Origin of the sequence: Inquilinus ginsengisoli (genome assembly GCF_050434925.1) — a bacterium.
Lineage (GTDB): Bacteria > Pseudomonadota > Alphaproteobacteria > DSM-16000 > Inquilinaceae > Inquilinus > Inquilinus ginsengisoli_B.
The window spans coordinates 2346548-2403430 of the sequence record NZ_JBNDJK010000001.1 but is presented as its reverse complement, the minus strand read 5'-3'; the positions used below and the strand labels follow the sequence as shown (position 1 = coordinate 2403430).

51 protein-coding genes (2 of these 51 only partly in view) are annotated in these 56883 nt (G+C 69.0%); 35 read left to right on the top strand and 16 right to left on the bottom strand.

The genetic code is table 11. The annotated features are described in order from the left end of the window. The 5 genes from QFZ27_RS11505 to QFZ27_RS11485 all read left to right on the top strand — a co-directional run. Positions 1 to 206 carry the end of an ABC transporter substrate-binding protein gene (locus tag QFZ27_RS11505; RefSeq protein WP_429226500.1) on the top strand. Its footprint begins 1066 nt before the window's first position, so 206 of the gene's 1272 nt are visible here — the last part of the coding sequence; its start codon lies beyond the left edge, outside the window; the stop codon is at positions 204 to 206. A gap of 67 nt (positions 207 to 273) precedes the next feature. Next, positions 274 to 1194 carry a carbohydrate ABC transporter permease gene (locus QFZ27_RS11500; protein ID WP_429226499.1) on the top strand — a complete coding sequence of 307 codons (921 nt, stop codon included), beginning with the start codon at positions 274 to 276 and terminating at the stop codon, positions 1192 to 1194. A gap of 10 nt (positions 1195 to 1204) precedes the next feature. Beyond that, positions 1205 to 2080: a carbohydrate ABC transporter permease gene (locus tag QFZ27_RS11495; protein ID WP_429232443.1), complete on the top strand. Its 876-nt coding sequence runs from the start codon at positions 1205 to 1207 to the stop codon at positions 2078 to 2080. Positions 2081 to 2087: 7 nt separating this feature from the next. Further along, on the top strand, positions 2088 to 3203 hold the full coding sequence (locus QFZ27_RS11490) for an ABC transporter ATP-binding protein (RefSeq protein ID WP_429226498.1): 1116 nt from the start codon (positions 2088 to 2090) through the stop codon (positions 3201 to 3203). Continuing rightward, complete coding sequence (locus QFZ27_RS11485; protein ID WP_429226497.1) at positions 3200 to 4222, top strand: Gfo/Idh/MocA family oxidoreductase; 1023 nt, start codon at positions 3200 to 3202, stop codon at positions 4220 to 4222. Before QFZ27_RS11490 ends, QFZ27_RS11485 begins: the two co-directional genes overlap by 4 nt. Before the next feature lie 149 nt (positions 4223 to 4371). Here QFZ27_RS11485 and QFZ27_RS11480 read toward each other — a convergent pair whose 3' ends face one another. Continuing rightward, a complete protein-coding gene (locus QFZ27_RS11480) occupies positions 4372 to 5394 on the bottom strand; it encodes a LacI family DNA-binding transcriptional regulator (RefSeq protein WP_429226495.1) in 1023 nt (340 codons plus the stop codon). A 121-nt stretch (positions 5395 to 5515) separates the two neighbouring features. On the opposite strand from QFZ27_RS11480, the gene QFZ27_RS11475 reads away from it, so the two are divergent. The 3 genes from QFZ27_RS11475 (at position 5516) to QFZ27_RS11465 (ending at position 8750) form a co-directional block, all read left to right on the top strand. Next, the gene (locus QFZ27_RS11475; protein ID WP_429226493.1) at positions 5516 to 6391 is read left to right on the top strand and encodes a phytanoyl-CoA dioxygenase family protein; all 876 of its coding nucleotides are present in this window, start codon (positions 5516 to 5518) and stop codon (positions 6389 to 6391) included. A 90-nt stretch (positions 6392 to 6481) separates the two neighbouring features. After that, the gene (locus tag QFZ27_RS11470; RefSeq protein ID WP_429226491.1) at positions 6482 to 7858 is read left to right on the top strand and encodes an MFS transporter; all 1377 of its coding nucleotides are present in this window, start codon (positions 6482 to 6484) and stop codon (positions 7856 to 7858) included. Between the two features lie 40 nt (positions 7859 to 7898). Beyond that, positions 7899 to 8750, top strand: a complete 852-nt coding sequence (locus QFZ27_RS11465) for a sugar phosphate isomerase/epimerase family protein (protein WP_429226490.1) — start codon at positions 7899 to 7901, stop codon at positions 8748 to 8750. A 155-nt stretch (positions 8751 to 8905) separates the two neighbouring features. On the opposite strand, the gene QFZ27_RS11460 is transcribed toward QFZ27_RS11465, so the two are convergent. Then, positions 8906 to 10096, bottom strand: a complete 1191-nt coding sequence (locus QFZ27_RS11460) for a phosphatidylserine decarboxylase (protein WP_429226489.1) — start codon at positions 10094 to 10096, stop codon at positions 8906 to 8908. A gap of 426 nt (positions 10097 to 10522) precedes the next feature. Continuing rightward, on the bottom strand, positions 10523 to 10909 hold the full coding sequence (locus QFZ27_RS11455) for a RidA family protein (protein ID WP_429226488.1): 387 nt from the start codon (positions 10907 to 10909) through the stop codon (positions 10523 to 10525). A 109-nt stretch (positions 10910 to 11018) separates the two neighbouring features. On the opposite strand from QFZ27_RS11455, the gene mtnK reads away from it, so the two are divergent. The 5 genes from mtnK to QFZ27_RS11430 all read left to right on the top strand — a co-directional run bounded on the left by mtnK (position 11019) and on the right by QFZ27_RS11430 (position 16529). Continuing rightward, positions 11019 to 12305, top strand: a complete 1287-nt coding sequence (gene mtnK, locus QFZ27_RS11450) for an S-methyl-5-thioribose kinase (protein WP_429226486.1) — start codon at positions 11019 to 11021, stop codon at positions 12303 to 12305. Between the two features lie 3 nt (positions 12306 to 12308). Further along, on the top strand, positions 12309 to 13406 hold the full coding sequence (gene mtnA / locus QFZ27_RS11445) for an S-methyl-5-thioribose-1-phosphate isomerase (protein WP_429226485.1): 1098 nt from the start codon (positions 12309 to 12311) through the stop codon (positions 13404 to 13406). Positions 13407 to 13630: 224 nt separating this feature from the next. After that, the gene (locus QFZ27_RS11440; RefSeq protein WP_429226484.1) at positions 13631 to 13804 is read left to right on the top strand and encodes a hypothetical protein; all 174 of its coding nucleotides are present in this window, start codon (positions 13631 to 13633) and stop codon (positions 13802 to 13804) included. Further along, positions 13801 to 14916, top strand: a complete 1116-nt coding sequence (locus QFZ27_RS11435) for an HlyD family secretion protein (RefSeq protein WP_429226483.1) — start codon at positions 13801 to 13803, stop codon at positions 14914 to 14916. Before QFZ27_RS11440 ends, QFZ27_RS11435 begins: the two co-directional genes overlap by 4 nt. Then, a complete protein-coding gene (locus QFZ27_RS11430; RefSeq protein ID WP_429226482.1) occupies positions 14913 to 16529 on the top strand; it encodes a DHA2 family efflux MFS transporter permease subunit in 1617 nt (538 codons plus the stop codon). The genes QFZ27_RS11435 and QFZ27_RS11430 overlap by 4 nt, the downstream gene beginning before the upstream one ends. On the opposite strand, the gene QFZ27_RS11425 is transcribed toward QFZ27_RS11430, so the two are convergent. Further along, complete coding sequence (locus QFZ27_RS11425) at positions 16474 to 17166, bottom strand: TetR/AcrR family transcriptional regulator (RefSeq protein WP_429226481.1); 693 nt, start codon at positions 17164 to 17166, stop codon at positions 16474 to 16476. The two genes, QFZ27_RS11430 and QFZ27_RS11425, sit on opposite strands and share 56 nt — an antisense overlap. A 154-nt stretch (positions 17167 to 17320) precedes the next feature. On the opposite strand from QFZ27_RS11425, the gene QFZ27_RS11420 reads away from it, so the two are divergent. The 9 genes from QFZ27_RS11420 (at position 17321) to QFZ27_RS11380 (ending at position 34075) form a co-directional block, all read left to right on the top strand. Continuing rightward, positions 17321 to 18916 (top strand): ABC transporter substrate-binding protein, encoded by a 1596-nt coding sequence (locus tag QFZ27_RS11420; RefSeq protein WP_429226480.1) that lies wholly within the window; start codon positions 17321 to 17323, stop codon positions 18914 to 18916. Positions 18917 to 19084: 168 nt separating this feature from the next. Then, positions 19085 to 20683 carry an ABC transporter substrate-binding protein gene (locus tag QFZ27_RS11415; RefSeq protein ID WP_429226479.1) on the top strand — a complete coding sequence of 533 codons (1599 nt, stop codon included), beginning with the start codon at positions 19085 to 19087 and terminating at the stop codon, positions 20681 to 20683. Between the two features lie 278 nt (positions 20684 to 20961). Further along, complete coding sequence (locus QFZ27_RS11410; RefSeq protein WP_429226478.1) at positions 20962 to 22560, top strand: ABC transporter substrate-binding protein; 1599 nt, start codon at positions 20962 to 20964, stop codon at positions 22558 to 22560. A 90-nt stretch (positions 22561 to 22650) separates the two neighbouring features. Continuing rightward, positions 22651 to 23661 carry an ABC transporter permease subunit gene (locus QFZ27_RS11405; RefSeq protein WP_429226477.1) on the top strand — a complete coding sequence of 337 codons (1011 nt, stop codon included), beginning with the start codon at positions 22651 to 22653 and terminating at the stop codon, positions 23659 to 23661. Between the two features lie 4 nt (positions 23662 to 23665). Next, positions 23666 to 24577 (top strand): ABC transporter permease subunit, encoded by a 912-nt coding sequence (locus QFZ27_RS11400; RefSeq protein ID WP_429226476.1) that lies wholly within the window; start codon positions 23666 to 23668, stop codon positions 24575 to 24577. A gap of 162 nt (positions 24578 to 24739) precedes the next feature. Next, positions 24740 to 25711 carry an ABC transporter ATP-binding protein gene (locus tag QFZ27_RS11395; RefSeq protein WP_429226475.1) on the top strand — a complete coding sequence of 324 codons (972 nt, stop codon included), beginning with the start codon at positions 24740 to 24742 and terminating at the stop codon, positions 25709 to 25711. Then, on the top strand, positions 25708 to 26676 hold the full coding sequence (locus QFZ27_RS11390; RefSeq protein ID WP_429226474.1) for a peptide ABC transporter ATP-binding protein: 969 nt from the start codon (positions 25708 to 25710) through the stop codon (positions 26674 to 26676). Before QFZ27_RS11395 ends, QFZ27_RS11390 begins: the two co-directional genes overlap by 4 nt. Before the next feature lie 279 nt (positions 26677 to 26955). Further along, positions 26956 to 32922: a hypothetical protein gene (locus QFZ27_RS11385; protein ID WP_429226473.1), complete on the top strand. Its 5967-nt coding sequence runs from the start codon at positions 26956 to 26958 to the stop codon at positions 32920 to 32922. Positions 32923 to 33712: 790 nt separating this feature from the next. After that, a complete protein-coding gene (locus QFZ27_RS11380; RefSeq protein ID WP_429226472.1) occupies positions 33713 to 34075 on the top strand; it encodes a response regulator in 363 nt (120 codons plus the stop codon). A gap of 114 nt (positions 34076 to 34189) precedes the next feature. Here QFZ27_RS11380 and QFZ27_RS11375 read toward each other — a convergent pair whose 3' ends face one another. Both QFZ27_RS11375 and QFZ27_RS11370 read right to left on the bottom strand, forming a co-directional pair. Beyond that, entirely contained in the window at positions 34190 to 34930 is a 741-nt protein-coding gene (locus tag QFZ27_RS11375; protein WP_429226471.1) for an HAD family acid phosphatase, read from the bottom strand. Between the two features lie 322 nt (positions 34931 to 35252). Beyond that, positions 35253 to 35462, bottom strand: coding sequence for a hypothetical protein (locus tag QFZ27_RS11370; protein WP_429226470.1), 210 nt, complete (start codon positions 35460 to 35462; stop codon positions 35253 to 35255). A gap of 44 nt (positions 35463 to 35506) precedes the next feature. Here QFZ27_RS11370 and QFZ27_RS11365 point away from each other — a divergent pair, with 44 nt between their 5' ends. Further along, positions 35507 to 36478, top strand: a complete 972-nt coding sequence (locus QFZ27_RS11365; RefSeq protein WP_429226468.1) for an integrase core domain-containing protein — start codon at positions 35507 to 35509, stop codon at positions 36476 to 36478. Positions 36479 to 36708: 230 nt separating this feature from the next. Here QFZ27_RS11365 and QFZ27_RS11360 read toward each other — a convergent pair whose 3' ends face one another. Next, a complete protein-coding gene (locus tag QFZ27_RS11360; RefSeq protein ID WP_429226467.1) occupies positions 36709 to 36939 on the bottom strand; it encodes a hypothetical protein in 231 nt (76 codons plus the stop codon). Between the two features lie 133 nt (positions 36940 to 37072). On the opposite strand from QFZ27_RS11360, the gene QFZ27_RS11355 reads away from it, so the two are divergent. Continuing rightward, entirely contained in the window at positions 37073 to 37840 is a 768-nt protein-coding gene (locus QFZ27_RS11355) for an ion transporter (protein WP_429226466.1), read from the top strand. A 39-nt stretch (positions 37841 to 37879) separates the two neighbouring features. Here QFZ27_RS11355 and QFZ27_RS11350 read toward each other — a convergent pair whose 3' ends face one another. After that, complete coding sequence (locus QFZ27_RS11350; protein ID WP_429226465.1) at positions 37880 to 38311, bottom strand: hypothetical protein; 432 nt, start codon at positions 38309 to 38311, stop codon at positions 37880 to 37882. Between the two features lie 173 nt (positions 38312 to 38484). On the opposite strand from QFZ27_RS11350, the gene QFZ27_RS11345 reads away from it, so the two are divergent. Further along, on the top strand, positions 38485 to 40116 hold the full coding sequence (locus tag QFZ27_RS11345; protein ID WP_429226464.1) for a PBSX family phage terminase large subunit: 1632 nt from the start codon (positions 38485 to 38487) through the stop codon (positions 40114 to 40116). Between the two features lie 321 nt (positions 40117 to 40437). Next, positions 40438 to 41565, top strand: a complete 1128-nt coding sequence (locus tag QFZ27_RS11340; protein WP_429226463.1) for a calcium-binding protein — start codon at positions 40438 to 40440, stop codon at positions 41563 to 41565. Positions 41566 to 41665: 100 nt separating this feature from the next. On the opposite strand, the gene QFZ27_RS11335 is transcribed toward QFZ27_RS11340, so the two are convergent. Next, on the bottom strand, positions 41666 to 42865 hold the full coding sequence (locus QFZ27_RS11335; protein ID WP_429226461.1) for a class I SAM-dependent methyltransferase: 1200 nt from the start codon (positions 42863 to 42865) through the stop codon (positions 41666 to 41668). Between the two features lie 245 nt (positions 42866 to 43110). On the opposite strand from QFZ27_RS11335, the gene QFZ27_RS11330 reads away from it, so the two are divergent. From QFZ27_RS11330 to QFZ27_RS11320, 3 genes are all read left to right on the top strand, one after another. Next, positions 43111 to 44091 (top strand): Tim44 domain-containing protein, encoded by a 981-nt coding sequence (locus QFZ27_RS11330; protein ID WP_429226460.1) that lies wholly within the window; start codon positions 43111 to 43113, stop codon positions 44089 to 44091. Positions 44092 to 44509: 418 nt separating this feature from the next. Further along, positions 44510 to 45697 carry a hypothetical protein gene (locus QFZ27_RS11325; RefSeq protein WP_429226459.1) on the top strand — a complete coding sequence of 396 codons (1188 nt, stop codon included), beginning with the start codon at positions 44510 to 44512 and terminating at the stop codon, positions 45695 to 45697. Between the two features lie 186 nt (positions 45698 to 45883). Continuing rightward, positions 45884 to 46333, top strand: coding sequence for an ester cyclase (locus QFZ27_RS11320; protein WP_429226458.1), 450 nt, complete (start codon positions 45884 to 45886; stop codon positions 46331 to 46333). A 69-nt stretch (positions 46334 to 46402) separates the two neighbouring features. On the opposite strand, the gene QFZ27_RS11315 is transcribed toward QFZ27_RS11320, so the two are convergent. The 4 genes from QFZ27_RS11315 to QFZ27_RS11300 form a co-directional block, all read right to left on the bottom strand. Beyond that, positions 46403 to 46996, bottom strand: a complete 594-nt coding sequence (locus QFZ27_RS11315; protein ID WP_429226457.1) for a LysE family translocator — start codon at positions 46994 to 46996, stop codon at positions 46403 to 46405. Positions 46997 to 47076: 80 nt separating this feature from the next. Further along, entirely contained in the window at positions 47077 to 47463 is a 387-nt protein-coding gene (locus QFZ27_RS11310) for a DUF488 domain-containing protein (RefSeq protein WP_429226456.1), read from the bottom strand. Beyond that, positions 47460 to 48125, bottom strand: a complete 666-nt coding sequence (locus QFZ27_RS11305) for a winged helix-turn-helix transcriptional regulator (protein WP_429226455.1) — start codon at positions 48123 to 48125, stop codon at positions 47460 to 47462. The genes QFZ27_RS11310 and QFZ27_RS11305 overlap by 4 nt, the downstream gene beginning before the upstream one ends. Before the next feature lie 61 nt (positions 48126 to 48186). Further along, a complete protein-coding gene (locus QFZ27_RS11300) occupies positions 48187 to 51273 on the bottom strand; it encodes a hypothetical protein (protein ID WP_429226454.1) in 3087 nt (1028 codons plus the stop codon). Between the two features lie 233 nt (positions 51274 to 51506). Between QFZ27_RS11300 and QFZ27_RS11295 the strand changes: the two genes are divergently transcribed. Then, positions 51507 to 51917, top strand: coding sequence for a DUF4112 domain-containing protein (locus tag QFZ27_RS11295; RefSeq protein ID WP_429226453.1), 411 nt, complete (start codon positions 51507 to 51509; stop codon positions 51915 to 51917). 4 nt (positions 51918 to 51921) lie between these two features. On the opposite strand, the gene QFZ27_RS11290 is transcribed toward QFZ27_RS11295, so the two are convergent. Continuing rightward, positions 51922 to 52917, bottom strand: a complete 996-nt coding sequence (locus QFZ27_RS11290) for a DUF1254 domain-containing protein (protein ID WP_429226452.1) — start codon at positions 52915 to 52917, stop codon at positions 51922 to 51924. A gap of 145 nt (positions 52918 to 53062) precedes the next feature. On the opposite strand from QFZ27_RS11290, the gene QFZ27_RS11285 reads away from it, so the two are divergent. Genes QFZ27_RS11285 through QFZ27_RS11275 form a run of 3 tightly spaced genes read left to right on the top strand, consistent with a single transcriptional unit; the run spans position 53063 to position 54684 of the window. Beyond that, positions 53063 to 53962: a LysR family transcriptional regulator gene (locus QFZ27_RS11285; RefSeq protein WP_429226451.1), complete on the top strand. Its 900-nt coding sequence runs from the start codon at positions 53063 to 53065 to the stop codon at positions 53960 to 53962. A gap of 60 nt (positions 53963 to 54022) precedes the next feature. After that, complete coding sequence (locus QFZ27_RS11280; RefSeq protein WP_429226450.1) at positions 54023 to 54268, top strand: type II toxin-antitoxin system Phd/YefM family antitoxin; 246 nt, start codon at positions 54023 to 54025, stop codon at positions 54266 to 54268. Next, positions 54265 to 54684 (top strand): type II toxin-antitoxin system VapC family toxin, encoded by a 420-nt coding sequence (locus tag QFZ27_RS11275; RefSeq protein WP_429226449.1) that lies wholly within the window; start codon positions 54265 to 54267, stop codon positions 54682 to 54684. The genes QFZ27_RS11280 and QFZ27_RS11275 overlap by 4 nt, the downstream gene beginning before the upstream one ends. A gap of 13 nt (positions 54685 to 54697) precedes the next feature. On the opposite strand, the gene QFZ27_RS11270 is transcribed toward QFZ27_RS11275, so the two are convergent. Both QFZ27_RS11270 and QFZ27_RS11265 read right to left on the bottom strand, forming a co-directional pair. After that, positions 54698 to 55273, bottom strand: coding sequence for a pyridoxamine 5'-phosphate oxidase family protein (locus QFZ27_RS11270; protein ID WP_429226448.1), 576 nt, complete (start codon positions 55271 to 55273; stop codon positions 54698 to 54700). Positions 55274 to 55286: 13 nt separating this feature from the next. Next, a complete protein-coding gene (locus QFZ27_RS11265; RefSeq protein WP_429226447.1) occupies positions 55287 to 55973 on the bottom strand; it encodes a fumarylacetoacetate hydrolase family protein in 687 nt (228 codons plus the stop codon). A 236-nt stretch (positions 55974 to 56209) separates the two neighbouring features. On the opposite strand from QFZ27_RS11265, the gene QFZ27_RS11260 reads away from it, so the two are divergent. Beyond that, the gene (locus tag QFZ27_RS11260) at positions 56210 to 56710 is read left to right on the top strand and encodes a CinA family protein (RefSeq protein WP_429226446.1); all 501 of its coding nucleotides are present in this window, start codon (positions 56210 to 56212) and stop codon (positions 56708 to 56710) included. Further along, a protein-coding gene (locus QFZ27_RS11255; protein ID WP_429226445.1) for a YnfA family protein crosses the window boundary here: on the top strand, positions 56707 to 56883 show its 5' portion. 153 nt of this gene lie beyond the right edge of the window; 177 of the gene's 330 nt are visible here — the first part of the coding sequence; the start codon lies at positions 56707 to 56709; the stop codon falls past the right edge of the window. Before QFZ27_RS11260 ends, QFZ27_RS11255 begins: the two co-directional genes overlap by 4 nt.

The window sequence follows — 56883 nt, the reverse complement described above, 5'->3', positions numbered from 1 at the left end:
TCGACAGCTGCGGCCAGAAATCGATGGCCGACCGCGACGCCTTCAAGGCCACCGGTGGCATGCTGCCGAGCCTGGCGCACGGCCATGCTGCCCCGGCCGCGGTCAAGGGCGCGATCTACGACGTCGTCACCAACTTCTTCAACTCGACCCAGTCCTCCGCCGATGCGGCGAAGGCCCTGGTCGACGCGGTGGCGCTCGCCAAATGACCCGCGTGCGGGGGCCGGGCGACCGGTCCCCGCCGCCTTTTCGCCCCTGCATATTGAGGGCCTGCCGATGGCCGTGATCTCCGAGCCCGCCGCCGCGGGTCGCCGATCCCCCTTCGATTGGCTCCAGACGATCCTGCCCAAGCTCGTTCTGGCGCCGTCCTTCGCCGTGACCATCGTCTGCGTCTACGGCTTCATCCTGCTAACCATCTATCTGTCGATGTCCAGCTCGACGATGATGCCGCGCTTCGACTCCTGGGCAGGCTTTATTCAATACAAGAAGCTGTGGGCCGACCCGAAGTGGTACACATCGCTCGCCAACCTGGGGATCTACGGCGTGCTGTACATCGTGATCAGCACGGTGATGGGCCTGCTGCTAGCGATCCTGCTGGACCAGCGGATCCGGATCGAGGGGGCTCTGCGCACCATCTATCTCTACCCGATGGCAATCTCATTCATCGTCACCGGCACCGCCTGGAAGTGGATCCTCAACCCCGGCCTCGGCCTCGACAAGCTGATGCACGATCTGGGCTGGACCAGCTTCACCTTCGACTGGCTGATCAACAGCGACATGGCGATCTACACCATCGTCATCGCCGGCGTCTGGCAGTCCTCCGGCTTCGTCATGGCGATGTTCCTGGCGGGGCTGCGCGGGGTCGACAGCGACATTCTGAAGGCGGCGGCGATCGACGGTGCCACGCTGCCGCAGACCTACCGGCGGATCATCATCCCGCTGATGCGGCCGGTGTTCCTGTCGGCCTTCGTGGTCTCGGCCCATCTGGCGATCAAGAGCTTCGACCTGATCAAGGCGATGACCGACGGCGGGCCAGGCACCTCGACCTGGACACCGGCCTTCTACATGTACACGACGACCTTCACCCGCAACCAGATGGGCCTCGGCTCCGCCAGCGCCGTGATCATGCTGGCGACGATCAGCGCCATCATCGTGCCCTATCTCTATTCCGAGCTGCGGGGTGGCCGCCGTGACTGAAGCCTCGATCATGGTCCCCGGCCCGCGCACCGGCTTTCAGGTCGGGCTGCGCTGGTTGCTGTTCGCCGTTCTCGGCGTGTTCGCGCTGATCTACCTGTTCCCGCTCTTCGTCATGGTCGTGACCTCGCTGAAGACGCTGGACGAGGTGCGCGCCGGCAACCTGCTGTCGCTGCCGCGGAACCCGACGGTGGAGCCCTGGATCAGCGCTTGGGCCACGACTTGCGTCGGCCTGACCTGCGAGGGGCTGAAGGGCTATTTCCTGAACTCGATCCTGATGACGGTGCCCGCGGTGGCGATCTCCGCCGTGCTCGGGGCGCTCAACGGTTACGTCCTGACCAAGTGGCGGTTCCGCGGCGACGGCATCGTCTTCGCCCTGATCCTGTTCGGCTGCTTCATCCCGTTCCAGATCGTGCTGCTGCCGATGGCGACGACGCTCGGCTTCCTCGGCCTCGCCTCCTCCACCCCCGGGCTGATCTTCGTCCATGTGGTCTACGGCCTGTGCTTCACAACGCTGTTCTTCCGCAACTACTACGCCGCCTTCCCGAACGACCTGGTGAAGTCGGCGATGATCGACGGCGCCGGCTTCTTCCGCATCTTCTGGCGGATCCTGCTGCCGAACTCGATCCCGATCATCGTGGTCACGGTGATCTGGCAGTTCACCAACATCTGGAACGACTTCCTGTTCGGCGTGTCGTTCGCCGGCAGCGGCACCGCCATGCCGGTGACCGTGGCGCTGAACAACATCGTCAACAGCTCGACCGGCGTGAAGGAATACAACGTCCACATGGCCGCGGCGATCATCGCCGCGCTGCCGACGCTCGTCGTCTACGTGCTCGCCGGCCGCTATTTCGTGCGCGGCCTGATGGCGGGCGCGGTGAAGGGATAACCGCACCATGGCCTCACTTTCGATCCGGAACGTGATCAAGCGCTACGGCGCGATCGAGATCCTCAAGGGCATCGACATCGATGTCGGCGACGGCGAATTCCTGGTGCTGGTCGGCCCGTCCGGCTGCGGCAAGTCCACGCTCTTGAACATGATCGCCGGGCTCGACACCATCTCGGACGGCACCATCGCCATCGACGGCAGGCGGGTGAACGAGCTGCACCCGAAGGACCGCGACATCGCCATGGTGTTCCAGTCCTACGCCCTGTACCCGAACATGTCGGTCGAGCAGAACATCGGCTTCGGGCTGGAGATGCGCGGCGTGCCGAAGGAGGCGCGGACCAAGGCAATCGCCGACGTCGCCAGGCTGCTGCAGATGGAGCATCTGCTGAAGCGCAAGCCCAGCCAGCTGTCGGGCGGCCAGCGCCAGCGCGTGGCGATGGGCCGGGCGCTGGTGCGCGACCCCAAGGTGTTCCTGTTCGACGAGCCGCTGTCCAACCTCGACGCCAAGCTGAGGGTGGAGATGCGGACCGAGATCAAGAAGCTGCACCAGCGGCTGAAATCGACCATCGTCTACGTCACCCACGATCAGATCGAGGCGATGACGCTGGCCACCCGCATCGCGGTGATGCGGGCCGGCGAGCTGCAGCAACTGGGCACGCCGCGGGAGATCTACGACCGGCCGGCCAACACCTTCGTCGCCGGCTTCATGGGCTCGCCGCCGATGAACCTGATCAAGGCCAAGGTCGTGGACCACAATGGCGGTCCGCACGCCGCCATCGACCGGCTGCAGGACGGCGAGATCGTGCTGCCGCTGCCGGCCAATGACGGGCTGCGCGGCGCCGCCGGGCGCGAGATCATCCTCGGCCTGCGCCCCGAGAACATCACCGACCCGCAGGGCGCGATGGCTACCGGCCCCGGCCCGGTGCTGGAGACCGACTGCCTGATCGAGGTGACCGAGCCGACCGGCCCGGACCTGATCGCGGTGGTCGAGATGGGCGGCAAGGAGGTGCTGGCGCGCCTCAGGCCCGACGCCGAGGCCCGGGCCGGCCAGCGCAGCCGGCTGGTGTTCGACATGGGCAAGGCCGTGGTGTTCGACGCCGGCACCGAGGCGCGCATCGCATGACGCCGCTTCGTATCGGACTGATCGGCTACGGCCCCGCCGCCCGCGTCTTCCACAGGCCCCTGATCGCCGCCTGCCCCGGCACCGCGCTGGCCGCGGCGGCGGTGCGCAACCCGGAGGCGGTGACCGACGCGCCGCCCGGCCTGCCCCTCATCACCGTCGACGCCCTGCTGGCCGACTCCACGGTCGAGGCGGTGGTGGTGGCGACGCCGAGCGGCAGCCATCACGAAGTGGCCCGGCGGGCGCTGGAGGCCGGCAAGCATGTCGTGGTCGACAAGCCGGTCACGGTGACGGCGGCCGAGGCCGACGACCTGATCGCCCTGGCGGCGGAGCGGAAGCGGGTGCTGACCGTGTTCCACAACCGGCGCTGGGACGGCGATTTCCTGGCCCTGCGGGACCTGATCGCCGAGGGCCGGCTGGGCCGGGTGCTGTCCTTCGAGTCCAACTACGACCGGTTCCGGCCGACCGTGCGGGCGCGCTGGCGCGAGCAGGCGGTGCCGGGGTCGGGGCTGCACTACGATCTCGGCTCGCATCTGATCGACCAGGCGCTGGTGCTGTTCGGCCGGCCCGACTTCGTGCGGGCGGAGCTGCGCGCCATCCGCCCCGGCGCCGAGGCGGTGGACGACGCCATCTTCACCCTCGGTTTCGGCCCGGTCCGCGCCCTGCTGCGCTGCCGTATCCTGGTGGCGGAGCCCGGAGCGAGGCTGGTGGTGCAGGGCGACCGCGCCACCTTCCGCAAGCTGGAGATCGACCCGCAGGAGGACCATCTGCGCGCCGGCACGGTCCAGACCGAGCCGGAGACCGGCTGGCTGACCGTCGGGCGCGAGGCGGGCGTGCCGGAGACGCAGCGCCTGGCGATCGCGCCCGGCCGCTACGGCGCCTTCTATGCCGGCTTCGTCGCCGCCGTGCGCGACGGCGCGCCGCCGCCGGTCGACCCGCGCGACGGCCGCGACGTGGTCCGGGTGATCGAGGCCGCGATCGAGAGCTCCGCCACCGGCCGCGACGTCCGGCTGGAGTGGTAGGACTCAGAGACCATTTCGAAATGCGCTGGCGTGAGTCGGCTGGCGGTGGTTTCGAGAACCGTCGCGCAGCGGACGTTTGGGTCCGTGAGCACCGGAAGCGGAGAAACCGCCGCCAGACGGCCGCACCAGAAGCATTTCCAAACGGTTTCTCAGCTCGACTGGCGGCGGACCAGGGAGAAGCCGAGGTCGATGATCCGGCCCTCCTGCGGCCGCGCACCCTTGCCCAGCCGGGCCAGGATCAGCTCGCCGGCCCGGCGCCCCATGTCGTAGGCGGGGATCCGGACCGTGGTCAGTGCCGGCTGCAGCTGCCGGCCGATCTCGAGGTCGCCGAGGCCGACAATGGCGATGCGGCCGGGGACGCCGATGCCGCGCCGCTGGCATTCGAGCAGGCCGCCCACCGCCATGACGTCGGTGGCGAAGAAGACGCCGTCGAGGTCGGGGGCGCGCGCCAGCAGCCGGTCGAGCGAGACCCGCCCGGCCTCGATCGACAGGTCGGCCGGAGTTTCGCATTCGGGCGGGACGGCGCCGGCCTCGGCCAGGGCGGTGGCGAAGCCCGACAGCCGAGCCGCGGCCCGGCTTTCGGCCGAGCCGACGAAGGCACAGCGCCGCCGGCCGCGGCCGACCAGGTGCCGCGCCACCTCGGTGCCGGCCGCGAAGTTCGAGAAGCCGACAGCCATGTCGACCGGTTCGTCCGACAGCTCCCAGGTCTCGACCACCGGGATGTCGTCGTGCTGGCGCAGCAGGGTGCGCACCACCTCGTCCTGCACGGCGCCGACCAGCACCAGCGCGTCCGGCCGGCGCCCGACCAGGGCCCGCACCAGCTGGCGGCGCTTGTCGTCGGAATAGGCGTAGTCGCCGATCAGCAGGTGCAGGTCCGCCCTCTCGACAGCATCGGCAACGCCGCGCACGGTCTCGGAGAAGACCGAGTTGCCGATGGTCGGCACCAGCACCGCCAGGATGCCGCTGCGGCGCGAGGCCAGGCTGCTGGCCGAGAGGTTGGGGACGTAGCCCAGCGATTCGACCGCCGCCTGGATCCGGGCCAGCGTCTCCGGCGACACCTTCCCCTCGCCGCGCAGGGCGCGCGACACCGTCATCGGTGAGGTGCCCGCCAGCGCCGCCACATCCTCGATGCGCGGCTTCCGCCCTGGTTTCGATGCCGACTCGTCTCGCATGACGCAGACCTTGAAGCGAAGCGGCTGTGATTTGCAAGCCGGCCACCGGCGTTGACGATCCCGAACGGTAGCGCTACCATCCTAACACGGTAGCGCTACCGAACCCCAAGGGAGAAACGCCATGATCAAGGACGAAGAGGTCGCTGCGTATCGCAGGGACGGGGTACTGGTGGTCGAGGACGTGCTGGACGCGGCGCAGTTGGCCGAGGCCCGGCGGGTGGTGGACGAGTTCATCGCCGGATCCCGCGAGGTCACCGCGCACAATGATGTCTACGACCTGGAGCCGGGGCACACGCCCGAGGCGCCACGGGTCCGCCGGATCAAGACGCCGCACAAGCACCACCCGCTGTTCTGGGACATCGCCCGGTTGCCCCGGCTGGTGGCGATCCTGCAGCGGCTGCTGGGACCGGGCGTCCGACTGCACGGATCGAAGATCAACCTGAAGTCGCCGCAGTTCGGGTCGCCGGTCGAATGGCACCAGGACTGGGCCTTCTATCCGCACACCAATGACGACATGCTGGCCGTCGGGGTCATGCTCGACGACTGCACGGTCGAGAACGGGGCGATGCTGGTGCTGCCGGACACCCATCGCGGCCCGGTTCACGACCACCATTCCGACGGGTATTTCTGCGGCGCCATGGACCCGGAGGCCTGTGGCCTCGACTTCAGCAAGGCGGTGTCGGCGGTCGGCCGCGCCGGGTCGATGAGCTTCCACCATGTCCGAGCCGTGCACGGCTCGGCCCAGAACACGTCGGACAAGCCGCGCGTGCTGCTGCTGTACGAGTTCGCCGCCGCCGACGCCTGGCCGCTGTCGGGCGTGCCGGACCTCGCAGCCTTCGACAGCCGCCTGGTGGCCGGCGAGCCGACCATCACGCCGCGGCTGGCCGATGTGCCGGTGCGCATGCCGCTGCCGCCGGCGCCGCGCCAGGGGTCGATCTACGAGAACCAGACCACGGCCAAGTCGCGCTACTTCGCGGACCGCAAGACCGCGGCCTGAGCCCGGCCCCCGGCCTTCTCCCCGAGCGGAGGCCGGGCGGCTCGAACCATCAATAACCGGCCCGAGCCGGATCGAGGGAGAGGACGCCAAATGGGAAATGCGACCCTGCAGGAGGCGGGCGCGCCGAAGCGCAAGCTGACGCCGGTGATGGTCGCCGCGGCCGTGGGCTCGGCGCTCGAATGGTACGATTTCTTCATCTACGGCACCGCCGCCGCCCTGGTGTTCGGTGAGCTGTTCTTCCCGAAATTCGACCCCAGCACCGGCATGCTGGTGTCGCTGGCGACCTTCGGGGTGGGTTTCCTGGCCCGGCCCTTCGGCGGCCTGCTGTTCGGCCATCTCGGCGACCGCTGGGGGCGCAAGCCGGTGCTGGTCATCACCATCCTGATGGTCGGCGGCAGCACCTTCCTGATCGGCCTGCTGCCGACCTACGACCAGATCGGCCTGTGGGCGCCGCTGCTGCTGGTGCTGATGCGCCTGCTGCAGGGGCTGGGGGCCGGCGCCGAGTATGGCGGCGCGGTGCTGCTGGCGGTGGAATACGCGCCCGAGGGCCGGCGCGGCTTCTTCGGCAGCTTCGCGCCGATGGGCGTGACCATCGGCAACCTGCTGGCGGCCGGTGTGTTCGGGCTGGTCACCATGCTGCCGCATGAGGACCTGCTGGCCTGGGGTTGGCGCGTGCCGTTCCTGGTCAGCCTGCTGCTGCTGGCCTTCGGCGTGTTCATCCGCATGCGGATCGAGGAGACGCCGGTCTTCGCCGAGACGCAGGAGCGGCAGCCGCCGATCCGGGCGCCGGCCCTGGCCGCCCTGCGCCGCCACCCGCGCAACTTCGCGGTCGTGGTCGGGGCGCGGATGGCCGAGAACGGCCTGGGCTACCTGTTTCCGGTGTTCGGCCTGAGCTACATCATCAACACCCTGCACCTGCCGCGCGACGTCGCGCTGCTGGGCGTGTTCGGCGGCAACTTCGTCGAGATCTTCGGCATCCTGTTCTTCGGCTGGCTGTCGGACAAGGTCGGGCGGCGGCCGGTCTATATGGGCGGTGCGCTGTTCTCGGCGATCTTCGCCGTGCCCTTCTTCATGATGCTGAACACCGGCGACACCACCACCATCCTGCTGGCCTTCGTGCTGATCATGGGCATCGGCGGCGGCGCGATGTTCGGGCCGCAGGCCGCCTATTTCGCCGAGCTGTTCGGGCCTCGCCTGCGGTTCAGCGGCTTCGCCTTCGCGCGGGAGCTGGGGTCGATCCTGGCCGGCGGCCCCGCCCCCGCCTTGTCGGCGATGCTGGTGATCTGGTTCGGTGGCGCTCCCTGGGGCGTCGCGCTCTACGTCATCGTGCTGTCGCTGATCACCGTCGCCGCCGTCTGGTGGGGGCCGGAGACCCATGAGAGCGACCTCCGGAAGGACTACTCGACGGCAGAGGAGCGCCACCCGGCCCGGCCGCCGGCGGGTGCCGCGGCCCGGCCGACGGCGTAGCGCCGACCGCCGCCAACCGCCCTGCCGGAGGAGATGCCCCATGGCTCAACGCCTGCTGGTCCTACAGTCGCTCTGGGCGATGGAGCGCCGCCATCCGGACGGAGTCGAATGGCCGCTCGAGCGGAAGCTCGCCATGATACGCGACGCTGGTTTCGACGGGGCGGGCGTCCGCTTCGCCGACGACGCCCATGCGCGGCAGGTGACCGGCTTCCTGCGCGCGCACGGCCTGGCCTGGCAGGCCCAGTGCTATCCGGCCACGGTCGAGGATCTGCGCCCGATCCTCGACCGGGTGCAGGCGTTGGGGGCCGATCATGTCAACCTGCAGCCGGATGTGCGGCCCTACCGGCTGGAGGACGGCTTCCCCTGCATCGAGGGCTGGCGGCGCCTGGCGGCGGAGGCGGGCATCTCGGTCTACATCGAGACCCATCGGGACCGGATGACCACGGACCTGATCACCACGCTGCACCTGCTCGACCGCTTCCCCGACCTGCGCCTGACCGCGGATCTTTCGCACTACCTGCTGGGCCGGGAATTCGCCTGGCCGGTCAGCGCCGAGAACCACGCGCTGATCCATCGCATCCTGGACCACGCCTGGGCCTTCCACGGCCGGGTCGCCAGCCGGGAGCAGATCCAGCTGCAGATCAGCTTCCCGCACCACCGCGACTGGCTGGAGCTGTTCATGGGCTGGTGGGAATACGGCTTCCGGTCCTGGCGCCGCCGCGCCCCGCCGGATGCGACGCTGACCTTCCTGTGCGAGCTCGGTCCCAAGGAATATGCGATGACCGGCCCGGACGGCGCCGAGCTGTCCGACCGCTGGCAGGAGGCCCTGCTGCTGAAGGACATGATCCGGTCGCTGTGGCGGCGGATCGAGCACGAGGAGCAGGCCGGCTAGAGACCGTCTGGAAATGCGCTTGTGATACCGGCCCTTGAGATCGACCTCGCCATCTCCAGGCGCGCAGCGCCGTGGCGATCCAAGGGCGGGTACCGCTGGATCGCCACGCCCCTTCGGGGCTCGCCCTGACGGGTCTAGGTCTCAGGCCGCTAATATTATTTCGAGGTGCAGGCAGCCATCGGCATGCCGTAGTGGCGGTACTGGGTGCCGGTATCGACACGGGCCTGGGCGCCTGCCTGGAACAGCACGATGATGTCGGAACCGCCGAACAGGAAGTAGCCGAATTCGTCGCCCTTGAGCAGGCTGCTGCCCACCATAGCGGTCATCCTGACCGAGGACACCTGGGCCATCCCCACCGGAATGGCCGCAACCAGGCCGACGTCGCCGAACGGCGAATCCTTGGTGTCCAGAACGATCACTCCGCGCGCCTGGGCGAATTCGTATCCGCCCTGAGAACTGTCGGGAGCATCGAACTGGCTGCCGGACAGGTTGACGTCGAGATAGACCAGCCCCTGGATCGGGTAGCACTCGCGCACCACACCGGCGACCGGCGCGTGGAAGCGGTGATAGGAGTACGGGCCGAGAAAGTAGTGCACGAAGGTGCCGCCGGCGAACGCGCCCATGTACGCGCTGCCTTCGAGGAGGTCTTCGACGCTCGCGAATCTGTGCGTCTTCTTGACCACGATCTCGGGTATCCGCGAATTCGAGTCGATCGCATAGGTCGCCTTGTAGGTGCAGTCCGCCGGCGAGACCGTGGTGCGGTTGTCGGTCGGCGCCGCGACCGGGCGCAGGCCGGGATTGAGCTCGCGGGCGAAGAACTGGTTGAAGGTGAGCCAGCCGCTGGGCGCATTGGGGCGGCCGTCGATCATCGAATCGCCGACCGCATATTTCGGCGAGTTATCGATGAACGACTGCAATGCTTCGTCGTTGAACGATTCGGGGGTGTTCAGGAAGCTGCCCCAGGCGCGGGCGTAGTCGACCAGCCATTCGCTGAACCAGGGAATGTTCTGGACGATGGTGGTGTTGTCGGGCCCGACCTTCTGGTCGATCAGCCAGTAGAAATGGCAGAGCCTGTCATAGACCTCCTGCTGCTCGTCGGTGCCGGGTTCGGTCCAGGCCGGATCGCTGCTCTCGCGCGGAATCCAGCGCGCGAACTCGATGAGGTAGCCGACATAGGCGGAGTAGTCCTGCGGCCAGGGCAAGGCCCGGAACAGGTCGTTGTCGAGTTGCGCCCGCGCAGCCTCCCGAGCCTGCCTGAGCGACTCGGTCAGGAGGGCCAGGAAGTTGTCGTTCCCTCCCGCCTTGGACTTCAGGGCATCGATCTTGCGGGTCGAGGCGTTGATCACGGTCATGGCCATGTCCTCCCATAAAGGGGTCGATGCCGCGGGGGGCGGAAATGCAACCCCGGCCGCCAAAGAGCATCCCCGTGACGACGACGGACATCAGAAGAGTCGCAACCGCGGGCCGCTTGCAGCCGTGCCGCGTTCAAGTGTGGCCGACAGAGGCGCAAATTCTCCAGTGCGGCACGCATGTATTACGCGGCACCGATACAAAGAAGGCAGAGGAACTTAACCCTATTACAAAAAATATGACAATGACAATTTGGTTTGGATGGGTTGTTGTATTTTAGTTAAATGCCCTGTATTGTTGGTTTCCTGCGGCTGCTGCCCCGGATGATTCAAGGAACAATCGGACCCTGGTGCGGCTCACGATACTCGGAAATGATACCAAGGGCGCTGGTGGACCTGACCAGCGCATTTCCAAGCGGTCTCTCAGCCCGCCGCGATCACCTCGATCTCGACCAGCCAGTCGGGCGAAAGCGTCTGCGCCACCAGGGCCGTGGTGGGCACGACGTGGCCGTCAAGCGCGGCGATGCGGGCGGCCTGGTTGGCCTCGGCATAGGCCGGGTCGCGCAGATAGCTGGTGATCCGGACGATGTTGCGCACCGTCATGTCAGCGCTGGCCAGGATGGTGCGGATGTTCGACCAGATCAGCTCCAGCTGCGCCTCCAGCGTCGCGCCGGGAACGCCCTGGGCGTCGAGCCCCATGGTGCCGGCGACATAGAGGATCCGGTTGGACTGCCGCACCTCCAGCCCGTGGATGTAGTCGGGCGTGGCCGGATAGATCCCGTCGGTCGGATTGCGCGGAACGGTCTGCACGAGTCCCCCCTTTCGCTTGGGCCAGAGCGGCCATGGCTTGACAGCAGGGGAGCCGGCTTCCGACACTCCGCCCGCCTGGAGAATACAGGAAGACGGCGGAGGCTGAAGCATGAGTGAGGAGAGCCGGCTGACCGGCGGGCCGGACTACCGGCCGCTGGACGAGGCCTCGATCCGGCCCTATCTCACGACGCTGCCGGCGATCCGTGACCGGCTGGGCGGCGACCCGGCTGGCTGGCAGGTCACCGAGGTCGGCGACGGTAACCTGAATCTGGTGTTCATCGTCCGCGGCACCGCCGGCGGTCTCGTGGTCAAGCAGGCCCTGCCCTATGTCCGGCTGGTCGGCGACAGCTGGCCGCTGCCGCTGGACCGCGCTTGGTACGAATGGCATGCGCTGTCCGAGCAGGCGAGTCACGTGCCGCACCTGCTGCCGAAGCTTTTCCACTTCGACCCGGCCATGGCGCTGATCGTGATGGAGTGGCTGACGCCGCACATCATCCTGCGCAAAGGGCTGATCGCCGGCACCCGCTACCCGCTGCTGGCCGGGCACATGGCCGAGTTCCTGGCCCAGACGCTGTTCAAGACGTCCGACCTGTACGAGCCGGCCGCCGAGAAGAAGGCGAAGATGGCGCCGTTCTGCGGCAACACGGCGCTGTGCCGGATCACCGAGGACCTGGTGTTCACCGATCCCTACCGGATCGCCAGGCTGAACCGCTGGACCACGCCGCAGCTGGACGGCGTCGCCGCGCAGTTCCGCGCCGACGCCGCCGCCAAGGTGGCCGCGCAGGAGCTGAAATGGGCGTTCCTGACCCGGGCCGAGGCGCTGCTGCATGGCGACCTGCACACCGGGTCGATCATGGTGACCGAGACCGACAGCCGCGCCATCGACCCGGAATTCGCCTTCTACGGCCCGATGGGCTTCGACATCGGCGCCCTGCTGGCCAATTTCTTCCTGGCGTACTTTGCGCAGGCGGGACACGCGACGGCGGCGGATGACCGCGCCGACTACCGCAGCTGGCTGCTGGTCCAGGCCGAGGCGATCTGGACCGGCTTCCAGAAGCGATTCCTGGAGCTGTGGCGGGCCGAGGGCAATGGTGATGCCTTCGACCGCGGCCTGTTCGCCGATGGCGACGGCGCCCTGGCGCTGGACGCGCACCGCAAGGCCACCATGGCCCGGCTGTTCCGCGACACGGTCGGCTTCGCCGGGGCCAAGATGGTCCGGCGCATCCTGGGGCTGGCTCATGTCGCCGATCTCGAGACCATCGCCGACCCGGACCTGCGTGCCGCCTGTGAGACCAAGGCGCTGCGCCTGGCCCGCGCCTTCCTGGTCGAGCGCGACCGCTTCACCGGCCCGGCCGATCTGCGCCATGCGGCCGAGACCGTCTTCCGCGAGGGTTGAGCCATGAAGATCGACGGCGTTCCGTACCGCACCATCTGGCCGGCCGAGGATGGCTGGCGCGTGGTCATCATCGACCAGACCAAGCTGCCGCACGGCTTCGAGACGGTGGTGCTGGAGAGCGAGGACCAGGCAGCCCATGCCATCCGCAGCATGCAGGTGCGCGGCGCGCCGCTGATCGGCGCCACCGGCGCCTACGGCCTGGCCCTGGCGCTGCGCGCAGACCCGTCCGACGCCGGGCTGGCCGGCGCCTATGACCGGCTGCTGGCCACCCGCCCGACCGCGGTCAACCTGCGCTGGGCGCTGGACGATGTGCGTGGCCGGGTCGCGGCCCTGAAGCCGGCGGAGCGCGCCGCCGCCGCCTATCGCCGCGCCGCCGAGATCTGCGACGACGACGTCGCCACCTGCCGCGCCATCGGCGAGCACGGCCTGGCCGTGTTCCGCGAGATCTGGGAGAAGAAGGGCCGGCCCGAGCGCCTCAACGTTCTGACCCATTGCAATGCCGGCTGGCTGGCAACGGTGGATTGGGGCACCGCCCTGGCGCCGATCTATATGGCGCATGACAGCGGCCTGCCCGTCCATGTCTGGGTCGACGAGACCCGGCCGCGCAACCAGGGCGCCAGCATCACCGCCTTCGAGCTCGGTCGCCACGGCGTGCCGCACACGGTGATCGCCGACAATGTCGGCGGCCATCTGATGCAGCACGGCATGGTCGACCTGTGCATCGTCGGCACCGACCGCACCACCGCGACCGGCGACGTCTGCAACAAGATCGGCACCTATCTGAAGGCGCTGGCGGCGCATGACAACGGCGTGCCGTTCTACGTCGCCCTGCCCTACACCACGATCGACTGGACCCTGACCGACGGCATCCGCCAGATCGAGATCGAGCAGCGCGACGCGCGCGAGCTGAGCCACATCACCGGCCGCACCGCGGATGGCCGGCTGGAGACGGTCGGCATCCTGCCGGAGGGCAGCTCCGCCGCGAACTGGGCCTTCGACGTGACCCCGGCGCGCTACGTCACCGGCCTGATCACCGAGCGCGGCGTCTGCCCCGCCAGCCGTGAAGGCTTGGCCGGGCTGTATCCGGACCGGGCGGCGTAGGGGGTCCTCGGCAGCCGCCGGATCGCTGTCCGGGCGCCGACCTGAGCCTGATACCGGGCCGGTCGGCTCGCCGCGGCAGGCCGACCTGTGCCAAGGGCGAGGTTTGCTCGCCCTTTGATGTGCCGGACGACCGCTCCGCACAATGGCGGAGGCCGTCCGGGATCCGCGATCCTTCCCCTCGCTTCGGGGCGCCGACCGTGCGCCCCTTCGCGGGAGGTAAAGCCATGATCATCGTCATCGGCGAGACCGGCCTTATCGCGGCGGAGGTCAATGCCGGCATCCGGCGCGACGCCGCGCGCTCCGGCCAGCCCCTTGACCCTCATGAGTCGTATACGGTACGGTATCGTACCCATCCAATGCAGCGCGAGCTGCGCACAGGGGACGAGGGCTTCCGATGAAGCGCATTGCCAAGCGTGTGGCCACCGCGACCACTCTTCTCTCCCTCGTCGTCGCGGGCGGCGCCTGGGGATGGTCCTGGTGGGACGAAGGCCGGTCCAGGGAATGGACCGACAATGCCTATGTCCGCGCCGACATCACGGCGATCAGCCCAAAGGTGTCCGGCTATGTGGCCGAGGTGCTGGTCGACGACAACCAGATGGTCGAGGCCGGGGCCGTGCTGCTGCGGATCGCCGATGAGGATCATCGGGCCCAGCGCGACCGCGCCGCTTCTGCCATCGCCCAGGCCGAGGCCGCCACCGAGAATCTGGCCCGCCGCGAGGACCTGCAGCGGGCGAAGATCCGCGAGGCGGAGGCGGCGGTCGATGTCGGCCGGGCCGATGTGGAGCTGTCGCGCCGGGAGCTGGCGCGGGCGACCCGCCTGGTGGATCAGGGCTGGACGCCGCAGCGCAATCACGACACGGCCACCGCCAATTCCGGTCGCGCCCGCGCTGCCCTGGCCCAGGCCGAGGCCGTCGCGGCGGCTGCGCGCGAGCAGCTGGCGGTGCTCGACTCCGAGACCCGGCAGATCGATGCCCGCCTGGCGGAGGCGCGCGCGAATCTGCAGCTGGCCGAAATCGCTCTGGCGGACACGGTGATCCGCGCGCCCGTCGCCGGCGTCGTCGGGAACCGCCGCGTCCATGCGGGCGAGTATGTGCGGCCCGGCGTCGCCCTTCTCTCGGTGGTGCCGGTCGATGCCGTCTGGGTGGTGGCGAACTTCAAGGAGACCCAGGTCGCCCGCATGGCGGTGGGCCAGCCGGTCGAGATCCGCGTCGACGGCTATTCGGATGCGGTCATCCGGGGACGGGTGGACAGCCTGGCGCCTGCCAGCGGCGCCGCCTTCAGCCTGCTGCCGCCCGACAACGCCACCGGCAACTTCGTCAAGATCGTCCAGCGCGTGCCCGTCAAGATCGCGCTCCCCGCCGGCCACGGCCTGCTCGGCCGGCTGGTGCCCGGCCTGTCGGTCGATGTCGCCGTCGAGGTCGGGCCCAGCCCGGGCACGGCGGCGGCGGCCGAGGGCGGGCCTTCGCGGGCCGACGCCCGGATCTTCCGGACGGCGGACGAAGCGTTGTGACCGCGGCGGCCGACCCCGCCTTGTCGCCGGCCCGCCCCGCAGCGCTGTCGGCGACGCGGCCATGGCTGCTGCTCGGCTTCCTGACCGTTGCCGCCGCGATGGATGCGGTGAACAGCACCGTCCTGGTGGTCACCCGCGGCCACGTCATGGGCGGCATCCATGCCACCCAGGACGAGGTCGCCTGGGTCAACATCGCCTATCTCGTGGCCAAGCTGACCGCCTTTCCGCTGGCAGCGTGGCTGACATTGCGCCTGGCGCCGCGCCGGCTGCTGGCGGGCGCGATCCTGGTCCTGCTCGCCGGCGCCCTCGGGGCCGCCGCGGCCGGCGGCCTCGGCGTCCTGGTCGCGTGGCGGATCGCGCAGGGCGTCGCCGGCGCTGTCCTGCTCGTCACCGGCCAGGCGCTGCTGTTCCAGGTTTTTGCCCGGTCCCGGCAGGGGCTGGTCCAGGCCGTCTTCGCCTTCGCCACGACCGTAGCGCCCACGACCCTGTCCCCGGCCTTGCAGGGTTGGACCGTCGACACGCTCTCCTGGTCCTGGATGTTCCTGGCCAATGTGCCGCTGGGCCTGGCCGGCCTCGTGGGGGTGCTTCTCGCCCCGGCCCGTCACGATCGGCCGGAGGCGACAGGCCGGCTGGACTGGCCCGGCCTCGTGCTGCTGGGCGCGGCGATGACCGCCTTCGTCTATGTCACGCAGGAGGGCAGCCGCTACAACTGGTTCGACGAACCCGAGATCGTGCATGTCAGCCTCGCCGGACTATGCGCCGCCGCCGCGTTCCTGGCCTGGCAGGCCCTGGCGCGGAAGCGCGGGGCGCTGATCGACACCGCGGTCTTCCGCGACGAGCATTTCAGCTTCGGCTTCATCGTCAGCTTCGTTGCCGGCGGCGCGCTGTTCGGCAGCGCCTTCGTCATCCCGGCCTTCGCCACCGGCGTGCTCGGCCTGTCGCCGACCTATGCTGGGCTGCTGCTGCTGCCGAGCGGCGTACTGGTCTGCCTCGGCCTGCTCTTCGCGGGCGCGGTGATCCAGTTCAGGCAGCTGGATCCGGTCAAGATGGTTCCCTTCGGCATCATCTGCTTCATGACGTCGATGTGGATGCTGTCGGGCTCGACCTCCGAGAGCGGGCTGCCCGACATGGTGCCGGCCCTGCTGCTGCGCGGCCTCGGCCTCGGTCTCCTCTTCGTCTCGCTGACCGTGGGCACGCTGCGCGATCTGCGCCCGGAGGTGCTGGCCCAGGGCGTGGCCCTGTTCAACATCGGCCGCCAGATGGGCGGCCAGATCGGCGTCGCCAGCCTCGCAACCTATCTCGACCACCAGAACGCGCTGAACCGCACGGTGCTGGCCGAGCAGTTCGCGCCCGGCAACCCGACGCTGACCGATCGGCAGGAGACGCTTTCGGCATTGCTGACCGCGCGGGGCTATCCCGAGGAAGCCGGCGCCGCGGCGACTGCCGTGATTCAGAAGGTTTTCGTGCAGCAGGTGGCGACACTGTCCTTCAACGAATGTTTCCTGGCGATCGCGCTGCTGTTCCTGGTCGCCGCGCCGGTCCTGGTGGCCACCAAGCTCACCCTCGCCCGCTTGATGGGCCACGCGTCGCATGAGGCCCGCGGGCACCATTGACGAACATCCGGACCGCGGAGTCCACGGCCGCCCGGGCTTCGTCGGGTGTCGGCGGCGGCCGCAGCCCGAGCACGACCTGGAGATGGAGGTCGTCGCGGATCATCCCCAGGAAATGGTCCGCCAGCCGCTCGGGGTCGCCGGCAGCGATCCCCCACTCGCCTCCCCTCTCCTCCAGCACGCGCGCCAGATTTGCGCTCGTTCGCCCCGGCCCGGCCTCGAAGAACACCTTGGCGAGGTCGGGAAACCGGCTGCCCTCGCCCACCACCGTGCGATACAGCTGCAGGGCCTCGGGCGACATGATGACGCCGAGATAGCACAACCCGGCCTCCTGCAGCGTGGCTTCGAGATCCGCCCGGACGAAGTCGGCCTCGGCCAGGGGCCCCATGGCATTGCGGACGATCTCCCGCACCACGGTCGCGAACAGCTGCTCCTTGTTGCCGAAATAGCTGTAGATGGTGCGCTTCGAACCGCCGACCTTGGCGATGATCTCGTCCACGCTCGCCCCGGCGAAGCCGGATTTGAAGAACACCTCGGTGGCGGCCCGCAGAAACTCCTCCTGGCGAGCCTCCTGCCGCACGGCGCGTGACGCCGTCGTTCCCTCCTCCTTCCCGGCCGGTGGCTGACGTCTTCCGGTCATGGCGGCGATCCTTTTGCCCCGGAGCCGCGATGGCACGGCTCACCAGGGCGTGCAAATGAGCAGAGCTTTCGCCCAGCCTAGACGGTACCGTACCGTTTGACGATCTGCCGTCGACCGGATCGCGCCACGACACCAATCCTGCAGGGAGAGCTTCATGTCCCGTTTCCTGAGCGCCACGGCGCTGGCGCTCGTTCTGGCGGCCAGCGCCGCGTCAGCCGAGGCCAAGACGCTGGTCTACTGCTCCGAAGGCAGCCCGGAGAACTTCAACCCGCAGATCAACACCACCGGCACCAGCCTGGACGCCTCGGTGCCGGTCTATGACGGGCTGGTGGCGTTCGAGCGCGGCGGCACCAAGGTGGTGCCGGCCCTGGCCGAATCCTGGGACGTGTCCGACGACGGCACCGTCTACACCTTCCATCTGCGCAAGGGCGTGAAGTGGCATTCCAACGAGGCCTTCACGCCCACGCGGGACTTCAATGCCGACGACGTGCTGTTTTCGTTCAACCGGATGTGGAAGGACGACAGCCCGTATCACAAGGTCTCCGGCGGGTCGTACGACTACTTCGGCGACATGGGCATGCCGACGCTGCTGAAGGCGATCGACAAGGTCGACGACTATACGGTCCGCTTCACCCTGACCAAGCCGGAGGCGCCGTTCATCGCCGACATGGCGATGAACTTCGCCCAGATCCTGTCGGCGGAATATGCCGATGCGATGATGAAGGCCGGCACGCCGGAGGATGTCGACCAGATCCCGATCGGCACCGGGCCGTTCCGCTTCGTCCAGTACCTGCCGGACGCGCTGATCCGCTACAAGGCCTTCGACCAGGCCTGGAGCGGGCGGGAGAAGATCGACACGCTGGTCTTCGCCATCACCCCGGATTCCGCGGTCCGCTATGCCAAGCTGAAGGCCAATGAGTGCCAGGTGATCCCGTCGCCGAACCCGGCCGACCTGCCGGCGATGGAGAAGGACCCGGCGGTGACGGTGATCAGCCAGCCGGGGCTGAACACCGGCTACCTGGCCTTCAACGTCCTGAAGAAGCCGTTCGACGACGTCCGCATCCGCCGCGCCATCAACATGGCGGTGAACAAGCAGGCGATCCTCGACGCCGTCTATCTGGGTGCGGGCCAGGCGGCGAAGAACCCGATCCCGCCGACCATCTGGTCCTACAACGACAGCGTCCAGGATTATCCGTACGATCTTGAGGCGGCGAAAAAGCTGCTGGCCGAGGCTGGGCTGGCCAATGGCTTCGACACCGATCTCTGGGCCATGCCGGTGCAGCGCCCGTACAACCCGAACGCCCAGCGCATCGCCGAGCTGATGCAGGCCGACCTGGCCAAGGTCGGGATCCGGGCGAAGATTGTTTCGTTCGAATGGGGCGAATACAGAAAGCGAGCCCAGGCCGGCGAGCACCAGATGGCGCAGTTCGGCTGGGGCGGCGACAACGGCGATCCGGACAACTTCTTCAACAATCTCCTCGGCTGCGACGCCGCTCGGGAAGGCGGCGGAAATATTTCGAAGTGGTGCAATCAGGATTTCGAGAAGCTCATCCAGCAGGCGAAGACCACCGCCGACCAGGCCGAGCGCAGCAAGCTGTATGAGCAGGCGCAGGTGATCTTCCACGACCAGGTGCCATGGCTGCCGATCGCCCACTCGGTCGAGCACCAGGCGATCCGCAAGGAGGTGCTGAACTACGTCATCACCCCGGTGCGGATCCACGACTTCCGCGGCGTCGACATCCAGGAGTAAGGCGCGAGTCGCATCAAATGCGGCGGACTTTATGCCTGACCGTCTCGTCCGGAACGGTTGCGGCCGGCGGGTTCCCGGGCGCGGATTGACAGCACACCCCCAGGTTGCGGTAATCCCCGCAACTTGGCGCGGCTTCCGTCCGCGCCCGACCCATTGAGGGAGAACCCCATGTCCCGCTTCCTGTCCGCAACGGCGATGGCGCTGGCCCTCGCCGCGGGGATGGCGGCGTCGGCCGAGGCCAAGACGCTGGTCTACTGCTCCGAGGGCAGCCCGGAGAACTTCAACCCGCAGATCAACACCACCGGCACCAGCTTCGACGCGGCGCTGCCGGTCTATGACGGGCTGGTGGCCTTCGAGAAGGGCACCACCAAGGTGGTGCCGGCCCTGGCTGAATCCTGGGACGTGTCGGATGACGGCACGGTCTACACCTTCCACTTGCGCAAGGGCGTCAAGTTCCATTCCAGCGAGGCCTTCACCCCGACGCGCGACTTCAACGCCGACGACGTGCTGTTCTCGTTCAACCGGATGTGGAAGGACGACAGCCCGTACCACAAGGTGTCCGGCGGCTCGTACGACTATTTCGGCGACATGGGGATGCCCACGCTGCTGAAGGCGATCGACAAGGTCGACGACTACACCGTCAAGTTCACCCTGACCAAGCCGGAGGCGCCGTTCATCGCCAATATGGCGATGAACTTCGCGTCGATCCTGTCGGCCGAATATGCCGATGCGATGATGAAGGCCGGCACGCCGGAGCAGGTCGACCAGGTGCCGATCGGCACCGGGCCGTTCCAGTTCGTGCAGTACCAGCCGGACGCGCTGATCCGCTACAAGGCCTTCGACCAGGCCTGGAGCGGCCGCGAGAAGATCGACAACCTGGTCTTCGCCATCACCCCGGACGCGGCGGTGCGCTACGCCAAGCTGCAGGCCGGCGAATGCCATGTCATGCCCTATCCGAACCCGGCCGACCTGCCGGCGATGGAGAAGGACCCGAACCTCAACGTGCTGAGCCAGCCGGGCCTGAACACCGGCTATCTGGCCTTCAACGTCACCAAGAAGCCGTTCGACGACGTGCGCGTGCGCCAGGCCGTCAACATGGCAGTGAACAAGCAGGCGATCCTGGAGGCGGTGTACCAGGGCACCGGCCAGGCGGCGAAGAACCCGATCCCGCCGACGATCTGGTCCTACAACAACAGCATCCAGGACTACAAATACGACCCGGAGGCGGCGAAGAAGCTGCTGGCTGACGCCGGCCTGGCCAACGGCTTCGAGAGCGACCTGTGGGCGATGCCGGTGCAACGCCCCTACAACCCGAACGCCCAGCGCATCGCCGAATTGATGCAGGAAGACCTGGCCAAGGTCGGGATCAAGACCAAGATCGTGTCGTTCGAATGGGGCGAATACCGCAAGCGCACCCAGGCCGGCGAGCACCAGATGGCGCAGATGGGCTGGTCGGGCGACAACGGCGACCCGGACAACTTCTTCGCCAACCTGCTGGGCTGCGACGCGGCGCGGGAAGGCGGGTCGAACATCTCGAAATGGTGCGATCAGGATTTCGAGAAGCTCATCCAGACGGCAAAGGCCACCGCCGACCAGGCCGAGCGCACCAAGCTGTACGAGCAGGCCCAGGTGATCTTCCACGATCAGGCGCCGTGGCTGCCGATCGCCCATTCGGTGGTCTATGAGCCGATCCGCAAGGAGGTCACCGGCTACAAGATCATCCCGGTCGGGCTGCACGATTTCCGTGGCGTCGACATCGCGGAGTAATCCGAGCCGAGCAACAAACGAGCAGGAACGTCGTCCGCGGCGTTCCTGCCCGTCGGTTTTCCAGCCGACGGAATTTCGAACCGTCGGGCCGTGCCGGCAAATTACCGAACCTGCACGGAAATCCACCCATATCGCGTGAAACGATTCTTATCCTGCGGCCTCAACCGGCCAGTTGACATCACCCCCGCCCCCTGCGGTAATCCCGTACAACCCACGGTTTGGGCAATACAGCTATGCGGCAAGCCCAGGCCGAAGGACCACCATTGGGGGAGAGTTTCATGTCGCGTTTCCTGTCCGCCACGGCGATGGCGCTTGTCCTCGTCGCGGGGGCCGCGGTGTCCGCCGAAGCCAAGACATTGGTCTATTGCTCCGAGGGCAGCCCGGAGAATTTCAATCCGCAGATTAACACCACCGGCACCAGCTTCGATGCGGCCGGCCCGATCTACGACCATCTGGTCGAATTCACCAAGGGCAGCACCAAGACCGAGCCGGGCCTGGCCGAGTCCTGGGACATTTCGGACGACGGCACGGTCTACACCTTCCACCTCCGCAAGGGGGTGAAGTGGCATTCGAACGAGAAGTTCACGCCGACCCGCGACTTCAACGCCGACGACGTGCTGTTCACCTTCAACCGGATGTGGAAGGCGGACAGCCCGTACCACAAGGTCTCCGGCGGCTCGTACGACTATTTCAACGACATGAGCTTTCCCGACCTGCTGAAGTCGATCGACAAGGTCGACGACCACACGGTCAAGTTCACCCTGACCAAGCCGGAGGCGCCGTTCCTGGCCGACCTGGCGATGGAGTTCTCGTCGATCCTGTCGGCCGAGTACGCCGACGTGATGATGAAGGCCGGCACGCCGGAGCAGGTCGACCAGGTGCCGATCGGCACCGGGTCCTTCCAGTTCGTGCAGTACCAGGCGGACGCGCTGATCCGCTACAAGGCCTTCGACCAGGCCTGGAGCGGCAAGGAGAAGATCGACAACCTGGTCTTCGCCATCACCCCGGACGCCGCGGTGCGCTATGCCAAGCTGAAGGCCGGCGAGTGCCACGTCATGCCGTATCCGAACCCGGCCGACGTGCCGGCGATGCAGAAGGATCCGGCGCTGAACGTCCTGACCCAGCCGGGCCTGAACACCGGCTACCTGGCCTTCAACGTGACCAAGAAGCCGTTCGACGACGTCCGCGTGCGCCAGGCCGTCAACATGGCGGTGAACAAGCAGGCGATCCTCGACGCCGTGTACCAGGGCGCTGGCCAGGCGGCGAAGAACCCGATCCCGCCGACGATCTGGTCCTACAACGACAGCATCAAGGAATATAAGTACGACCCCGAAGCGGCGAAGAAGCTGCTGGCCGAGGCCGGCTATCCGAACGGCTTCGAGACCGACCTGTGGGCGATGCCGGTTCAGCGCCCGTACAACCCGAACGCCCAGCGCATCGCCGAGATGATGCAGGCCGATCTCGAGAAGCTGGGGATCAAGGCCAAGATCGTCTCGTATGAGTGGGGCGAATATCGGAAGCGGGCCCAGGAAGGCGAGCACCAGATGGCGCAGCTGGGCTGGACCGGCGACAACGGCGACCCGGACAACTTCCTGAACAACCTGCTGGGCTGCGACGGTGCGCGGCAGGGCGGCAGCAACATCTCGAAGTGGTGCGACAAGGATTTCGAGGCGCTCATCAAGAAGGCCAAGTCGATCTCGGACCAGGCCGAGCGCACCAAGCTGTACGAGCAGGCGCAGGTGATCTTCCACGACCAGGCGCCGTGGCTGCCGATCGCCCATTCGGTGGTGTTCGAGCCGACCCGCAAGGAGGTCACGGGCTACAAGGTCAGCCCGTTCGGCCGCCACGACTTCAGCGAAGTCGACATCACCGAATAAAGCGAGGTAAGGGGGAGCCGGGCGGGGGAGCAGGGGGATGCTCCTCCGCCCGCGTCTTTTCCGGCCCGGCATCCGTTATCCGATGGCATCATGCTCCGCTTCATCCTGACCCGCGTCGCCATGGCGATGATCACCTTCCTGGGGATCACCGCCCTCAGCTTCTTCCTGATCCGGGCGGTGCCCGGCGACCCGGTCCAGGTCCGGGCCGGCGAGCGCGGCGTCACGCCCGAGCGCCACGCCGAGCTGATGCACGAGATGGGCCTGGATCGGCCGGTGTCGGTGCAGTTCTTCTCCTATATCGGCGAGGTGCTGCAGGGCGATCTCGGCGCCTCGACCACCACCCGGCGGCCGGTGCTGAGCGAGTTCCTGAAGCTGTTCCCGGCGACGCTGGAGCTCGGCCTCTGCGCCATGATCTTCGCCGTGGTGCTGGGCATCCCCGCCGGCATCCTGGCCGCGACCAACCGATCCTCCCCGATCGACCATGGCATCATGGGGGCCAGCCTGACCGGTTATTCGATGCCGATCTTCTGGTGGGGGCTGCTGCTGATCCTGATCTTCTCGGTCGGGCTCGGCTGGACCCCGGTCTCCGGCCGGATCTCGGCCCTGTACTATGTCGAATCGAAGACCGGCTTCATGCTGATCGACAGCCTGATGTCGGACGAGAAGGGCGCCTTCGTCTCGGCCCTGCGCGCGCTGATCCTGCCGACGATCGTGCTCGGCACCATCCCGCTCGCCGTGATCGCGCGCATGACCCGGTCGGCCATGCTGGAGGTGCTGAGCGAGGACTATATCCGCACCGCCCGGGCCAAGGGGCTGGGGCTGAAGCGGGTGATCGGGCTGCACGCCCTGCGCAACGCCCTGATCCCGGTGGTCACCGTGATCGGCCTGCAGGTCGGCACACTGCTCGGCGGCGCGATCCTGACCGAGACCGTGTTCGCCTGGCCCGGCGTCGGCAAATGGCTGGTCGAGGCGATCAACCGCCGCGACTACCCGACGCTGCAGGGCGGCGTGCTCTTGGTCGCTACACTCGTCATCGTCGTCAACCTCCTGGTCGACCTGGCCTACGGCCTGCTCGACCCCCGCATCCGGCATGTGAAGTAAGCCGATGACCGCACCCAGCCTGCAAGAGACCCGGGCCCCTGCCCTGCCCGCCAAGCCGCCCGGCCCGTTCCTGGAATTCTGGCGCTCGTTCAGCGCCAACAAGGGCGCCCTGGCCGGGCTGATCGTGATCGTGCTGATCGCGCTGGTCGCGATCTTCGCCGACGTCGTCGCGCCGCATTCGCCGATCGACCAGGACCGCGCCGCCTTCCTGGTGCCGCCCTTCTGGCAGGATGGCGGCACGCTGGCCTATCCGCTGGGCACCGACGACATCGGCCGCGACATCCTCTCGCGCCTGATCCACGGCGCCCGCCTGTCCATGATGATAGGCTTGATCGTGGTCACCCTGTCGCTGGCCCTGGGCCTGCTGCTGGGCTTGGCCGCGGGCTTCTTCGGCGGGATCGTCGATACCGCTATAATGCGGCTCCTGGACATAATGCTGGCGCTGCCCAGCCTGCTGCTGGCGATCGTCGTGGTCGCCATCCTCGGGCCCGGCCTGGTCAACGCCATGGTCGCGGTCTCGATCGTCACCCTGCCGCATTACTCGCGGCTGATGCGCGCCGCGGTGCTGAGCCAGATCCGCAGGCCCTATGTCACCGCATCCCGCGTCGCCGGGGCCGGCACCCTGCGGCTGATGTTCGCCACCATCCTGCCGAACTGCATGGCGCCGCTGATCGTGCAGGCGACGCTGGGCTTCTCCACCGCCATCCTGGACGCCGCGGCGCTCGGCTTCCTCGGCCTCGGCGCCCAGCCGCCAACGCCGGAATGGGGCACCATGCTGGCCTCGTCGCTGCAGTTCCTGCAGCGCGCCTGGTGGGTGGTGACCTTCCCCGGCCTGGCCATCCTGATCACGGTGCTGGCCTTCAACCTGCTGGGCGACGGCCTGCGCGACGCCCTGGACCCGAGACTGAAGCGCTGATGCCTGGGATGCGAGGCATCGAATGAAGGACGACGCATCCCCTCATCTGTCATGCCCGGGCTTGACCCGGGCATCCAGAGAGCGTCGACACCTTCTGGATTGCCGGGCCAAGCCCGGCAATGACAGGAAAATTATGATCCGGTCCGTTCATTGTGGTCTGACATGCCCCTGCTCGACATCCGCAACCTGACGGTCGAGTTCCCGGCCGGCAAGGGATCGTTCCGCGCCGTCTCCGGCCTCGACCTCACCATCGATCCCGGCGAGATCCTGGGCATCGTCGGCGAATCCGGCTCCGGCAAATCGGTGACCATGCTGGCGCTGATGGGGCTGGTGGCCTTCCCCGGCAAGGTCACGGCCGACCATCTCAGCTTCGGCGGCCACGACCTCTTGAAGATGTCGCCGCGCCAGCGCCGCAAGATCATCGGCAAGGACATGGCGATGATCTTCCAGGAGCCGATGACCAGCCTGAACCCCTGCTTCACCGTCGGCTTCCAGATCATGGAGACGCTGCAGGTGCATGAGGGCGGCAGCCGCCGCGCCCGGCGCGACCGCACCATCCAGCTCCTGGCCCAGGTCGGCATCCCGGCGCCGGAGACCCGGATCGACGCCTTCCCGCACCAGTTGTCGGGCGGCATGAACCAGCGGGTGATGATCGCCATGGCGATCGCCTGCCGGCCGAAGCTGCTGATCGCCGACGAGCCGACCACGGCGCTGGACGTGACCATCCAGGCCCAGATCCTGCAGCTGCTGGCCGACCTGCAGCGCGACCAGGGCATGGCGCTGGTGCTGATCACCCACGACATGGGCGTGGTGGCCGAGACGGCGCAGCGGGTCAATGTGATGTATGCCGGCGAGCTGGTGGAGGAGCGCATGGTCGGCGGCCTGTTCGGCCGGCCGCGCCACCCCTATACCGGCGCCCTGCTGGAAGCGCTTCCGGAGCGCAGCACCGGCCACCGAAGGCTGCCGACCATCCCCGGCGTCGTGCCCGGCCCCTATGACCGGCCGTCCGGCTGCCTGTTCAACCCGCGCTGCCGCAACGTGCTGGACCGCTGCCGGGCCCAGCATCCGGAGCTGTCGCCCGACCTGGACGGGCGCACGCGCTGCTTCAATCCCCTGCAGGAGATCCGCGCGTGACCGCGGTTGTCGAGGCGCGGCAGCTGAGCCGCTTCTACGAGGTCAAGTCCTCGCCCTTCAAGGCCGCCAAGACGCTGCGCGCCCTGTCCGCGATGTCGTTCACGCTGGAGGCCGGCAAGACCCTGGCCGTGGTCGGCGAGAGCGGCTGCGGCAAGTCGACCCTGGCCCGGGTGGTGACCATGATCGAGCCGCCGAGCGAGGGCGACCTGACCATCGACGGCATCCCGGTGGCGACCGCCGATGCGGCCCAGCGACGCCGCCTGCGCGGCGCGGTGCAGATCGTGTTCCAGGACCCCTACGGCTCGCTGAACCCGCGCAAGAAGGTGGGCGCGATCCTGGAGGAGCCGCTGAAGATCAACACCGATCTGAAGGCGGCGGAGCGGCGGCAGGCGGCCGAGGCGATGCTGTCGAAGGTCGGCCTGCGGCCGGAGCATTACGACCGCTATCCGCATATGTTCTCGGGCGGGCAGCGCCAGCGCATCGCCATCGCCCGGGCGCTGATGCTGCGGCCCAAGGTGGTGGTGGCGGACGAGCCGGTCTCGGCGCTGGACGTCTCGATCCAGGCCCAGGTGCTGAACCTGCTGATGGATCTGCAGGAGGAGTTCGGCCTGGCCTATCTGTTCATCAGCCACGGCCTGTCGGTGGTGGAGCACATCGCCGACGACCTGGTGGTGATGTATCTGGGCCGGCCGGTGGAGCACGGCACCAAGGAGGCGATCTTCCGCCATCCGCGCCACCCCTACACCAAGGCGCTCTTGGCCTCGACCCCATTCGTCGACCCGACCAAGCGGGCCGAGCGGGTGGTGCTGAAGGGCGAGCTGCCCTCGCCCCTGAACCCGCCGCCGGGGTGTGCGTTTCACCGGCGGTGCCCGTATGCCACGGACATCTGCAGCGTGGACCGGCCGGAGTTGCGGCTGGTGGATGAGCGGATGGTGGCGTGCCACCATGCGGAGATGGTGGGGTAGGAGGAGGCCCCTGCCCTTCGCGGCGCTCCACCGAACTGCGCTGCGACAGTGGACCGGGCTCGGCAGCCGCCGAAAGCTGTCATCGGGGCCTCCCTTTTGCGGCAGCGATGCTGTCGGCGCTCCCATGGCGAGCTGTTCCCGGGGTTGCGGGATTTTAATTAACAGGATATGCAGGACATCTGATAAATCTTTCCTATTTCCAGGCCTCGTGCGGATGGCCGCATTTCACGGCCCGGCCGTTCTCCATGAGCGGTGGCGACCGAAGCAGGAGGACGTCTCGTGACCCAGATCCTCAACGGCACCGCCGGCAATGAAACCCTCACCGGGACCGATCCGGGCAATCCGGCCAACCCGGACGGCATCGACATCATCAATGGCGGCGCCGGCAACGACACGCTCAGCGGCCTCGGGGGCAACGACATCATCCAGGGCGGCCTGGGTGTCGATGCCATGAGCGGTGGCGCCGGCATCGACACGCTCAGCTATGCCAACGCCACCGAGGGCGTCGAGGTGCACCTGAACGCCGGCTTTGGCAACCGCGGCGAATCCACGGGCGACACCTTCAGCGGCTTCGAGAACCTGATCGGCAGCGCCTTCACCGACGGCCTGCGGGGCGACGGTGGGGCCAACACGGTCGACGGCGGCGCCGGCGACGACGTTATCCAAATCAGCGGCGGCGCCGACACGCTGATCGGCGGTTCCGGCTTTGACATCCTCGACCTCTCGGGCGCCGCGGGCTTAGCCATCACTGTCAACCTGACCACCGGCGTCGGTTCCGGGGGCGTCACCCTCTCCGGATTCGAGTACGTGGCCGGCTCGGAGTTCAACGACGTCCTGACCGCCAACCTGAACGGCGATACCATTCTGATCGGAATGGGCGGCAACGATTTGCTCAACGGCGTCAATGGCGACGACATCTTGAGCGGCGACAGCTTTGGCGGCGGCGGCACCGACACGCTCAACGGCGGGGGCGGCAACGACTGGCTCGAAGGCGGCCAGTTCGGCGACGTGCTGAACGGCGGCGCCGGCACCGACACCGCCTCCTACGCCGCCTCGGCGGCCGCGGTCGTGGTCACGGTCAACGGCCCCGCCTCGGGCGGCGATGCCCAGGGCGATATCCTGACCGGCATCGAGAATCTCACCGGCTCGGCCCTGAACGACACGCTGACCGGCGACGCCGGGGCCAATGTCCTGGCCGGCCTCGGTGGCGCCGACGCGCTGCAGGGCGGCAACGGCGTCGACACGGCGACCTACGCCGCCTCGGCCGCCGGGGTCTCGCTCAGCCTCACGACCGGCAACACCTCGGGCGGGGATGCCGCGGGCGACAGCTTCAGCAGCATCGAGAACGTCATCGGCTCGGCCTTCGCCGACACGATCAACGGCAGTGCCGGGGTGAATGTCCTGGATGGCGGCGCCGGCGACGACGTGCTGGCGGGCCGTGCCGGCGCGGACTTCCTGCAAGGCGGGGCCGGCAGCGACACGGCCTACTACATCGCATCCGTCGCGGGCGTTACCGTCAATCTCGCGACCAATGCCGCGACGGGCGGCGATGCCCAGGACGATACCTTCAGCAGCATCGAGAATCTCTCCGGCTCGGCCTTAAGCGACACGCTGACCGGCGACGCCGGGGCCAATGTCCTGGCCGGCGGCGACGGCAACGACACGCTTCAGGGCCGCGGCGGCGCGGACACGCTGCAGGGCGGCAACGGCACCGACACCGCGTCCTACGCCGCCTCGGCGGCCGCGGTCGTGGTCACGGTCAACGGCGCCGCCTCGGGCGGCGACGCCGCGGGCGACGTCCTGTCCGGCATCGAGAACCTGACCGGCTCGGCCTTCAACGACACGCTGACCGGCGACGCCGGAGCCAATGTCCTGTCGGGCGGCGACGGCAACGACACGCTCCAGGGCCTTGGCGGTGCCGACTCGCTGCAGGGCGGCGCAGGCACCGACACGGTGACCTATGCCGCCTCGGCCGTCGGGGTGGTGGTCTGGGTCGACGCCCCCCCCTACACCAGCATCGAGAACGTCATCGGCTCGGCCTTCAACGACAACCTGAGCGGCGAGTTCGTCGTCGCCGCGGCGAATGTCCTGGCCGGCGGCGGCGGCGACGACACGCTCATCGGCTTCGGCGGCGCCGATGCGCTGCAGGGCGGCAACGGCACCGACACCGCGAACTACGTCGGCTCGCTTGCCGCGGTCGTGGTCAACCTGCTGACCGGAACCGGCACGGGCGGCGACGCCCAGGGCGACACGCTGACGTCGATCGAGAACCTCATCGGCTCGTGGCAGGACGACACGCTGACCGGCGACGCCGGGGCCAACACCCTCGACGGCCTCGTCGGGAATGACGTGCTGATCGGCGGCGCCGGGGCCGACACGCTGATCGGCCTCAACGCCTCCTACGCCACCTCGGCCGCGGCCGTCGCGGTCGACCTGCTGACCGGGACCGGCACGGGCGGCGACGCCGAGGGCGACACCCTGTTCCGCATCGTGAACCTGACCGGCTCGGCCTTCGCCGACACGCTGACCGGCAACGAGGATGGCAATATCCTGACCGGCGGCGACGGCAACGACACGCTCCAGGGCGGCGGCTGGACGGACACGCTGCAGGGCGGCAACGGCACCGACACCGCGACCTACGCCGCCTCCGCCGCCGCGGTGGCGGTAACGGTCAACGGCGCCGCCTCGGGCGGCGACGCCGCGGGCGACACGCTGACCGACATCGAGAACCTGACCGGCTCGGCCTTCGCCGACGCGCTGACCGGCGATGCCGGGGCCAACATCCTGGCCGGCGGCGACGGCAACGACACGTTCCAGGGCCACGGCGGCGCCGATGCGCTGCAGGGCGGCAACGGCACCGACACCGCGACCTACGCCGCCTCGGCCGCCGCGGTCGTGGTCAACCTGCTGACTGGAACCGGCACGGGCGGCGACGCCCAGGGCGACACGCTGGCGACCATCGAGAACCTGATCGGCTCGGCCCTGGCCGACACGCTGATCGGCAGCGCCGTGGCCAATGTGCTGGCCGGCGGCGACGGCAACGACACGCTTCGCGGTAGCGCCGGGGCCGACGCCCTCAACGGCGGCAATGGGGCAGACACCGCCGATTACACCGGCTCGGCGGCGGCTGTGTCGATCAACCTGTTGACGAGTGCCGTCTCCGGCGGCGACGCCGCGGGCGACACGCTGACGGCCATCGAGAACGCCACCGGCTCGGCCCTGAACGACACGCTGACCGGCAGCGCCGGGGTCAATGCGCTGAGCGGCGGCGACGGCAACGACCTGCTCCACGGCGGGGCCGGGGCCGACGCCCTCAACGGCGGCAACGGCACGGACACCGCCGACTACACCGGCTCGGCCGCAGCGGTCGCCGTCAACCTGCTCACCGGCGCGGGCACCGGCGGCGACGCCCAGGGCGACACGCTGGCGGCCATCGAGAACCTCATCGGCTCGGCCCTGAACGACACGCTGACCGGCAGCGCCGCAGCCAATGTCCTGGCCGGGGGCGACGGCAACGACACGCTCCAGGGCCTCGGCGGGGCCGACACGCTGCAGGGCGGCAACGGCACCGACACCGCCTCCTATGCCGCCTCCGCCGCAGGCGTCAACCTCAGCCTCTCCAGCAACACCGCGACCGGCGGCGATGCCCAGGGCGACAGCTTCAACAGCATCGAGAACGTCATCGGCTCGGCCTTCGCCGACGTGATCAACGGCCAGGCCGGGGCGAATGTCCTGGATGGCGGCGCCGGCGACGACCTGCTGGCGGGCCGCGGCGGCGCGGACGTCCTGCGCGGCGGGACCGGCAGCGACACCGCCTATTACATCGCGACCGGCAGCGTCACGATCAACCTCGCCACCAACACTGCCGCAGGCGGCGATGCCGCCGGCGACACCTTCGACAGCATCGAGAACCTCTCCGGCTCGAACCAGGCCGACACCCTGACCGGCAATGCCGGGGCCAACATCCTCGACGGCGTCGACGGCAACGACACGCTCGAGGGCCTCGGCGGGGCGGACGCGCTGATCGGCGGCAACGGCACCGACACGGCGACCTATGCCGCCTCGGCCGCGGGCGTCAGCCTCAGCCTCTCCAGCAACACCGCGATGGGCGGCGATGCCCAGGGCGACAGCTTCAACAGCATCGAGAACATCATCGGCTCGGCCTTCGCCGACACGATCAACGGCGAGGCCGGGGCGAATGTCCTGAGCGGCGGCGCCGGCGACGACCTGCTGGCAGGCCGCGGCGGTGCGGACCTCCTGCAAGGCGGGGCCGGCAGCGACACCGCCTATTACATCGCGACCGGGAGCGTCACGATCAACCTCGCCACCAACACCGCCGCGGGCGGCGATGCGACCGGCGACACCTTCGACAGCATCGAGAATCTCTCCGGCTCGAACCAGGCCGACAGCCTGACCGGCGATGCCGGGGCCAACACCCTCGACGGCGTCGACGGCAACGACACGCTCCAGGGCCTCGGCGGCGCCGATACGCTGCAAGGCGGCGACGGCATCGACACGGCGAGCTATGCCGCCTCCGCCGCAGGCGTCAGCCTCAGCCTCTCCAGCAACACCGCGACCGGCGGCGATGCCCAGGGCGACAGCTTCAACAGCATCGAGAACGTCATCGGCTCGGCCTTCGCCGACGTGATCAACGGCCAGGCCGGGGCGAATGTCCTGGATGGCGGCGCCGGCGACGATGTTCTCGCGGGCCGCGGCGGCGCGGACATCCTGCAAGGCGGGGCCGGCAGCGACACCGCCGACTACATCGCGTCCGCGGCCGTCACCGTCAACCTCGCCGCCAACACCGCAACAGGCGGCGATGCCGCCGGCGACACCTTCAACAGCATCGAGAATCTCTCCGGCTCGAACTCCGGCGACATCCTGACCGGCAATGGCGTGGCCAATGTGCTCGCCGGCGGCAACGGCAACGACCTGCTCGACGGCGGCGCCGGGGCCGACACGCTGAACGGCGGCGCCGGCAGCGACACGGCGGCCTATGCCGGATCCACGGTCGGGGTCGCCATCGACCTGGCGAGCGGCGTGAACACGGGCGGCGAAGCCCAGGGCGACACGCTGACCGGCATCGAGAATCTCATCGGGTCGAACCTCGACGACCGGCTGTACGGCGACGCCGCGGCCAATGCGCTCAGCGGCGGCGCCGGCGACGACCAGCTCCGCGGCGGGGCCGGGGCCGATGTCCTCGACGGCGGCGCCGGTTCGAACTTCGCCAACTACCAGGGCTCGGCCGCGGCGGTCTCGGTCAACCTGCTGACCGGCATCCATAGCGGCGGCGACGCCGCGGGCGACGTCCTGACCAACATCGAGCACCTGTACGGCTCCAGCAACGACGACACCCTGACCGGCGACAACGTCCGCAACATCATCGGCGGCGAGCTCGGCAACGACACCCTCGTCGGCAATGGCGGCGACGACACGCTCGGGGGCGAAGGCGGCAACGACGCGCTCTCCGGCGGCGACGGTGCCGACCGGCTGGTCGGCGGGGCCGGGATCGACACCATCCATGGCGGCATCGGCAACGACTCGATCGACGCCGGCAGCGAGAACGACCAGGTCTTCGGCGAGGCGGGAGACGACAGTATCCTGGGCGGCGCCGGCGACGACCAGCTCGACGGCGGCGACGGCAACGACACGCTCGAAGGCGCGGCCGGAGCCGATGCGCTGGTCGGCGGCGACGGCATCGACACCGCGAGCTATCTCGGCTCGACCGCCGGCGTGTCGGTCGATCTCGCGACGGGTGACGTCTCCGGCGGCGACGCCGCGGGCGACACGCTCGGCAGCATCGAGCAGGTGATCGGCTCGGGTTCCGTCGACACGCTGGCCGGCGACGCCGGCGCCAACACCCTGTGGGGCATGGCCGGCAACGACGTGCTCACCGGGGGTGGGGGCGGCGACCTGCTGAAGGGCGGCGCCGGCAACGACCGGTTCGTCTACACCGCCTTGTCCGACAGCGCGGTCTCCGGCCTCGGCAAGGACGTCATCGCCGACTTCACCACCGGCGACAGGATCGACCTGTCGGCAATCGATGCCGACGGCAATTCGGAGAACGGCGACACCGCCTTCACCTTCGGCACCGGCGACTACACCCGCCATGCCGGCGAGCTGCGGGTGGTGACGGCCGGGGCGATCCAGGTGGTCTATGCCGACGTCAACGGCGACAAGGTCTCCGACTTCGCCATCAACGTCACCGCCGACCACGCCCTGACGGCCGTGGATTTCCTGCTGTAAGCGGCACTTTTGGAACACCGCTCTCACGTGAAAACGCGAGTTCAAATCCTTTGCGGAAGGATCATGGCTTCAGCGCGGATGGCGGCGCGAGGCTCGGGGGATCGATGAGGTTGCCCGGCCTGGCCGGATTGGGGGCTGGGATCGGCCTGACCGGAGCCACCTTCTGGGGGGGCTTTATATCCTGAACGACCGGCCGCTGACCGCGGACCAGCGGTGGAGACCCGCCGGCCGGCCCGTTGGCACAGGGAGCGCCATCGGCATCGACGGCCTTCGGGTCCACAACGCATTGCGCGCTGGCCATCGGTGCGAAGGCCAGGACCGCGCCGGCGAGGAGCGCCAGGCGGATGAGAGGTTTCATGGCAATGACATGCGCCGGAAGCGGCCGAGTTCAATGGCGAACTGCGGCTCACACCGGGCCCGGGTCACCGTTTCGATCCCGGGCTTTGTTCGGCTCGTCCGCCACCTGATGATTCCGCGGCCGACGATCACACGCTGCGGCGCCGCGCCCACCAGGCAGCGGAAGAGGCGGCATTCGCGACAGAAGCCGCTGCCTGCGCACCGGCCTGTTCCAAAAAAGGGGTGAAACCACCCCTGGTCTGCACCTTAAGATAGCAGTTCTCTATCATCGTGCGCCTGTTCTCACCCCCAGCGCTCAGGCCCGGTCCGGATCTCCCCCTCACCATGGTCCGGGCCGGGTTGCGCCCGAAAGATACAAAAGACACGATCGGGTCCGCACTTCCCTGGCCTCCGGCTGTTGATGGAAGAGCCATCGTAGACGGGGGAGTGGGACGTGGGATCCGACGACAGACCGACGATCCTCGTGGTCGAAGACGAGTTCCTGATCTCGGTGCTGGTGGCGGACGCGCTGGGTGCGGCCGGATTCCGGATCGTCGGCCCGGTGTCGAGCCTGGCGGATGCGCTTGCGGCCGCAAGATCCGAGGCGTTCGATGCGGCGCTGCTGGACATCCAGCTGGCGGGAGGCGAGGACGTCTATCCGGTGGCCGAGGTGCTGGCGGAGCGAGGCATACCCTTCGCCTTCGTGTCCTCCCGTCCGAAGGACCAGATCGACTATCGCTTCATCGTGCGGCCCGTGCTGTCGAAGCCTTTCAGCACGGCCGACCTGCAGGCGCTGGCGGCCAGCCTGACCCGGTGAGACCTCTCCGGCGCCGGTGGGGGCGGTGGGGGGCGGTCTCGGGGGCGCGTCGACAGATACCGCACCGGAAGGCCGGGTTCCCTGGGACATCGCAGTGACGGTGCGCCTTCGGGGTCAGGGCACGCGGTAGAACGGGTTCGGCAGCAGGAAGGCACGCTGTGCATGGCCGCCCGCGAGATCCGAGGGCTGGTCGCCGACATTGGCGACGATCGTATAGCCCTCGCCCTCGATCGCGGCGCGCACCGGCGCCTTGAACTCCGCGGCCGAGGTGAAATGCGCACCGTCCGGCACCATCGCGAGCCTCGCATAGCCGCGGTAACCCCCCGCCGCGAGGTTCCGCTCCGTCGCCGCCCGCTGGCTCTCCGGCCGCCCGGTGATGAAGAAGACCGCCACGCCTGCGGCCCGGGCCTGCCGGAACAGCGCCAGGGTCGGCCCGATTGCCGGATCGCGACCGAGCTGGTCCCAGGCGGCCCAGCCGCACGGCCCTTTCCCCGCCGGGTCGCACGGGCCGGCGATCGGCCGCCCGAAATCGTCGCGCAGGATGACCTCCCAGTTCGACAGGGCGGTCTCGTCGATGTCGAGCACCAGCGCCGGGCGGGCCACGCCGGCGGCCCGCCCGGCGAGCCAGCGCCCGGCCTGCGCGGCGATTTCGGCGACATCGCGGTCATAGGCGCCCGAGTTGCGGTAGGCGAGCGCCGCGGTCCGCGCGTCGCCGACATTGGCCGGCTGGGTCGCGACGGAGACGAACGGCGATGCGGTCGGCGCCGCCGCCCGGTCGGCAGCGCAGGCCGAGAGAAAAATCGCGAGGGCAATGGCGGCCGGCATCGAGGCCGGACGGTGGCAAAGCGACGGCATGGGCGTCCTCCCCGGTGTCCTTGCAGCGACGATACACGGTTGACGGGACACGGTTGACGGGCTTTCGCCTTCGCCGCGCGGGAGCAGCGCGGCGATCGACCTTGTGCCCATGAGGCAATCAAGGCGTGATCAGGCCATATGGACGGCTGATACCAACGGCCTTTGAGATCGACTCTCCGCCCCTTCTTCGTCATGGCGAGCGAAGCGTGGCCATCCAGTCCTGCAGCCGGAACGAACCCCACCATTCTGGATGGCCACGCCCCTGCGGGGCTCGCCATGACCGGTCAATATTTCAGGCCGCTGGTATGAGCAGTTCACGAAGCTAGACATCATGGATGCGCCCGGATCCAGGAGCTTCGCCGGCCGCGGCTTCGATCATCGCCCGGTATATCCGCCAGGCGACATCGGCAGAAACGCCGCCTGCCTGTGCGCCGACAGCAAGCATCTGGCTGGTCGGCTTCGACGGAAGCCGCTTCGTATCGCCGCGCTGATCTGCGTCGAGCCGGTAGGATCGATCCGGCCGCAAGTTCACTGAAACATCGTACACGACGGCCCCACAATGAAACATAGAACTGTATGCACATTTGCTACGATGATTTTACCGCGAGCGCGAAGATCATCGCGAAGCTGGAGGAGCGCTATCCGGAGGCGGCCTGGCCGGTGCCGTCGACGGCGGGGGAGATCCTGAAGCGGGAGGGTCTGGTGCAGCCGCGGCGTCGGCGTCATCGGGTGCCGCCGACGCTGGGCGGTCTGACGGTGGCGGAGCGGCCGAACCAGGTCTGGGCGACAGACCACAAGGGCTGGTTTCGGCTGGGCAATGGCGAGCGGTGCGAGCCGCTGACGATCGGCGACGGCTATGCGCGGTATCTGCTGGGGCTGACGGCGGGCGACAGCACCCGGGGTGAGGAGGCGCGAGCGGAGTTCGAGCGGAGCTTCGAGGAGAATGGCCTGCCCGAGATCATGCGGTCGGACAACGGTTCGCCGTTCGCCTCGCCCGGGGTTACCGGGCTGACGCGGCTGAGCGCCTGGTGGGCGAAGCTGGGCATCCGGCACGAGCGGACGGCACCGGGCAAGCCGCAGCAGAATGGACGTCAGGAGCGGTTCCATCTGACCCTGCGGGAGGCGATTGAGCCGGCGGCGGCCGACCGGGCGGCCCAGGCTGCACGCTTCGCCGAATTCCGGGCGTATTACAACCACGAACGGCCGCATGAAGCCTTGGGGCAGACGCCGCCGGCGCGGCACTATCAGCCGTCGCCGCGGCCGTTGCCGAAGCGTCTGCCGGAGCCGGAGTATCCCCGGGAAGCCGATATCCGCCGGGTGCGTTCGAACGGCGAGATCAAGTGGGCGGGCGACTTCCTGTTCGTGTCCGAGGTTCTGGTCGGCGAATGGGTCGCCATCGAGGAACGCGAAACCGGCGAGCTGCGCATGCGCTTCTACAACACGCCGATCGGGGTGATCGACCCCCAGCAGAAGCGACTGCGTCGGGTTGGGGCGCCTGCGCGCAGGCGCCCCAACCCGACGCAGCTGTCACCCATCCATCCGGTCTAAAATGTCACCCATCTATCCGCTGGACATCGCGCAGCGAGACCGGGTGAGGGCCGCCCGGCCGCGACACCAGGATCAGCGTTTCAGGACAGGGCGGATCATGCGCTCGCTCCTGGCAAAGCGGTGCTTTCGGCCAGGCCGCCATCCCTCACCCGGACATCCTTCGGATGTCCGACCTCTCCCGCAAGCGGGAGAGGCAATGGTCTCGCAAGCCCGTCGCGTTGCCGTATCGCCTATAGCTCCTCTGCCCGGATCGGCACCAAGGCGTCGTCATCCTCGGCGATGCGACCCGGCCAGTTTCCCCAGACGACGCGCACCTTCATCTCCTTGCCCCGCCACCTGACGACGATTTCGTCACCGACCATCGGCGGCCGTCCTTCATAGCTGCTGGTCTCTCCTGTGAGCTCGTCTTCCTTAACGAACTCGCCGGATTTCAGGAGTATTCGCTTCACCCAACAGGCCATGGCTGCATCGCCTCCTGTCGCAATGACACGGAGCCACTGTGTTGAACGATTGCGCGTTCGTATACTCCGTCCAGTTGCCGTGACGGCGCAGTTCCGGCGCATTCGGGGAGCGATCATGGGCTGGAGGACGCAGGTGGCGACCGCCCTCGACGGGCGGCATCCCGGGCTGGGGCACCGGGTCGAGCTGGGGCTGCACGCGCTGATCCTGTATTCCGCCCTGTCGATGGGGATCGAGACCCTGCCCGGCCTGCCGGGCTGGGCCGCGACGGTGCTGGCCGTCTCGGAGAGCGTCGTCGTCGCGGTGTTCACGGCCGAATACGTCCTGCGCCTTGCCACCACCCCTGCCCCGGGCGCCTATGCGCGAGGTTTCTTCGGGGTCGTCGACCTGCTGGCGATCGCGCCGTTCTATCTCGGCCTCGTCTTCGCCGGCATCGGCATCGACCTGCGCGCGGTCCGGGCGCTGCGGCTGCTGCGTCTGGTCCGGCTGCTGAAGCTGGCCCGCTACAACAGCGCCATCGACCGCCTGACCTCCGCCTGGCGCGCGGTGAAGGAGGAGATCGTCGTGTTCGGCGCGGCGGCGGTCATCGTGCTCTATGTCTGCGCCCTGGTGATCTATCAGTTCGAGCACGACGCCCAGCCCGAGGCCTTCGCCTCGGTGTTCGACGCGATGTGGTGGGCCGCGGTGACGCTGACCACGGTCGGCTATGGCGACGTCTATCCGGTCACCGCCATCGGCCGGATCTTCACCGTGCTGATGCTGTTCGTGGCGCTGGGCATCATCGCCATCCCGACCGGGCTGGTCGCCTCGGCGCTGGGCGCGATCCGGGCCAAGGAAGCGGCCGTCGCCGCAGCCGCCGAGGACCGGGAGGCGGCACACCCCCGGGCGACGTCGCGCGACTGAGCGGGGACGACGCCTCGAGTCAGCCCCGCCGGCGTCCGGTCACGCCGCCGGCTCGGCGACCTCGGGCGCCTCGGCCGTGTCGGCATGGACCTCGTCGCGGATCACCCGCAGCGTCACCGCGTGCAGATAGCGCCTCAGTTCGGCGTTCAGCTCCTGGAACTCCGGCCACAGAATCTGGTCGAAGAAGCTTCGCGGCGCCCGCACCATCACCGTCGTCCGCCGCTGGCGCGGGTAGCGGAACGGCTGCAGCCCGTAGCGCCGGCACAGCGCCACGAACAGGTGCCGCGACCATTGGTCGGGCAGCGTGACCTTCGTCTCCGCCGCCGGATCCCGGGCCTGCTGCTGCCGCAGCCGCGCCCGGATCCGCTCCAGCGCCGCCTCAGCCGCCAGCCGCTCTCCCTCGGTGCCGGCACCGGCATGCAGCGCCTCGATCTTCCGAAGCTTCTCCCGCAGATCCGAATCCGTCGCCATCGCCGCCGCCATCCCCACCGTCGCCCGGCGCCCAAGCTACCCGATGACGGCCATCCGCGACACCGGGTTGCCGGCCCCGCGAGAGCTTGTCCTGACGCTGCACAATTCAGGCAGAGTCGAAGAGCTGCGCCCGCCCGGCCCCGCCGCGGCGGGCTTTTTCATGCGAGGCCGGGATGAACGCCGATGTGATGGAATGGCTGCCGCTACGCTGGGACAATTTCGCCTGGTGCTTCGCGCATCACGGCAATGCCGCCCGCGCGGCGCGGGAGGCCGGGTTCTCGCCGCGCAGCGCGGCCCAGGTCGGCTGCGAGATGATGCAGCGGCCCCACGTCGTGGCCCGCTGCTTCTGGTATGTGGCGCTGTTGCGCGCCGAGGGGCAACCCCCACCGCCGGAGGTGGTGCGCCGGCTGGGCGACATCGGCAGGGCCCGCCGCCTGCGCCACCGCGCCGCGCGGCATGACGCCGACCACCTGCCGGCGATGGACGCGGCGTTCGTGGCGTTCTGCCGCGACCAGGGGCTGAGCGAGACGGGCCTGGTGCCGGCGCCGCAGGACCCACCGGAACCGCCCGAGACGCTGGCGCCATGGGCGGCGGCCGCGCCGCCGCTGCCCGCCTTGCCGCCGCCCGGCCTGGCGCCCACCTTCGAGGCGCTGCTGGAGCCGTCGCGCTACAAGGCCGCGTTCGGCGGCCGCGGCTCCGGCAAGTCGCATGCCTTCGCCGAGATGCTGGTGCGGCGCTGCATCGAGGCGGCGCCGCTGCGGGCGGTGTGCATCCGCGAGGTGCAGCGTTCGCTCGACCAGTCGGTCAAGCGGCTGATCGAGGACAAGATCCAGGCGCTGGACCTGGGCGCGGCCTTCACGGTGCAGGCCAACCGCATCCTGACGCCCGGCGGCGGCCGGATCATCTTCCAGGGCATGCAGAACCACACGGCGGAGAGCATCAAATCGCTGGAGGGCTATGACATCGCCTGGGTCGAGGAGGCGCAAGCCCTGTCGATCCGCAGCCTGGACCTGCTGCGCCCGACCCTCCGCAAGCCGGGGTCGGAGCTGTGGTTCTCGTGGAACCCGGTGAAGCCGACCGACCCGGTGGACGCGCTGTTTCGCGGCGGGACGCCGCCGCCGGATGCCGCGGTGGTGTGGGCCAACTGGACGGAGAACCTGCATTTTCCGGAGGTGCTGCGGACCGAGATGGAATGGGACCGCGGGCGCGACGCCGACAAGCACCAGCATGTCTGGCTCGGCGGCTACCAGACCTTCAGCGAGGCCCGGGTGTTCAGGAACTGGAAGGTGGAGGCGTTCGACACGCCGGCCGATGCCCGCTTCCTGTTCGGCGCCGACTGGGGCTTCGCCCGCGACCCGACGGTGCTGGTGCGCTGCTTCGTCCAGGGGCGGACGCTGTTCGTCGACCACGAGGCCCATCAGGTCGGCTGCGAGATCGACCGGACGCCGGCGCTGTTCGACACCGTGCCGGGGTCGCGGCGCGGCCCGATCATCGCCGACAGCTCCCGGCCGGAGACCATCAGCTACATGCAGCGCAACGGCTTCGGCAGCATCGCCGGGTCGACCAAGGGGGCCGGGTCGGTCAAGGACGGGGTCGAGTTCCTGAAGGCGCACGACATCGTGGTGCATCCGCGCTGCCGCCACCTGATCGACGAGCTGGCGCTGTACAGCTATCGCACCCATCCGAAGACCGGCGTGATCCTGTCCGAGCTGGAGGACCGCGAGAACCACGCCATCGACGCCCTGCGCTATGCCGTCGAGGGGCAGCGGCACAGCACCTATGACAGCTCGATGAAGTGGGTGTAGGGCGGGGCGGCGCGCCAGCCGAAGTGTCCGGTCGGCAGGCCGATCGACGGCCGCCCAGACAGTTCGCTTGCCATAGCAAGCAGGCCTGCCGTGCGACAATTGGTGCAGAATCAAAAAATTCTGCCGATGATAATCCGATCTCCGTTCATAGCAAGGAATAGATCACCGCCGCTTCGCTTCGTCATGATTTTAGTCAACCTGACCGCATATATAACTATTCATCGAGAGTCGATTTCGAAATTATTTGGTTGCGATCCAGTTTCAAACACCTCTCTTTGGTGGATACCAACCAAGTGATTCGCACCAAGGAGAATGATTGACATGGCCATCAACGGGACTGCCGGCGCCGACAGCCTATGGGGCTCGAATGGGTCAGATCTCATCTACGGCTTCGACGGCAATGACTATGGGTATGGCCAGGCCGGGGACGACCGGCTCGATGGCGGCAACGGCAGGGACTATCTCGACGGGGATGACGGCAACGACACGATTTTCGGGGGCGCCGAGACCGACCATCTGGTCGGCAGAGCGGGAGTCGATCATCTCTACGGCGGCGCCGGCCAGGATTATATCGAAGGCGGCGCCGGCGCCGACGTCCTGGATGGCGGCGACACCAGCACGCTGAACTATCTCGCCTACCGCCGCTCCACCGCCGGCGTCACCGTCAATCTCGAGGCCCGCACCGCCAGCGGCGGCGAGGCGACCGGCGACAGCTTCGTCAACTTCCAGAACATCGACGGCAGTCCCCATGACGACAATCTGACCGGCAATGGCGGCACTAACATGCTGTATGGCGGGGCCGGCAACGACACGCTCAGCAGCGGCGGCGACTACGATTATCTTTATGGCCAGGACGGCAATGACGTGATGCGTGGCGGCTCGGGGTCGACCTATTTCGGCGACGACTTCGACGGCGGCAACGGCATCGACACGGTGACCTACACCGAAAGCAATGTCGGCGTGACGGTCAACCTGGCGACGGGCACCGGGTCGGGCGGGAACGCCGCGCGCGACGGATACACCTCGGTGGAGAACGTCAACAGCTCCGCCGGAAGCGACGCCCTCATCGGCAACGGCGGGGCGAATGCGCTGGACGGCTGGGCCGGCCGGGACACGCTGACCGGCGGTGGCGGTGCCGACCGGTTCAACTTCACCTCGATCGCTCACACCACCTTCAGCCAGGCCGACACGGTCACGGATTTCAGCCGGGCCGAGGGCGACAAGGTCGTCCTGGCGGCGATCGACGCCAACACCGGCGCGGCCGGCAACCAGGCCTTCAGCTTCATCGGGTCGGGGCTGTACACCCATCATGCGGGCGAGCTGCGCTATGCCGATCGCGGCGGCGGCCATGTGACGATCGCCGGCGATGTAAACGGCGACGGCACCTCCGATTTCCACATCGAGCTGTACGGGGCGTCCCGTCTCGCCGCTTCGGACTTCGTGCTCTAGCGTGCCGCGGTCGAGGGGCTGCGGCGGGGCCGGTATAACAACATCTCGATGAAAGCGGGCGTAGGGCAGGGCCGGCGGCCCTGCCCTCGCCGTATGCCCCTCAGGCGGCGGCTGCCGGCCGCTGGTACAGCACCGGGGTGGGGAGCGGCAGCAGGGCCTTGCCGCCGCGGTCGAGATAGGGGGCGATGCGCTCCATCATCCCCGGATACGAGGCGCTGGCCAGCAGCACCACGCCCGGCCCGCTTTCGTTCACCGTGTCGGGCGACTGGATCGGCAGGCCCAGGCCCTCGATCTCGAGGCCCCATTTCTTCGGGTTGCCGTCATAGATCGCGACGATCTCGGAATGGTCGAGCGAGGTCGAGCTGAGCAGGTTGGTGAAGTAGTTGCCGATGCCGTAGACCGCCATCGGCAACCCCTGCCGGCGGACATCCGCCAGCACGGCGTCGAAGCGGGCGACATAGTCGCGGTACTTGCGGCGGAACTCATGCGCCAGGGCGATGTCGACGGCGACGTCGTCGGTCGGCAGGCGGGCCTCGCCGGTGTTGCGGCAGACGGCGCGCAGGATGCCCTTGTGCGAGGTCACCGTGCCGTCGAAGCCGTGCCGCCGCATCGCTCGCAGCAGCGAGGTGGCGGTGAAGTAGTTCGGATGCTCGTACATCCAGAACGGCGCGCCCTCGGCCATCACGATGCCGCAATCCGGCACCTCCAGGGCGACATGGCCGCCGGTCCGTACCACCTTCTTCAGGCCGCCGAGGAAGGTGTCGGGCTCGGTCACATGCTCCAGCACCAGGCGGGCGCTGACGAAGTCGAAGCTGTCGGCCGGGAAGGTGTCGGGGGTGAAATAGTCCAGCGTGGTCTCGACGCCGAAGGCGCGCCTGGCCTCGGCCGCCGCGGCCTCGTTCGGGTCGCAGCCATGGACCGTCATGCCGGCGTCCTGCAGCCGGGCCAGGAAGCGGCCGTCATAGGAGCCGATCTCCAGCGCGTGGCCCGACATCGGGATGCCGGCGGCGACCAGGAACGCTAGGAACTCCCGGTGGCGCTCGTCCATCTCGGGGTCCGAGGCGAAGGTCGGGTAGGAGCCGTAATATTTGCTGTAGATCTCGTCCAGCGCCGCGCGGTCGGGCGGCAGCAGCTGCATCGAGGTGCCGCAGGCATGGCACAGGCCGACCGTCATCGGCACCGTGCGCCAGATGCTCTCGAACTCGGTCGGCCGGATCAGGTAGCTGTATTTCTCGATCTCGACCAGGACCTCCAGCTCGGAGGCGCCGCAATGCGGGCATCGGTCGATGGTCTTATTCATGAAGCGCAATTCCCCCCAAACAAATCAGCGATGATTTGACGACCGTCGCGGTCGGCCATGATCGGCTCGCGGCGGACGCGCTTGCGCACGCCCTGCCGCTGCCCGCACGCGGAGTGTAGTCACCGTCGGCCATGGCGGCCAACCCTGGAATCGGAGGACCGCGCGACGGCTGCTGCCCCTCGAATCCGACGCGGGACTCCCCATATGTCGCGGGCACCGAGAACAGCATGGATCCCGGATCAAAAATGAACCCCTTCCGCAGCCGCCTGGGCCGCCTCGCCGCCAGCCTCTTCCTCGGGCTGGGCGTGCTTCTGGCCGCCGTCGACGACGCCGACGCCCGCCGCGTGAATTCGGGCGGCTTCGGCAGCCGCGGGGTGCGGACCTTCCAGGCGCCGCCGGCCACGCCCACCGCGCCCGGCACGGCGGCGCCGATCGACCGGTCGATGACGCCGCGCACGCAGACGGCGGCCCAGCCGGGCCAGGCGCAGCCGGGGGCCGGGGTCCAGAGCCCCAGCCGGTTCGGCGGCTTCGGCGGCATCCTCGGCGGCCTGGCGGTCGGCGGCCTCGTCGGCATGCTGCTGGGCCACGGCTTCGGCGGCGCCGCCGGGCTGATGGGAATGGTGCTGCAGATCGGCCTGGTGATCCTGGCCGTGATGGCGTTCCGGCGCATCTTCCGCCGCGCCGGCGCCGCCGGCCGCCCGGCCTATGCCGGGGCGTCGATGTCCGCGATGAATGGTGAGGCCGGGGGTGGAGCCGTCGGCGGTCCGGTCCCGGGGCTCGCGGGTTCGGGCAGGTCCGCGCGCCTTGCGGCGAAGGACGGGGTCGGCCTCGACGGTTCGGACTTCAATGCCTTCGAGCGGCTGCTCGGCGAAATCCAGGCCGCCCATGCGGCGGAGGATTTCGCCGGCCTGCGCGCCCGCACCACCCCGGAGGTGATGTCGTATTTTGCCGAGGAGCTCGGCGAGAACGCGACCCGCGGCGTGAAGAACGAGGTGTCGGACGTCCGCCTGCTGCAGGGCGACCTGGCTGAGGCGTGGCGCGAGGACGACACCGACTATGCGACCGTGGCGATGCGGTATTCCAGCGTCGACGCCACGCGCGACCGGGCGACCGGGCGGATCGTCGAAGGCGACGCCGACAAGCCGACCGAGACCGTCGAGCTCTGGACCTTCGCCCGCAAGAGCCGCGCCGACTGGAAGCTGTCCGCGGTCCAGGCGGCGGCCTGACACGAGGCGGGTCGAGCGCCGGAGCAGCCGTGCCCCCGCCCTGTCGGGCGCGGAAGGTCACCGTAATTCCCAGGCTGCGATGACAGCGCAGCCTGGGAGACCGTCTGGAAACGCACCTGGTGCGGCCGTCTGATGGCGGACTCCAAGCTTCCGGTGCTCACGGACCTATGTCCGCCGCAGGCCGGGTCTCGAAACCACCGCCCAGCCGACCCACACCAGCGCATTTCCAAACGGTCTCCGAGCCGGCCCGCCGCCGACCGAGGAAAACTGACGTCCGCGGCGTGCAGCGCCACCTGATTGTTTCATTCGTCATTTTTATTATTACATATGTCATCATAGTTTTCAGTAATCGCGCAATGGATCGACCACGACCATTGTTCAATACCACTTCCAGTATCTAACGGCATGCTTGCAATGCATGAGGCCTCTCGGCGCACCCCTGCCTAGAGTGCCGCTTCGCATGTGGCGGCGCCGATCGGCGCATCCCCGGGCGCCAGCGGCCGGTTCGCGGCATCGGCCGACACGACCGAAATCGACGCTCACAACCGGTTCGAGAAGGACCTTGAGGATGGTGGACCCCAACATATTGCAGTGGCTGCTGAACATGCAGGTGCTGAACCCGGCCGGCGTGGCCGCGTATCTCCGCGACACGATGGGCCAGGCCGACCAGATCGAGGTCCTGAACCAGTTCCCCCAGCACCGGGCCCAGCTGGTTCAGTCGCTCATGAACGGCCAGTCCTCCCAGGGCTCCTCCAGCGCGCCATACTATCCCGCCTGGAGCCAGCACCCGGGCCAGCCGGTCTACCCGCCCGCACCCTTCAATCCGGCGCCGAGCCCGTACCGGACGGCGAATCCCGATGCCGCCCCCTTCGCCCCCGCGACCCCACCGCCATGGGCGTATCAGCAGCCCCCCGCGACGCCGCTGCCGTCGGTATTCCAGCGGCCGCCGCAGCCCTTGCGGCGGCCGCATGGCAGCCCCCTCTGGCCAGCCGTGCCGGGCCTGCCGGGCGCCCGGCGGATCGTGGAGATCGACAATTCGCAATACGCCATGCGGCATCGGGCTCGCCCGGGAGCACAGCCGACGCTCTCCAGCGGAGCCTGCGCCGCCATTACCGCCCAGTTCCTGAACCGAAGCTTTCTCGAAGGCGGCATTGCCACCAATCTCGGCGGGCAATGGCTGATCGAGGCGATCCAGTCCAGCTATGAAAGCCCGGTCTATGACAACAGCGGGCCGGAGGCCAATCTTCTGCGGCAAAGCAACCTGCAGATCCTGGCGGAAAACCGCATCAGAAACGACGGCGTCGAATCATGGGCGGCGGTGCTCGGCCACATCCAATCGACCATCGGCGGCTTTTTCGTCTACCTGGAGAATGACGAGGGCGACGGGCATATCGTCGGATTCCTGAACGATGGCGCCTCGATATATTACATCGACCCGAATCATGGGCTGTTCGACCTCGGCCCGGGGTCCGGCTTCGTTCAGAGAGCCATGCAGTACATGACCATACAGCATGACCAGGACTCGATCGTCGTCTACAGGGTCGACCGGGCGGCGATGCCCGATCCCCGGGCAGGCCGGCCGCCGCAATGGCATCGCCGAGGCTGACGAAAAGGCCATGGCGCTCCGCCGATGCCACGCGGCGGCGGCGCTATGATGACGGTTTCGGCGGGGCCATGGATTGCAGCCCCCGATTGCGCGGCAACAACCGGAGTTCGGCCCTGCACCCCGGGGCCCATCCTTCCCCCGGATCATCGAGCAGTTTCGATGATCCGAACAGAAGGATCCATCCCGATGCGCAAGGAAGCGGACAACAAGGCCGTCGTCGGCCGCTGGTTCACCCAGTTCTGGGGCCGGGACGCCGACCTCGCGGTCGTCGACGAGATCGCCGCGCCGGACATGCTGCTGCAATACTCGCTGCACGAGCCCCGCCGCGGCCGCGACGACATCAAGGCGTTCATGCGCGACTTCCGGGCCGCCTTCCCCGACCTCGCCTTCCGGGGCACGGCCGAGCTGATCGCCGAGGGCGATTATGTCGTCGGCCAGTGGGAGGGCGGCGGCACCCACACCGGGCCGGCCTTCGGCGACTTCCTGGCCGGCGGCCTGCCGGCCGCGACCGGCCGCAGGATGCACTTCACCGGCACCACCGTGCTGAAGGTGGTCGACGGCAGGATCGTGGAGGAGATCGGCCTCGACGACGGCGTGACCGCGCTGACCCAGCTGGGGCTGATCAAGGCCGCCTGACCGACGCCGACCTGTTCCCGGCATAGGGGACCGGAGCGCCTGCCTCGGGACATCGGGGCGGGCGCTTCCTCACGTCAGCATCGGCCACAGCGTCGCCGCCAGCAGCGCGGCCATGGCCAGGTTGAACCATCTCAGCCGGGCCGGATCGGCCAGCACGCGCCGCAGCGCCAAGCCGAAGCCGGCCCAGGCCAGGATGCTGGGCAGGTTGACCAGGGCGAAGGCGGCGCAGATCGGCAGCACCGACAAGAGCGGCGCCTCCGGGCTGGCGTAGACCGCCATGGTCGTCGCCGCCACCGCCCAGGCCTTCGGGTTGACCCATTGGAAGGCGGCCGACTGCCACAGGGTCAGCGGCCTGGCCTCGCCGCCGCCGCCGCCGAGCGAGCGCGACCGGCCGATGCGCCAGGCGAGGTGGAGCAGATAGGCGGCGCCCGCGATCCGGAGGCCGGTGTGCAGTGCCGGCCAGGCCGCCAGCGCGGCGCCGAGGCCGAGCCCGACCGCCAGCAGCAAAGCGGTGAAGCCGAGGGTGATGCCGGCCACCTGCGGCAGGGTGCGCCGGAAGCCGAAATTGGCACCGGAGGCGAGCAGCATCAGGTTGCTCGGCCCCGGCGTGATCGAGGTCACGAAGGCGAAGAGGCACAGCGCCAGCAGCGCATCGATGGACATGGGTCCGCTCCCGTCGCGAAGGTGTCGACGGACGTTCTGGCGCGGGAGCGGAGGCGCGTGGGGTCCGGAATCCGGACCGCTCAGGCGATTTTGGCGCCGCGCTGCTGCAGCAGGGCGCGCAGCACCGAACGGTGGCAACGGCTCTCATCCTCGCAGTAGCAGCCCAGCGCGAAATGCGCGTCGTGCGACAGGGCGGCGAGCAGGTCGAGGGTGCGGCGCGGCGTCGGCCGCTCCATCTCGGCCCGGAAGGCGCGGGCGAAGGCATCCCACTCCGCATCCGTCCGCGCCGCCCTGCCCCGGGCCAGCAGCTCCGGGCTGGGCGACAGGTCGGGGAGCCAGACGTCGAGCCAGTCGGCGGCGGCGTAGCGCGCCTTCGGCACGCCGCGCGGCAGGCGGCGGACGGCGCCGATCCGGGTGCCCTCGCCCGGATGGCGCGGACTGCCGAGGCGGACGATCCGCAGCGTCATGCGCCGAGTTCCGCCGAGGCGATGTCCGCGAACTGATAGCGCCGGAACCAGCCGGGAAAGGCGCGCGCCAGGACCCGTGGACCCTGCACCGCGAGCCCCATCCGCCGGGCCTCGGCGAAGCCGGCGTCGCCGCGCCACCAGGCGACCAGGGCGGCGAGCGGCCCCTGGACGCAGAGCGGCTCCGGAAAGCCCGGATTGTGCGTGCACAGCGACGCCTCGGCCGGCGTCAGCAGCAGGAAGTGCCGCGGGTGGCCGCGGATCTCGAAGCGCACCACCATCGGGTCGCGCGGCAGCGCCTCGAAATCGACGCGCCGGCGCAGGTCGACCAGCAGCGGCTCGAGGTCGAGATCCTCCGCTTCCGCCCGCCGCGGCAGCCAGCGCTGGCCCCAGTGACCGAGCGCGCCGACCAGCCCGGCCAGCTCCCGTCCCGCCTCGGTGAGGAGGTATTCGGGCCCGGGCTCGACCCGCTCGACCACGCCGATGGCGGCGAGCGCCTGCAGCCGCTCCGACAGCATGGTGCGCGAGATCCGCGGGATGCCGCGGCGGATGTCGTTGAAGCGCCGGCTGCCGCACAGCAGCTCGCGCACCACCAGCAAGGTCCAGCGCCCGCCCAGAACCTCATGGGCGCGCGCCACCGCGCAGAACTGACCGTATCCCGCCATGGCGCCACGGTAGCATGACGGGCCGGCCCGGGCGGTCCGGAATCCGGACCGCCCGCCGTCCTCAGGGCACCGCCACCCGGCCGCTCGAGACCACCGACAGCTTCCAGCCGGCGACCTGGGTGCCCGCGACGTTGAGGTGCCCGACCAGGAACTTCAGCCGCTCCGGGTCCTCGCCCTTGGCAGTGCAGAACCGGTCCTGCAGGTAGAAGGGCGGCTGGGCCTGGTAGTAGAGCGTGGCCTGAACCGCAGCCGGCCGGCTGCCGGCCGACAGGTCGGCGAGCGGCACGGCATAGACCAGGCTGTCGCCGCCGCCGGTGACGTAGTCGGGGTCGTCGCCGACGCCGGTCGCGCCGGCTTCCTTGGCCAGGTCCTCGGTCGCGCCCAGGGCCTTGGCGATCTCGGTGCGCTCGGCCAGCGGCAGATAGCCGTGCGGCAGGATGCGGTTGTCCTTCACCGTGTTGCAGATCGAGAGGAAGCTGGTGGTCAGCTCGCCCCGCGGTGTCGTGTCCGGACCGCACATCGCGGCCGTGGCGTTGGGCGGCGGGGTCGACACCAGCTCCTGATAGATCTGGGCCTGGTCCTGGCCGGTGATGCGCTGGTAGTGCGGCTGGTGCAGCCGCGCCAGCGGCTGGATGCGCGCCGAGCAGTCGTCGGCCCACCAGTACTCGCCGTCGAGCGCCTTGCCGGACTGGTCGACCAAGGCGCCGGCCGCGTTGGTGCGGCCGGAGGCCCAGAGCGTATTGCCGAGCTGGTCCAGCACCTGGAACTCGACGAAGGCGCGGCGGAAGCCGACGCCGGAGGGCAGCTTGTGGCCGGTCTCGCTGCGCACGGTCACGGTCGCCTGCAGCGTGCCGCCGGACGTCGAGATGCCGCTCACCGCCACCTCCGCGGTGCCGGTGCTGGCGAGGTCGAGCATCGCCTGCTCGGTCCGCACCAGCGGGTCGACGCCGCGGGTGCCCATCATCGGGTCCGGGGTGGGGATGCCGAGCACGTCGGGGAATTGCTGCGCGATCTTGATCAGGAAGACGTTCAGCCCGACCAGGGTGTGGGCGGCGAAGCCGTCGCGCACGGGCAGGTCGATATCCTCCGGCCCGAGGTTGTTCTCGGCCTCCGGGAAGTTGCTGTATTCCTGGATGCTGGCGATCTTGCTGCGCATCGGCTTGCCGTCCGCGGTCTTCGACGGCATGTGGCAGCCCTGGCAGGACTGGGCCAGGCTGCCGGGACCCTGCGGCAGCGGGCCGTCGGGCGAGGTGCCGGTGCGGTAGGCGCTGAACGCCCATTCCGGATAGGTCGTCTGCTCGTAGATATGGGTGATGACCGCCGGATCCTGCGGGTTCGCCGTCTGGACGGGCAAGTTCGTCGTCTGGAGGGGCGGCCGGACCGCCGGCTGCAGCACCGGCAGGTGCACGGTGTGGCAGGTGCCGCAGACCTCGGAGCTCTTGATCGTCGCATTGTGCTCCGGCGTGACGCCGAGCGCGGCCTGCATCGGTTTCACCTGCGGCTTTTCGAACGGGCCGATCAGCTTGTCAGGGGCGCCGACGAAGAAGCTGCCGGTGAAGGTGCGGGCGAAGCCGGTGTTGTGTGGGTTCAGGAACTGCTGCCGTTCGGCGATGCAGGCGTTCTCCGGCGCATCGGCGACGCCGGCGGCCGCACTGCCCAGTGTCATGCGGTGGCAGGAGGTGCAGGAGATTCCGTCGCGGGCCAGCGCGCCGTACTTCGCATCCGCCGCGGTCGGATTGTCGTCCGGCCAGGGCACCGCATTCACCATGTCGCGGGTGAAGGGCTCGCATTTGTCGGCCTGGGCGAAGGTGTCGATGTGGAACTGTCGCTGGCCCTGGATGCCGTGACAGCCGAGGCAGGTGTTCTCGACCAGGGCTTTCATGCCGGGCCCGGGATGGAAGGTCTGGGTCTCGCTGGCCAGCTGGGCGAAGAAGAACGGATCGCGCCCGGCCAGCCCCATCGGCGAGCTGCGCCAGGTGGCGTAGGGCGACAGGTTGATCAGGTTGTCGCCATGCGGGTTCGGCACCGTCATGTCGTATTGCAGTCCGGTGCTGCCGGCGTCGTGGCAGCCGAGGCACTGGGTGGAGGTGACGAACTCGTCCGCCGCACGCGGGCCGCCGGCGCCGACCCAGGTGTTGTCATAGGTCGCCGACGGCATGTTGGCGACCGTGTCCCAGCTCGGCATCCGCAGCAGATAGGCGCGCAGGGCCTGATCGACCGCTTTGTCGGCCTGGTACAGCGGCTCGCCCAGCCGGGTCACCTCGTCCGGCGGCAGCGTGACGGCGCGGTGCTGGGACGGCGGCGACGGCGCCGAGAACCAGGACTGGCTGAGATAGACCAGCGGCTGCCCGGGCTGGCCATAGATGTTGCGCGGCGAGGCGAAGGTCAGGTTGTCCTTGGCCGAGGCGTGGCAGTTCATGCAGTACTGGGCGAAGCCCATATTGCCCAGCAGGTTGTTCGGGCTGGGCGGCCAGTCCGGCGACCAGCCACCATTCGGCCCGAAGCCGTACCAGCCCCAGAACCAGCCGTCATGCGAGGCCTTGCCGTCGCGGATCATGACCGCGGCGCCGGAAGTCGGGAGCAGCTTGACCGGATCGACATCGGCGCAGGCGGCGGCCGGGTACGGGAACATCTCCTTGACCATGATCGCGCCGTCGGGGACCGGGGGCGGCGGGTTCGACGACGCGGCGGTCTCGCCGGAGCGATGCTGGACCAGCCACTCGGCCATGTCTGGCGAGTACCAGATCACCACCGGGGTATGAGTGCCGAAGCCCTTGCCCTGCCAGGCGCCGTCCGCCAGGGCTGCGGTGAACGGGCCGGCGTCGCGGACATGCTTGTCGCGGCGCCAGCCGGAGGCGGTGTCGCGATGGCAGTAATTGCCGAAGAACTGGTTGAGCTTGGCCTCGTACTGGTCGAGCGGCAGGGCCGACGGGTCGCGCACGGCGGCAAGCAGGCTCTGGCACAGCGCCGGGTCGGTCGGCAGCAGCGGCTGGGCCTGCTCCGCGGTGCAGCGGGCCGGATCGGCGAGGCCGGGGGTGGCGAACAGGGCAATGGCGGCGGCCGCGAGCAGGCCGGCGCAGATCCGGTGCCAAGACCCCTGCCGGCGCGCCGTCCGGCCCCGATCGGCTGAATCCCAATTTTCCTGCATGACGCCCCCCGGCGCTCTTGCCAATCATTTGATGCAAACGAAGTAACAGCCCGCCTTGTGAGCGGAATACCCGGTTCTTCAATAGAATGAGAGATTATCACCTCAATTTATTAAAGGCGAATTCCGCAATTTGCACAAAATTCTCCCGAATACAGCTTGGCGCGGCCGGCTCGATCGGCATCGCCCAGCCTGCGCTTTCGCTGACCTATGACCAGGCCGGCCGGACCGGGCGCATGGACATCCGCCCTCGCCACACCCATCTCACCGCCGGTCGACGACATTGGGATCTCGCCTTGGACCACGCCGCCGAACTGGACCGACTGGACCGCCTCGCCACGCTGCTGGATTCGCGCTGGCGCCTGCCGCTCCTGGGCTGGCGCTTCGGGCTCGATTCCGTGATCGGGCTGGTGCCGGGGCTGGGTGACGCCGCCGGCGGGCTGCTTTCCGCCTGGCTGATCCTGCGGGCCCGGCGCCTCGGCGCGCCGAACCGCGTGCTGGCGCTGATGGCCGGCAATGTCGTGCTCGACGTCGCCCTCGGCGCCGTGCCGGTGCTGGGCGACATCCTGGATATCGGGCTGAAGGCCAACCGCCGCAACGCCCGGCTGCTGCGGCGGCATTTCGAGCGGCAGGGCGCCGGGGTGTGAGCCCTCAGCTCGCCGGCTGTGCCGGAGGAAAAGCCCAGCTGCCGTCGCGGATCTCGGCCCGCGGGCGGAACAGGCGCACGGTGTAGTTCCAGCCCGCCGTGATCGGCAGGCAGTTCGCGACCGTGCCGTCGCAGCCGCCGAACTGGATGGTGACCGCGCCGTCCGGGCCTTTCTTTGCCGTGAGGCTGTTCACCGAATAGACATTCTCCGGGTTCGCCTGGAGGTAGCCGGCGCTGTTGTAGACGGTCAGCGACCAGAAGCCGTCGACCGGCACGTCCCCGACCGTCAGCCGGTGGATGGTGGTGCCGTCGTTCCGGGCCGGCGTGGTGGGGAGATACAGCGCATCCGCCTCGGGATAGCCGCCCCACAGCATGGCGCTGCCGATCAGGTGCCGGACCGGGTCGACCGCGTCGGGGCCGGCGCCGAACATGCGCCGGGTGTCGGACACGGTGGTGCCGAGCTGCTGCAGCGCCGCCTGGATCGTCCTGAGCCTGGCCTGGTCCCAGTCCGGGATCTCGAAGCTGCCGGGACGATCCTGGCCGAGCGTGACCTTGTCCTGCAGGGCATGGACCTGGGCGACGTCGGCTCGGTTCGCGAAATCGACCAGGAAGCGGACCACGACGATGGCGTAGCGCGTGCCGACCGCCTCCCGGGTCAGGGTGTGGCGGCCGGCATCATAGAAGGTCGCCCGGGTGTACTGGTCCTCGTTGACGACCTGCATGCCCATGAAGCGCTTGCCAGGGTCCGGCAGCGTGACCGTCGCCGGCCCGGCATCGAGGTCGAGGATCGCGAAGGAATAGAGGGTGTCGCGGTTGGGCCGGACGATGCCCAGCTGGACAGGGGGCGCAAGCTCTCGCCCATGCTTGAACCGGCCGAAGCCGCCGGCCTTCACCACCCCGGCGAAGTTCACATCGGTCTGGGCCCGGCTGTAGGTCTCGACGCTGACGGGCACGGCGGCCGTCTGCGCCGATGCGGCGGAACTCGCCATCAACAGGGACATGGCCGCGAGGATCCTTCTGCAGGTCTTGGTCATGTTGCTTTCCGGGGAGGCGGAGCCCTTCCAAGCGCTATAGTTAGGCCTGCCGGATCTGGAAATGAACCGGCGCCGATGGCAACCGGCCTCTCGGATATGATAGGCTGGCCACATGGACCTGAACGCCGCCCGCATGTTCGTCGCCGTCGTCCAGACGGGTAGCCTGTCGGCGGCGGCGGCGCGCCTGGGCATTCCGCTGCCGACGCTGAGCCGCCGCATCCGCGAGCTGGAGCGGCAGCTCAAGGTGCAACTGCTGGAGCGGTCGACCCGCGGCACCCGGCTGACCGATGCCGGGACCCGCCTCTACGAGCATGCCGGCGGCGGCGTCGAGGCGCTGCTGGAGGCCGAGCAGGCCGTGGCCAGCGATCAGGCCCGGCTGAAGGGGCGGCTGCGCCTGTCGCTGCCCCAGACCTTCCTGCCGTGGTGGGAGCTGCTGGCCGCGTTCCAGCGCCGCTATCCCGACATCCAGGTCCATGTCACCTCGACCGAGCGGCGCATGGACCTGGTCGAGGACGGCATCGACGTCGCCCTGCGCGTCGGCGCGATCGTCCATGAGGCCATGGTGGCGCGGCATGTCCTGTCGTTCCGCAACGTTCTGGTCGCCGGCCCGGCACTGGTGCAGCGGCTGGGCCTGCCGGCCGATCCCGAGGCGCTGCAGCACTATCCCTGCGCGGTGTGGTCGACGCGGATCGACGCCCCGGCCCGTTGGGATCTGGGCGGACAGGTGGTGACGCCCCGGGCGGTGCTGACCGCCAACGACTACCATTTCCTGTGCAGCCGCGCGCTCGACGGCGACGTGGCGACGGAGCTGCCGCCCTTCCTGGCGGCCGGCCCGATCCGCGACGGGCGCCTGATGCGGCTGCTGCCGCGGCACAAGCTGCCGGAATGGCCTCTGCACCTGGTCTATTCGCCGCACCGCCACCCGTCGACGATCGTCCGGGCCTATCTGGATTTCTGCCGGGGCTGGCTGCCGAACATCGCCCGGGCCTGCGAGATCGATGCAATCGCCTGACCGGCTTGCTATTCCGACTTATCCGACCAATATTCTAGTCAGATTGGTCAGGAGCGCATCATGGCGGAATGGCAGGTCCAGGAGGCGAAGGCGCGCTTCAGCGAGGTGGTCGAGAGGGCCCGGACAGAGGGGCCTCAGACAATCACGCGGCATGGCCGCGAGCGTGCGGTGCTGCTGTCGATCGAGGACTACCACGCCCTGCTCTCGCGCCAGACAGATGTCCGGGAGCTTCTGCTGGGCGGCCCGAAGGTGGATGATTTCAGCGTCGAACGCGACAGGGATGTTGGCCGTGAGATCGCGCTGTGACCGGCGGCGCCGGTTATCTCCTGGACACCAATATACTGTCTGAAACGCGACGGACCCGGGCGGAGCCGAGGGTGCTGTCCTTCCTGTCGCAAGCCGATCCGGCACGGCTGTTCATCAACGTCCTGACGCTTGGCGAGCTGCGCAAGGGCATCGAGATCAGACGCCGATCCGACCAGGACATGGCAACCAGGCTCGGCGCCTGGGCCGATGCCCTGGAAGCGAGCTTCGCCGACAGGATTCTCGCTGTCGACGCAGCGACGGCGAAGCTCTGGGGCGCGTTGTCCGCCGGCCGTCCACGAGCGGTGATCGACACGCTGCTCGCGGCCACGGCGATCGTGCACGACCTGACCCTGGTCACGCGCAACACAGTGGATGTGGGCGGGACCGGCGTAGCGGTTCTCAATCCTTGGGAATGACCGCGCGGCGCAATCACGGAATCAGCCAGCTCGCCTGCAGTTCCCCGTCGGTCCAGTCGAACAGGGCGCGGCGGTCGGCACCGGGGACCAGGCGGACCCGGTCGATGCGGTCGACCGTCAGCACGATCACGGCGAAGTTCTCGCGGCCCGCCTCGGACCCGTCGGTCGAAGGCGGCGCCAGGGCCGGGTCGGCGATCGCGGTGCCCGGCGGGCCCGGCATGCGGTAGGCGGCACGGATCGGCCCCGGCGTCGCCGCCCAGGCGGCGTCGAGCGCCGGCCCCGGCGGCAGCAGCTGCGCCCTGCCCTCGACCCGGATCTGGACCTCGTCCGCCGCCTCGTACAACAGCAGCGCCACGGCGGGGTCGGCCTCGATCTCCGCCACCTTCACCGACCGGCGGTCGGTGTGGATCTCGAGCCGTCGCGCCGCCGGGTCGGCCGAGCGCAGCACCACCGTGCGCAGCGCCGGCCCGCCCCGCTCATTCAGCGTGGCCAGGGCGACCCGGCCGGTGGTGCGGCGGCGTTCGCCGGTGGCGCGGCCGAGGCGGACCCAGGCATCGGCCAGCACCGCGGCCAGGTCGACCCCGTCCATCAGCAGGTGGCCATCAGCGGTAGGTCACGGCGAGGTCGCCGACGCCGGCGACATGGCCCTCCAGCCGGTCGCCCGGCTTGACCGGGCCGACGCCGTCCGGCGTGCCGGTCATGATCAGGTCGCCGGGGCGCAGCGCCACCAGGCGGGACAGATGGGCGATGATCTCCGGCACCGGCCAGATCTGGTCGGCCAGGTCGCCGGACTGGCGGGTCTCGCCGTTGATCTTCAGCCAGATCGCGCCCTGGGACGGATGGCCGATCTCGGCGGCCGGGCGCAGGGCCGACAGCGGCGCCGACTGGTCGAAGGACTTGGCCATGGTCCAGGGCCGCGCCAGCTTCTTTGCCTCGGCCTGGATGTCGCGGCGGGTCATGTCGAGCCCGACGCCGTAGCCCCAGACATGGCCGAGCGCGCGGTCGGCCGCGATGTCGGTGCCGCCGGCGCCGATCGCCACCACCAGCTCGATCTCGTGATGCAGGTCCCGGGTCGCCGCCGGATAGGGAATGGTGCTGCCGCTCGGCACCACCGCATCGGCCCATTTGGCGAAGAAGAACGGCGGCTCCCGGTCCGGATCATGGCCCATCTCGCGGGCATGGGCGGCGTAGTTGCGGCCGACGCAGAAGATGCGGCCGACGGGGAAGGTGGCGTCGCTGCCTAGCACCGGGACGAGGGTCTGCGGCGGCGGCGGGATCACGGTCGACATCGGGAAATCCTTCACGGGCGATGGTCGGGCCGAAGCTGCGCGGCAGAGCCCGGCCTGTCAAACCGGAATCGGCCTGCCGCCCTGCCGGCGGGACGATTTCCGCCGCTGCCATATCCGGCCCCGGGCCGAGCCATATCGGGCGCGTATTGCGGCCTCCGCGCCTGCGGGCAGGCTTGCCCTGACCGGCATCCCCGCCGCTATGATGCGGCCGGATCAAAGTCGAGGATCGGGACCGGATGACGACCATCGCCGCGGCCGCCGCCCGGGCGGCCCAGTTGCTGACCGCCCGGCGGCAGACCATCGCCGTGGCTGAATCCTCCTCCGGCGGGCTGGTCTCGGCCGCGCTGCTGGCCGTGCCGGGGGCCAGCGCCTATTTCCTGGGCGGAGCCGTGGTCTACACCGCAGCGGCCCGCCGGGCGCTGCTGGCGATCGGCGAGGCCGAGATGGCCGGGCTGCGCCCGTCGACCGAGCCCTATGCGGCAATGCTGGCGCGCACGGTGCGCGACCGCTTCCAGGCGGATTGGGGCATCGCCGAGTCCGGCGCGGCCGGGCCGGCCGGCAACCGCTACGGCGACCCGGCCGGGCACAGCTGCATCGCCCTTTGCGGCCCGCGCACCATCACGGCGACCGTGGCGACCGGCAGCGCCGACCGCGCCGCGAACATGGATGCCTTCGCCCTGGCCCTGCTGCGCCTGCTGGCGGACGGGCTGACGGCGGAGCCTAACGGCCGGCCGTGACCTCGATCCTCGCCTTCATCCTGGCCGCCTTCGCCGAGATCGCCGGCTGCTTCGCCTTCTGGGCCTGGCTGCGGCTGGGCGGCAGCCCGTGGTGGGCGCTGCCCGGCACTGTGGCGCTGATCGCCTTCGCCCTGCTGCTGACCCGGATCGACGCCGACTTCGCCGGCCGGGCC

Coding starts and splice junctions, on each gene's coding strand:
- QFZ27_RS11500 (WP_429226499.1), top strand. CDS start 274: ATGGCCGTGATCTCCGAGCCCGCCGCCGCGGGTCGCCGATCCCCCTTC.
- QFZ27_RS11495 (WP_429232443.1), top strand. CDS start 1,205: ATGGTCCCCGGCCCGCGCACCGGCTTTCAGGTCGGGCTGCGCTGGTTG.
- QFZ27_RS11490 (WP_429226498.1), top strand. CDS start 2,088: ATGGCCTCACTTTCGATCCGGAACGTGATCAAGCGCTACGGCGCGATC.
- QFZ27_RS11485 (WP_429226497.1), top strand. CDS start 3,200: ATGACGCCGCTTCGTATCGGACTGATCGGCTACGGCCCCGCCGCCCGC.
- QFZ27_RS11480 (WP_429226495.1), bottom strand. CDS start 5,394: ATGCGAGACGAGTCGGCATCGAAACCAGGGCGGAAGCCGCGCATCGAG.
- QFZ27_RS11475 (WP_429226493.1), top strand. CDS start 5,516: ATGATCAAGGACGAAGAGGTCGCTGCGTATCGCAGGGACGGGGTACTG.
- QFZ27_RS11470 (WP_429226491.1), top strand. CDS start 6,482: ATGGGAAATGCGACCCTGCAGGAGGCGGGCGCGCCGAAGCGCAAGCTG.
- QFZ27_RS11465 (WP_429226490.1), top strand. CDS start 7,899: ATGGCTCAACGCCTGCTGGTCCTACAGTCGCTCTGGGCGATGGAGCGC.
- mtnK (WP_429226486.1), top strand. CDS start 11,019: ATGAGTGAGGAGAGCCGGCTGACCGGCGGGCCGGACTACCGGCCGCTG.
- mtnA (WP_429226485.1), top strand. CDS start 12,309: ATGAAGATCGACGGCGTTCCGTACCGCACCATCTGGCCGGCCGAGGAT.
- QFZ27_RS11440 (WP_429226484.1), top strand. CDS start 13,631: ATGATCATCGTCATCGGCGAGACCGGCCTTATCGCGGCGGAGGTCAAT.
- QFZ27_RS11435 (WP_429226483.1), top strand. CDS start 13,801: ATGAAGCGCATTGCCAAGCGTGTGGCCACCGCGACCACTCTTCTCTCC.
- QFZ27_RS11425 (WP_429226481.1), bottom strand. CDS start 17,166: ATGACCGGAAGACGTCAGCCACCGGCCGGGAAGGAGGAGGGAACGACG.
- QFZ27_RS11420 (WP_429226480.1), top strand. CDS start 17,321: ATGTCCCGTTTCCTGAGCGCCACGGCGCTGGCGCTCGTTCTGGCGGCC.
- QFZ27_RS11415 (WP_429226479.1), top strand. CDS start 19,085: ATGTCCCGCTTCCTGTCCGCAACGGCGATGGCGCTGGCCCTCGCCGCG.
- QFZ27_RS11410 (WP_429226478.1), top strand. CDS start 20,962: ATGTCGCGTTTCCTGTCCGCCACGGCGATGGCGCTTGTCCTCGTCGCG.
- QFZ27_RS11405 (WP_429226477.1), top strand. CDS start 22,651: ATGCTCCGCTTCATCCTGACCCGCGTCGCCATGGCGATGATCACCTTC.
- QFZ27_RS11400 (WP_429226476.1), top strand. CDS start 23,666: ATGACCGCACCCAGCCTGCAAGAGACCCGGGCCCCTGCCCTGCCCGCC.
- QFZ27_RS11395 (WP_429226475.1), top strand. CDS start 24,740: ATGCCCCTGCTCGACATCCGCAACCTGACGGTCGAGTTCCCGGCCGGC.
- QFZ27_RS11375 (WP_429226471.1), bottom strand. CDS start 34,930: ATGCCGTCGCTTTGCCACCGTCCGGCCTCGATGCCGGCCGCCATTGCC.
- QFZ27_RS11365 (WP_429226468.1), top strand. CDS start 35,507: ATGCACATTTGCTACGATGATTTTACCGCGAGCGCGAAGATCATCGCG.
- QFZ27_RS11360 (WP_429226467.1), bottom strand. CDS start 36,939: ATGGCCTGTTGGGTGAAGCGAATACTCCTGAAATCCGGCGAGTTCGTT.
- QFZ27_RS11350 (WP_429226465.1), bottom strand. CDS start 38,311: ATGGCGACGGATTCGGATCTGCGGGAGAAGCTTCGGAAGATCGAGGCG.
- QFZ27_RS11345 (WP_429226464.1), top strand. CDS start 38,485: ATGAACGCCGATGTGATGGAATGGCTGCCGCTACGCTGGGACAATTTC.
- QFZ27_RS11340 (WP_429226463.1), top strand. CDS start 40,438: ATGGCCATCAACGGGACTGCCGGCGCCGACAGCCTATGGGGCTCGAAT.
- QFZ27_RS11335 (WP_429226461.1), bottom strand. CDS start 42,865: ATGAATAAGACCATCGACCGATGCCCGCATTGCGGCGCCTCCGAGCTG.
- QFZ27_RS11330 (WP_429226460.1), top strand. CDS start 43,111: ATGAACCCCTTCCGCAGCCGCCTGGGCCGCCTCGCCGCCAGCCTCTTC.
- QFZ27_RS11325 (WP_429226459.1), top strand. CDS start 44,510: ATGAGGCCTCTCGGCGCACCCCTGCCTAGAGTGCCGCTTCGCATGTGG.
- QFZ27_RS11320 (WP_429226458.1), top strand. CDS start 45,884: ATGCGCAAGGAAGCGGACAACAAGGCCGTCGTCGGCCGCTGGTTCACC.
- QFZ27_RS11315 (WP_429226457.1), bottom strand. CDS start 46,996: ATGTCCATCGATGCGCTGCTGGCGCTGTGCCTCTTCGCCTTCGTGACC.
- QFZ27_RS11310 (WP_429226456.1), bottom strand. CDS start 47,463: ATGACGCTGCGGATCGTCCGCCTCGGCAGTCCGCGCCATCCGGGCGAG.
- QFZ27_RS11305 (WP_429226455.1), bottom strand. CDS start 48,125: ATGGCGGGATACGGTCAGTTCTGCGCGGTGGCGCGCGCCCATGAGGTT.
- QFZ27_RS11300 (WP_429226454.1), bottom strand. CDS start 51,273: ATGCAGGAAAATTGGGATTCAGCCGATCGGGGCCGGACGGCGCGCCGG.
- QFZ27_RS11295 (WP_429226453.1), top strand. CDS start 51,507: ATGGACATCCGCCCTCGCCACACCCATCTCACCGCCGGTCGACGACAT.
- QFZ27_RS11290 (WP_429226452.1), bottom strand. CDS start 52,917: ATGTCCCTGTTGATGGCGAGTTCCGCCGCATCGGCGCAGACGGCCGCC.
- QFZ27_RS11285 (WP_429226451.1), top strand. CDS start 53,063: ATGGACCTGAACGCCGCCCGCATGTTCGTCGCCGTCGTCCAGACGGGT.
- QFZ27_RS11280 (WP_429226450.1), top strand. CDS start 54,023: ATGGCGGAATGGCAGGTCCAGGAGGCGAAGGCGCGCTTCAGCGAGGTG.
- QFZ27_RS11270 (WP_429226448.1), bottom strand. CDS start 55,273: ATGGACGGGGTCGACCTGGCCGCGGTGCTGGCCGATGCCTGGGTCCGC.
- QFZ27_RS11265 (WP_429226447.1), bottom strand. CDS start 55,973: ATGTCGACCGTGATCCCGCCGCCGCCGCAGACCCTCGTCCCGGTGCTA.
- QFZ27_RS11260 (WP_429226446.1), top strand. CDS start 56,210: ATGACGACCATCGCCGCGGCCGCCGCCCGGGCGGCCCAGTTGCTGACC.